The 57,671-nt window shown below is 60.7% G+C and carries 49 protein-coding genes and 1 pseudogene (1 of these 50 only partly in view); 28 read left to right on the forward strand and 22 right to left on the reverse strand.

Annotated elements, in window-relative coordinates:
• The 5 genes from QN219_RS17550 to QN219_RS17570 all read right to left on the reverse strand — a co-directional run.
• Positions 1-1,515, reverse strand: a 1,515-nt coding sequence (locus QN219_RS17550) for an ABC transporter ATP-binding protein (RefSeq protein WP_284001035.1), incomplete at its 3' end; no start/stop codon positions are given.
• Positions 1,516-1,523: 8 nt separating this feature from the next.
• Positions 1,524-2,561, reverse strand: a complete 1,038-nt coding sequence (locus QN219_RS17555) for a glycosyltransferase family 2 protein (RefSeq protein WP_284001037.1) — start codon at positions 2,559-2,561, stop codon at positions 1,524-1,526.
• A gap of 1 nt (position 2,562) precedes the next feature.
• Positions 2,563-3,666 (reverse strand): glycosyltransferase family 2 protein, encoded by a 1,104-nt coding sequence (locus tag QN219_RS17560; protein ID WP_284001039.1) that lies wholly within the window; start codon positions 3,664-3,666, stop codon positions 2,563-2,565.
• Positions 3,667-3,681: 15 nt separating this feature from the next.
• The gene (locus tag QN219_RS17565; RefSeq protein WP_284001040.1) at positions 3,682-4,869 is read right to left on the reverse strand and encodes an acyltransferase; all 1,188 of its coding nucleotides are present in this window, start codon (positions 4,867-4,869) and stop codon (positions 3,682-3,684) included.
• Between the two features lie 398 nt (positions 4,870-5,267).
• Positions 5,268-6,092: a MerR family transcriptional regulator gene (locus QN219_RS17570; protein WP_284001042.1), complete on the reverse strand. Its 825-nt coding sequence runs from the start codon at positions 6,090-6,092 to the stop codon at positions 5,268-5,270.
• Between the two features lie 219 nt (positions 6,093-6,311).
• Between QN219_RS17570 and QN219_RS17575 the strand changes: the two genes are divergently transcribed.
• Both QN219_RS17575 and QN219_RS17580 read left to right on the forward strand, forming a co-directional pair.
• Positions 6,312-7,580: a 4-aminobutyrate--2-oxoglutarate transaminase gene (locus QN219_RS17575; RefSeq protein WP_284001043.1), complete on the forward strand. Its 1,269-nt coding sequence runs from the start codon at positions 6,312-6,314 to the stop codon at positions 7,578-7,580.
• Positions 7,581-7,708: 128 nt separating this feature from the next.
• The gene (locus tag QN219_RS17580) at positions 7,709-9,184 is read left to right on the forward strand and encodes an NAD-dependent succinate-semialdehyde dehydrogenase (RefSeq protein ID WP_284001044.1); all 1,476 of its coding nucleotides are present in this window, start codon (positions 7,709-7,711) and stop codon (positions 9,182-9,184) included.
• Positions 9,185-9,205: 21 nt separating this feature from the next.
• Here QN219_RS17580 and QN219_RS17585 read toward each other — a convergent pair whose 3' ends face one another.
• On the reverse strand, positions 9,206-10,384 hold the full coding sequence (locus QN219_RS17585) for an acetate/propionate family kinase (RefSeq protein ID WP_284001046.1): 1,179 nt from the start codon (positions 10,382-10,384) through the stop codon (positions 9,206-9,208).
• A gap of 4 nt (positions 10,385-10,388) precedes the next feature.
• Positions 10,389-11,345 carry a phosphate acetyltransferase gene (locus QN219_RS17590; RefSeq protein ID WP_284001048.1) on the reverse strand — a complete coding sequence of 319 codons (957 nt, stop codon included), beginning with the start codon at positions 11,343-11,345 and terminating at the stop codon, positions 10,389-10,391.
• A gap of 327 nt (positions 11,346-11,672) precedes the next feature.
• Here QN219_RS17590 and htpG point away from each other — a divergent pair, with 327 nt between their 5' ends.
• Positions 11,673-13,562 (forward strand): molecular chaperone HtpG, encoded by a 1,890-nt coding sequence (gene htpG, locus QN219_RS17595; protein ID WP_284001050.1) that lies wholly within the window; start codon positions 11,673-11,675, stop codon positions 13,560-13,562.
• A gap of 172 nt (positions 13,563-13,734) precedes the next feature.
• On the opposite strand, the gene QN219_RS17600 is transcribed toward htpG, so the two are convergent.
• Both QN219_RS17600 and QN219_RS17605 read right to left on the reverse strand, forming a co-directional pair.
• Entirely contained in the window at positions 13,735-14,922 is a 1,188-nt protein-coding gene (locus QN219_RS17600; protein WP_284001052.1) for a CaiB/BaiF CoA-transferase family protein, read from the reverse strand.
• An 11-nt stretch (positions 14,923-14,933) separates the two neighbouring features.
• A complete protein-coding gene (locus tag QN219_RS17605) occupies positions 14,934-16,121 on the reverse strand; it encodes an acyl-CoA dehydrogenase (RefSeq protein ID WP_284001054.1) in 1,188 nt (395 codons plus the stop codon).
• 166 nt (positions 16,122-16,287) lie between these two features.
• On the opposite strand from QN219_RS17605, the gene QN219_RS17610 reads away from it, so the two are divergent.
• Together QN219_RS17610 and QN219_RS17615 are read left to right on the forward strand one after the other, a co-directional pair.
• Positions 16,288-17,244, forward strand: a complete 957-nt coding sequence (locus QN219_RS17610) for a LysR family transcriptional regulator (RefSeq protein ID WP_309486599.1) — start codon at positions 16,288-16,290, stop codon at positions 17,242-17,244.
• Positions 17,245-17,325: 81 nt separating this feature from the next.
• The gene (locus QN219_RS17615; RefSeq protein ID WP_284001058.1) at positions 17,326-18,453 is read left to right on the forward strand and encodes an FAD-binding oxidoreductase; all 1,128 of its coding nucleotides are present in this window, start codon (positions 17,326-17,328) and stop codon (positions 18,451-18,453) included.
• Positions 18,454-18,614: 161 nt separating this feature from the next.
• Here QN219_RS17615 and QN219_RS17620 read toward each other — a convergent pair whose 3' ends face one another.
• Complete coding sequence (locus QN219_RS17620; protein WP_284001060.1) at positions 18,615-19,544, reverse strand: LysR family transcriptional regulator; 930 nt, start codon at positions 19,542-19,544, stop codon at positions 18,615-18,617.
• A 358-nt stretch (positions 19,545-19,902) separates the two neighbouring features.
• Between QN219_RS17620 and QN219_RS17625 the strand changes: the two genes are divergently transcribed.
• Entirely contained in the window at positions 19,903-20,793 is an 891-nt protein-coding gene (locus tag QN219_RS17625; protein ID WP_284001062.1) for an AraC family transcriptional regulator, read from the forward strand.
• 140 nt (positions 20,794-20,933) lie between these two features.
• On the opposite strand, the gene QN219_RS17630 is transcribed toward QN219_RS17625, so the two are convergent.
• The 7 genes and pseudogenes from QN219_RS17630 to QN219_RS17660 all read right to left on the reverse strand — a co-directional run bounded on the left by QN219_RS17630 (position 20,934) and on the right by QN219_RS17660 (position 26,458).
• Complete coding sequence (locus tag QN219_RS17630; RefSeq protein ID WP_284001064.1) at positions 20,934-21,257, reverse strand: EthD family reductase; 324 nt, start codon at positions 21,255-21,257, stop codon at positions 20,934-20,936.
• A 13-nt stretch (positions 21,258-21,270) separates the two neighbouring features.
• Positions 21,271-22,179, reverse strand: coding sequence for a 2-hydroxyacid dehydrogenase (locus QN219_RS17635; protein WP_284001133.1), 909 nt, complete (start codon positions 22,177-22,179; stop codon positions 21,271-21,273).
• 163 nt (positions 22,180-22,342) lie between these two features.
• The gene (locus tag QN219_RS17640; RefSeq protein ID WP_284001066.1) at positions 22,343-23,122 is read right to left on the reverse strand and encodes an amino acid ABC transporter ATP-binding protein; all 780 of its coding nucleotides are present in this window, start codon (positions 23,120-23,122) and stop codon (positions 22,343-22,345) included.
• Positions 23,123-23,142: 20 nt separating this feature from the next.
• Positions 23,143-23,940, reverse strand: coding sequence for a transporter substrate-binding domain-containing protein (locus QN219_RS17645; protein ID WP_284001067.1), 798 nt, complete (start codon positions 23,938-23,940; stop codon positions 23,143-23,145).
• Positions 23,941-23,985: 45 nt separating this feature from the next.
• Positions 23,986-24,640, reverse strand: a pseudogene (locus tag QN219_RS17650) (amino acid ABC transporter permease).
• An 11-nt stretch (positions 24,641-24,651) separates the two neighbouring features.
• Positions 24,652-25,320, reverse strand: a complete 669-nt coding sequence (locus tag QN219_RS17655) for an amino acid ABC transporter permease (RefSeq protein ID WP_284001068.1) — start codon at positions 25,318-25,320, stop codon at positions 24,652-24,654.
• A gap of 115 nt (positions 25,321-25,435) precedes the next feature.
• The gene (locus tag QN219_RS17660; protein WP_284001069.1) at positions 25,436-26,458 is read right to left on the reverse strand and encodes a LacI family DNA-binding transcriptional regulator; all 1,023 of its coding nucleotides are present in this window, start codon (positions 26,456-26,458) and stop codon (positions 25,436-25,438) included.
• Between the two features lie 402 nt (positions 26,459-26,860).
• On the opposite strand from QN219_RS17660, the gene QN219_RS17665 reads away from it, so the two are divergent.
• From QN219_RS17665 to QN219_RS17705, 9 genes are all read left to right on the forward strand, one after another.
• Entirely contained in the window at positions 26,861-27,517 is a 657-nt protein-coding gene (locus QN219_RS17665; protein WP_284001070.1) for a hydrolase, read from the forward strand.
• A 136-nt stretch (positions 27,518-27,653) separates the two neighbouring features.
• The gene (locus QN219_RS17670; protein ID WP_284001135.1) at positions 27,654-27,938 is read left to right on the forward strand and encodes a XapX domain-containing protein; all 285 of its coding nucleotides are present in this window, start codon (positions 27,654-27,656) and stop codon (positions 27,936-27,938) included.
• The gene (locus tag QN219_RS17675; protein ID WP_284001071.1) at positions 27,938-29,923 is read left to right on the forward strand and encodes an amidohydrolase; all 1,986 of its coding nucleotides are present in this window, start codon (positions 27,938-27,940) and stop codon (positions 29,921-29,923) included. The genes QN219_RS17670 and QN219_RS17675 overlap by 1 nt, the downstream gene beginning before the upstream one ends.
• Positions 29,924-30,195: 272 nt before the next feature.
• On the forward strand, positions 30,196-30,654 hold the full coding sequence (locus QN219_RS17680) for a DoxX family protein (RefSeq protein ID WP_284001072.1): 459 nt from the start codon (positions 30,196-30,198) through the stop codon (positions 30,652-30,654).
• Positions 30,651-32,261: an MFS transporter gene (locus QN219_RS17685; protein ID WP_284001073.1), complete on the forward strand. Its 1,611-nt coding sequence runs from the start codon at positions 30,651-30,653 to the stop codon at positions 32,259-32,261. Before QN219_RS17680 ends, QN219_RS17685 begins: the two co-directional genes overlap by 4 nt.
• Positions 32,262-32,436: 175 nt before the next feature.
• The gene (locus tag QN219_RS17690; protein ID WP_284001074.1) at positions 32,437-33,411 is read left to right on the forward strand and encodes an MBL fold metallo-hydrolase; all 975 of its coding nucleotides are present in this window, start codon (positions 32,437-32,439) and stop codon (positions 33,409-33,411) included.
• Positions 33,412-33,544: 133 nt separating this feature from the next.
• Complete coding sequence (locus QN219_RS17695; protein ID WP_284001075.1) at positions 33,545-34,375, forward strand: alpha/beta hydrolase; 831 nt, start codon at positions 33,545-33,547, stop codon at positions 34,373-34,375.
• A gap of 337 nt (positions 34,376-34,712) precedes the next feature.
• Entirely contained in the window at positions 34,713-34,916 is a 204-nt protein-coding gene (locus tag QN219_RS17700) for a hypothetical protein (RefSeq protein ID WP_284001076.1), read from the forward strand.
• Positions 34,916-35,338 (forward strand): isochorismatase family protein, encoded by a 423-nt coding sequence (locus QN219_RS17705; protein ID WP_284001077.1) that lies wholly within the window; start codon positions 34,916-34,918, stop codon positions 35,336-35,338. Before QN219_RS17700 ends, QN219_RS17705 begins: the two co-directional genes overlap by 1 nt.
• Before the next feature lie 380 nt (positions 35,339-35,718).
• On the opposite strand, the gene QN219_RS17710 is transcribed toward QN219_RS17705, so the two are convergent.
• From QN219_RS17710 to QN219_RS17720, 3 genes are all read right to left on the reverse strand, one after another.
• Positions 35,719-36,933: a patatin-like phospholipase family protein gene (locus QN219_RS17710; RefSeq protein WP_284001078.1), complete on the reverse strand. Its 1,215-nt coding sequence runs from the start codon at positions 36,931-36,933 to the stop codon at positions 35,719-35,721.
• A gap of 117 nt (positions 36,934-37,050) precedes the next feature.
• On the reverse strand, positions 37,051-37,416 hold the full coding sequence (locus tag QN219_RS17715) for a response regulator transcription factor (protein ID WP_284001079.1): 366 nt from the start codon (positions 37,414-37,416) through the stop codon (positions 37,051-37,053).
• Between the two features lie 89 nt (positions 37,417-37,505).
• Positions 37,506-38,138 carry a response regulator transcription factor gene (locus QN219_RS17720; protein ID WP_284001080.1) on the reverse strand — a complete coding sequence of 211 codons (633 nt, stop codon included), beginning with the start codon at positions 38,136-38,138 and terminating at the stop codon, positions 37,506-37,508.
• 417 nt (positions 38,139-38,555) lie between these two features.
• On the opposite strand from QN219_RS17720, the gene QN219_RS17725 reads away from it, so the two are divergent.
• The 10 genes from QN219_RS17725 (at position 38,556) to QN219_RS17770 (ending at position 53,402) form a co-directional block, all read left to right on the forward strand.
• Positions 38,556-39,029, forward strand: coding sequence for an AraC family transcriptional regulator (locus QN219_RS17725; protein WP_284001081.1), 474 nt, complete (start codon positions 38,556-38,558; stop codon positions 39,027-39,029).
• A 125-nt stretch (positions 39,030-39,154) separates the two neighbouring features.
• Positions 39,155-44,275 (forward strand): ATP-binding sensor histidine kinase, encoded by a 5,121-nt coding sequence (locus tag QN219_RS17730; RefSeq protein WP_284001082.1) that lies wholly within the window; start codon positions 39,155-39,157, stop codon positions 44,273-44,275.
• A gap of 484 nt (positions 44,276-44,759) precedes the next feature.
• A complete protein-coding gene (locus tag QN219_RS17735) occupies positions 44,760-48,149 on the forward strand; it encodes an AAA family ATPase (protein WP_284001084.1) in 3,390 nt (1,129 codons plus the stop codon).
• 908 nt (positions 48,150-49,057) lie between these two features.
• On the forward strand, positions 49,058-50,095 hold the full coding sequence (locus QN219_RS17740) for an ABC transporter substrate-binding protein (protein WP_284001085.1): 1,038 nt from the start codon (positions 49,058-49,060) through the stop codon (positions 50,093-50,095).
• Positions 50,096-50,106: 11 nt separating this feature from the next.
• A complete protein-coding gene (locus QN219_RS17745; RefSeq protein WP_284001087.1) occupies positions 50,107-50,952 on the forward strand; it encodes an ABC transporter ATP-binding protein in 846 nt (281 codons plus the stop codon).
• On the forward strand, positions 50,949-51,770 hold the full coding sequence (locus QN219_RS17750) for an ABC transporter permease (protein ID WP_284001088.1): 822 nt from the start codon (positions 50,949-50,951) through the stop codon (positions 51,768-51,770). The genes QN219_RS17745 and QN219_RS17750 overlap by 4 nt, the downstream gene beginning before the upstream one ends.
• 91 nt (positions 51,771-51,861) lie before the next feature.
• Complete coding sequence (locus QN219_RS17755) at positions 51,862-52,443, forward strand: class II aldolase/adducin family protein (RefSeq protein ID WP_284001089.1); 582 nt, start codon at positions 51,862-51,864, stop codon at positions 52,441-52,443.
• Entirely contained in the window at positions 52,440-52,562 is a 123-nt protein-coding gene (locus tag QN219_RS17760; RefSeq protein WP_284001090.1) for a hypothetical protein, read from the forward strand. Before QN219_RS17755 ends, QN219_RS17760 begins: the two co-directional genes overlap by 4 nt.
• Positions 52,563-52,714: 152 nt before the next feature.
• Positions 52,715-52,921, forward strand: a complete 207-nt coding sequence (locus QN219_RS17765; protein WP_284001091.1) for a hypothetical protein — start codon at positions 52,715-52,717, stop codon at positions 52,919-52,921.
• A 304-nt stretch (positions 52,922-53,225) separates the two neighbouring features.
• Positions 53,226-53,402 (forward strand): hypothetical protein, encoded by a 177-nt coding sequence (locus QN219_RS17770; RefSeq protein ID WP_284001092.1) that lies wholly within the window; start codon positions 53,226-53,228, stop codon positions 53,400-53,402.
• Positions 53,403-53,450: 48 nt separating this feature from the next.
• Here QN219_RS17770 and QN219_RS17775 read toward each other — a convergent pair whose 3' ends face one another.
• Complete coding sequence (locus tag QN219_RS17775; protein ID WP_284001093.1) at positions 53,451-54,110, reverse strand: alpha/beta hydrolase; 660 nt, start codon at positions 54,108-54,110, stop codon at positions 53,451-53,453.
• Between the two features lie 617 nt (positions 54,111-54,727).
• On the opposite strand from QN219_RS17775, the gene QN219_RS17780 reads away from it, so the two are divergent.
• The 3 genes from QN219_RS17780 to QN219_RS17790 all read left to right on the forward strand — a co-directional run bounded on the left by QN219_RS17780 (position 54,728) and on the right by QN219_RS17790 (position 57,081).
• On the forward strand, positions 54,728-55,318 hold the full coding sequence (locus QN219_RS17780; protein ID WP_284001095.1) for an SOS response-associated peptidase: 591 nt from the start codon (positions 54,728-54,730) through the stop codon (positions 55,316-55,318).
• Positions 55,314-55,823 (forward strand): metallophosphoesterase family protein, encoded by a 510-nt coding sequence (locus tag QN219_RS17785; protein WP_405052166.1) that lies wholly within the window; start codon positions 55,314-55,316, stop codon positions 55,821-55,823. The genes QN219_RS17780 and QN219_RS17785 overlap by 5 nt, the downstream gene beginning before the upstream one ends.
• Before the next feature lie 304 nt (positions 55,824-56,127).
• On the forward strand, positions 56,128-57,081 hold the full coding sequence (locus tag QN219_RS17790; protein WP_284001098.1) for an SDR family oxidoreductase: 954 nt from the start codon (positions 56,128-56,130) through the stop codon (positions 57,079-57,081).
• Between the two features lie 51 nt (positions 57,082-57,132).
• Here QN219_RS17790 and QN219_RS17795 read toward each other — a convergent pair whose 3' ends face one another.
• Positions 57,133-57,671 carry the 3' end of a mechanosensitive ion channel family protein gene (locus QN219_RS17795; protein ID WP_284001137.1) on the reverse strand. The gene runs 541 nt beyond the window's last position, so 539 of the gene's 1,080 nt are visible here — the last part of the coding sequence; its start codon lies beyond the right edge, outside the window; the stop codon is at positions 57,133-57,135.

The following is a 57,671-nucleotide window of genomic DNA, read 5'->3' on the forward strand; positions in this document are numbered from 1 at the left end:
GGCGAGTGCTATGCGCTGCCGCTGCCCCGCCGAAAGGCTCGCGCCCCGATAGCCGACGATGGTGTTGTACCCTTCGGGCAGCTTCTCCACGAAGCTGTACGCCTCGGCCAGCTTGGCCGCCCGCTCCACGTCGGCGATCGTCGCGTTCTCGCCGTAGGTGATGTTCTCGAAGATGCTACCGTCGACCAGTTCGAGATCCTGGCTGGCGACGGCGATCTGCCGCCGCCACTGAGAAGGATCTATCTGATCGAGCGGCACACCATCGATGAGAATGCGTCCCTCATCGGGCTCCACAAATCGGCACAGGAGATTGACGATCGTGGTCTTGCCAGCGCCCGAACGTCCGATGATTGCCGTCGAACGGCCGCTGCGGATTTCGAATCCCGCGGATTGCAGCACGACAGGGCGAGCCTCCGAGCCCGGATATCTGAAAGTCACCTGTTCGAATTTGATGCGCTCGCGCAAACCGTCGACCGGCTCCTGGCCCGTGGGTGGCCGCGGCTTGTCCGACGAATCCAGGAGCCACCGCACCTCTTCGAGCGATCCGCTCCAGCCCTGAATCTGACTCCAGGACATTTGCAGAGCCCGCATGTGCGGCTGCAGACGGTAGAGCAGCACGACAAAGGCGACGATCACCGGAAAGCTCACGCCGACAAACCAGGCGCTGACAACCGCCGCCAGGAAAAGAGCGGAATGGAGCACCTCGGTGAGTGGCGGCAAAGCGCCCTGGCGGCTCTGTAGGACGAAGCCGGCTCGGCGAACGGCGTCCGAAGCCGCAGCGAATACCGCCTTTTCGCGCTCTTCCTGACCGAACACGCGGATCAGTCGCCCGGCATGCACGAGATGAAGCATCCTGGCGGCGAGCTCGCTGTTGAAGGACGTCACCTCGCGGCTCGGGCCTTTGAGGGTGGCCGACAAGGCGGCATGCGCAAGTTGGACAAGGACGAGGCCAAGCGCGACGAACAGCGTCATCTGCCAGGACAGCAGCAGGAGAAACGCGAGCAGGATGACCGCCGCAGAGCCGTGTACCAGCGCCGCGAGCACCGTCTGTATCGCATCGGAAGCGCGCCATGACTCGTTGGAGATGATGTTGAGCAGCCGACCGGGACTTTGCTGCAGGAAGAATGGATAGCCTATCCTTAAGAGCTGGTCCGAGAGAGCGCTTCGGATTGCGTGGCTCGCCTTCCCGTAGATGAAGGTCGTCAGCAGTGTGTTCGCGAAAGCCAGAATGTTCTTGAGCGTAATCAGAGCAAGAACAGCGGCTGTGATCGCCAGCAACCTTTGACCGTCGTCGAGCCCCGCCCCCACCTGCTGGAAGGCCGCGGAGATCCCGTTCAATCCGGCGGCATCCTGACTTCCGGCAATAATACCCAGCATAGGGATGATGAGCCCGATGCCCGCGCCTTCGAGCGCGGCGCTGGCAAGCCCCAGAATCACGACGGCGGGAAGCAGGCGCATTTGCCGCCCCAGCGCGTCATGCAGTACCTGCAGGCCCGGCAATAGGAATCGCAACATGACGGCTCTCACCTCAATTTTGGCGCCGTCTGGTCAATCTGGCGCAGCTCTTGCGGCGGCGTCGGATTGGTCAGGGCGAGGCGCGCGAACCTTGCAGCGCCGAGCAGATTCATCGACACAATCGGCCAATGGGATAGCTGGAGTTCCGGATCGAACCTGGCGCCGCCAAGACTTTCTCCGCAAGCTGATCTGACGGTCCAGCAGAAGTGCCTGAGCAGCCATGGCGCCTTGAAGAGATGCTTCAGACAAAGACCACCATTGCCGAGGCTATAGCTGCGGTGAAGCTTTTCGATGGCTTCGCGGGCCTTCCGTCCGTGATGGTGGTAGACGGTCATGTCGGGGACGTATTCGACAGGGATATCGAGCTGAAAGGCGCGCACGAGATAGTCGGTATCCTCCGCCGATTGCAGGGGTGCGCCGGCCCCGAAACGCTCGTCGAAAGGCCCGACGAGCGTCGCCACGTCGCGGTGCATCGTCATGTTGCACCCGAGCACGAAACCGCCGGGATGGACGTCTCGGCTCAATCGCGCAGCAACGCTCGATCGCTTGATCGTGAATGGCAGATCCGACGTGTCGCCGAGTTCGACGCGACCGCCACGGATGACGCGCCGTTCACCATCAGCGTAATGCCGCTCGAGATCGCCGAGATAGCCGCCGTCGACTTCGCAGTCGTCATCGACGAAAACGAGAATCCGGCCGCGCGCCCGTGCCATTCCCGCATTGCGCGCGGCCGCAAGGCCCGGGCGCGGCTCGGCCACCAGCGTGATGGCGATGGGGGACGCCGCCGCTATTCGAACCAGCTCGTCGGGCGTCCCGTCTGTCGAGCCGTTGTCGACGACGACGAGTTCGCTCGTGACGGCGGCTCGTGCAAGACATGCGGTCTCGATCGATCGGATGCAGGCGGCAAGCGCCTGAACGCGATTGCGCGTACAGACGATGAAGCTCGCGAACGGCCGCAGCCGACCGGAAATTGAAGTGGTGGTGGTCGGCCGTGCGGCCGCTGCGCCGGGATGCTGCTGCGCTGTTGCAGAACGTTCTGGCGCCATCTCAGGCCAAGCCATTCTGATGAAGAACAGTCGCAGCGGGTACCGACTGCAGGTACCGCGCCAGCCAGTCCACCCGCCTCGTGGCGGCGAGCGAAACGCGGCTGCACCACGGCGCGCGTGCCCCCGCGAGCAAGCCGTATCGTTCGCGACGCCGGATCAGCCCCCATTTTCGGGTCCAGGTCAGGAACGCATGCGTCAGCTCCGGTCGCTCTTCGTCGGCTATGAGCTGATACAGAAAATAGAAGAAACACTGGGCCCCGTCTTCGTAGGCCCGGCGCACATCCGGCGGTCGAGAGGAAATTTGCCGTTCGAGCGCAAGGACAAATTCGGCAGCATTTCGAACCGTGTCCGATGTGACCGCTGCACCGATCTCGCCGAGGGCGCTCGTATCGCTGACAAGACGGTCCCGCTCGAGGTTTTCGGCCACGATCTTCAGATGCGTCTGGCGCATCTGGCGCTTGTGCTTGCTCGTGACGCTGTCGCCATGAATGCGATAGGCGACCAGTGCTTCATCGATCATCATTGCGGGGAAGCGATCTGTAATTCGTCTGAACAGATCGAAATCCTCCGCATGCACGTAGCTCGCGTCATAAACGAGCATCTCCTGCGGCATCACGTTTCGATTATAGATCACCGTCGAGTGCATGAAGATCGTGAAGAACCTCGACAATGTGCCGAGGCTTTCCGACCGATAGATCGGATTGGGCGTACCGCGGAGAAGGCGGTTACCGATCAGCGTGTCGATTCCCGTACCGCAAAGCGCGAGCTCGGGCCGTTTTTGGAACAGTGAAACCTGGCGGGAAAAGCGAGACGGATAGGAAACATCGTCGGCGTCCATCCTTGCAACAAGATCGCCCCTGGCAAGCACCAAGCCCTCGTTCAGCGTCGCGATAAGGCCGCGGTTTTCGCGCGAGACGATTTGGATGCGACCGTCATCTTTCCGATGCCGCTCCAGGATCTCCAGCGAACGATCCGTAGACCCGTCGTCTATGGCGATGATTTCCAGATGCCCGTAATCCTGACGCAGGATGCTTTCGAGCGCCGCGGGAAGATAGGGTTCCGCGTTGTAGACGGGCAGCAGGACAGAGACCAGTGGCGTGGGCATTGTTCAGCTCGCGTATTATTGAAGATCTGAAGTCTGAAGGAATTTGGCTTCGCGCAGATAAGCCGGGTACTCGCCGTCCCTTGTTCCGTGAATGGCTCCGATCCGATCGCCCGCGGTCGTGAAAGCAGGAACATCTTTCGGTAGCGTCGGGCGGACGTATGGGAAATGACGCTTCAGTGCGTTTAGCGGCTTTTCGAAGGCGATCCAGGAGATCGACGCGATCAGCAACGTGGCTGCGCCTGCAACCACGAACCGCCCAACGCCCTGCTCGGAGACATTGACCGGAATCCAGGGTTGAGCCTCGACGACCAACGCAAGCACAATCGCATGAAAAAGATAGACACCGTAGCTGATGCGCCCGAGAGCCGTCAGGGGTGGAAGCTCGGCCAGCTTGCCGAGATGGCCGTCTATCCCTCTCGAACAATTGCCCACCAGCATCGTCAGCGGCAAAAGGGGAAAAATTTCGAGCCCGATCCAGGCCAACCACTCCAGCATCGGCGTCAACGACACGGGCCTGAGCCAAAACAGGAAAACGGATGCACCCAGGAGCGGCATCCAACTCAATCTCGCCCAGTGAGACCAGGCAACGCTCTTCGATCGATAGACGGCCAATAGAGCGCCGGAGGCAAGCGCGTCCATTGACGCTGGCGGAAGCAGGTCGCGAGCCAGGGACGGTGTGCCCGTAAACGGCCAATAGAAACGGTAGGCGACGGAGCAGGCAATGACGCCGATGCAAATTCCCGCCATCGAGCGCCGCGGGGCGATCAGGACGATCAGCGGCCAGACGACATAGAACTGCTCTTCAATGCTCAGGCTCCAGGTGTGACAGAGGACCCACGGCGTCCACTCGCCCAGCATCGCGTACCAGAAATTCGAAAGGTAGAGCGCGTGCCACGCCAACACCTCCTTGGAGCTTTCCAGATCGATTAACCAGACAATGCCCAGGACGCCAAAATAAGGTGGAAAGATGCGCAGCGCCCGGCGTGCATAAAACGATTTCAGTGCCGTAGCCGGTTCGAAACTGGCATCTGCGCGCGCTTCGAGCAGCAGCCGCGTAATCAGGAAGCCACTCAGCACGAAGAACAGCCTTACGCCGATATGCCCCCAATAGGACCCATCGGCCGCGAAAAAATGTCCGTACAGCACCATGGTGACAGCGATGGCACGTAGCCCATCCAACTGCCGGTCGCGTGCAATCCGCATCGAACATCCCCCTCCGAGTTCAAATCTTTGCGGGATACTCTCCTGGTGGCACCAGCTCCCTACGCAATTATGATTTTTTTCGCCGGTTTCGGTGATGGCCCTGTCGCAAGAGCCCGTGATTTTAAGCAGGTAAACAAATAGTTAAGGGGCGGTGCAGGCGACTGTAGAAGCGAATAGGGCTAAACTTTGGCAGGGCGGCACCAAGGATAACGCATCGACCGGCGAGAAATCCGCAGTGTGTCGCGACAGCAATACCCCTCGAACGTCCAGTTAGACCTCAGATCGAGGGCAATCGCGGCGATTTTAGTTGCAAAAATTTCGGCAATACAGCCAGGAAGCGGCAGGCCGGATGGAAAGATTTTAATTTAACTTTTCCTCGTAAGTCTCGGCTGAACCAATTAAAACGTCGGCGGCGTATTGATCCACAGCAGAACGGTCTCACCGTCGTGGCGATTGGACCAGGCATGCCGGCGCCGGCTCTCGAAATAGAGCGAGTCGCCTGGATGCAGATCGTAGAACTGATCGGAGTCCAATATGAATTCGACGCGGCCGGAAAGCACATAGACGAATTCCTCGCCATCGTGGCGATATGCGCCCTCGCTCGACGCGCCCGGTTCCAGCACGAAGCGATGGCAATCCATCTGGTTCTTGCCTTCGGCGAGCAATTGGACTGTCACGCCCGGCGTCGTGCGCGGCCAGTTGCGCCACTCGCCGGCCCTGACGAGCGCGCGCGCCTCAGGCTCCTCTTCCCCGGAGAGGCTGGAAACCGTCGTACCGAAATATTCCGCAAGATTATGGAGAACGGCGACAGAGACACCCTGCGAGGTCCGCTCCAAGGTGGAAAGCACCGATGCCGCGATGCCTATATCGCTTGCCACCTGCTCCAGCGTCTTGCCCGCGGCATGTCTGAGGCTCCGCAATTTCCGGCCGACCTGGAGATCGACGTTGCTTTCCGGTGCCACAGCCGAACTGGCATCGTCATTCGCGCCCTCTGCTTCCAAGGCTTCGCGAATGGCGGCGGGGTTCAGGCCGCGCTCGGCACGAAACCAGGAAATGCGTTTCAGCCGCGCGAGGTCTGCCTCGGTATATTGCCGATGCCCCGTGGCAGATCGCTCCGGCACGACGAGCCCCTGCGTTTCCCACAACCGCAGCGTGGACGGCGACACACCGGCCAGCCTTGCTGCCTCGGCGACCTTGTAGCGTACATTGCCGGTCCCGCTCATCGACCCTCTCTCTGGCATCGCAGCTCGCAGCGATTCCAAGCCATCGGCGCTGCCGGCAATCTAGCCGCCGGGCGCATGGATTTACAAGAAGCGCCCATCAGTGGACGTGTTGTCTCGATCAGCAAATTTGATTTGCAATCGATCGGAAAAGATGTACCACTTCCGGAGAAAAGTTGCAGAAAAAATGCAACATATTACTTCTCTAACGGGACAACGACGATGACCAGCCTCACCGATCGCAAGAATGCAGCCATTTCCCGCGGTGTCGGGATGACCACGCAGATCTACGCTGACCGCGCCGAAAATGCAGAGATCTGGGACAAGGAAGGCAACCGCTACATCGACTTCGCCTCGGGCATCGCCGTCGTCAACACCGGTCATCGCCACCCGAAGGTGATTGCGGCCGTCAAAGCCCAGCTCGACCGCTTCACCCACACCTGCCACCAGGTCGTGCCTTACGAGAATTACGTCCATCTCGCCGAGCGCCTGAACGCGCTCGCCCCCGGCAAGTTCGCCAAGAAGACGATCTTCGTGACGACCGGCGCCGAGGCAGTCGAAAACGCGGTGAAGATCGCCCGCGCCGCAACCGGTCGACAGGCCATCGTCGCCTTCGGCGGCGGCTTCCACGGGCGCACCTTCATGGGCATGGCGCTGACCGGCAAGGTCGTGCCGTATAAGGTCGGCTTCGGCGCGATGCCGGCGGACGTGTTCCATGCGCCCTTCCCGATCCAACTGCACGGCGTCAGCGTCGAGCAGTCGCTGGCAGCGCTGAAGAAACTCTTCGCGGCCGACGTCGATCCGGCCCGCGTCGCTGCAATCATCATCGAACCGGTGCAGGGCGAAGGCGGATTCTATCCTGTCCCGACCGCTTTCATGAAGGCGCTCCGCGAGATTTGCGACCAGCACGGCATCCTGCTGATCGCCGATGAGGTTCAAACCGGCTTTGCTCGCACCGGCAAGCTGTTCGCCATGGAGCACCACGACGTAGCTCCGGACCTGATGACGATGGCGAAGAGTCTTGCCGGTGGCTTCCCGCTTGCCGCCGTAACCGGCCGCGCGGAAATCATGGACGCTCCCGGACCGGGTGGCCTCGGCGGCACCTATGGCGGCAACCCGCTCGGCATCGCCGCCGCCCACGCGGTTCTTGACGTTATCGCCGAGGAAAAGCTGTGCGAGCGCGCGGACCAGCTTGGGGCTCGCCTGAAGCAGCGTCTCGCTGCAATCCGCGAAAAGGCGCCGGAGATCGTCGATATTCGCGGTCCGGGCTTCATGAACGCGGTCGAATTCAACGACGTGAAAACCAATCTGCCGAGCGCCGATTTCGCCAACAGGGTCCGCCTCATTGCATTGGAAAAGGGCCTGATCCTTTTGACCTGCGGTGTGCACGGCAACGTCATCCGCTTCCTGGCGCCGATCACGATCCAGGACGAGGTCTTCGCGGAAGCACTCGATATCCTCGAAACGTCGATCCTCGAAGCGCGCGGTTGACCTCACCCCGAGCGCCCGCTATCGCGGGCGTCCGGCCAACGATCCGGCTCGGGGCGCGCGACCGGCGCTCCGCAGAAAACGAAGCGAGGCTCGGCCCGACCGCGGCAGGCCTCGCCGGAGGATGCGCTATGGGATTGACAGCCGCACTTACCAAGCACCTTCGCGCGGGCGAGCTGTTTGCCGCGCTGGAAAGTGTAACCCGCCCTTCCGCCAAGTGGACCGGCACGACATTCGACGTCTTCAATCCGTCGACCGGAGAATTGCTCGCAACGCTGCCCGACATGGGAGTCGACGAGGCGCATGCCGCGATCGATGCTGCGGCCGAGGCGCAGAGCCTCTGGGCCGCCAAGCCGGCGAAAGACCGAAGCACGATCCTGCGTCGCTGGCATGATCTGATCGTCGAGCATGTCGATGATCTCGCCGCCATTCTCACCGCCGAAATGGGCAAACCGCTAGCCGAAGCGAAAGGCGAGGTTCTTCACGCGGCATCCTATGTCGAGTGGTATGCAGAGGAAGCCAAGCGCATCTATGGCGAAACCTTCCCAGCACCAGCCAACGACCGCCGCATGCTCGTCATCAAGCAGCCCGTCGGCGTCGTCGGCACCATCACGCCCTGGAACTTCCCGGCCTCCATGGTGGCGCGCAAAATCTCGCCGGCGCTCGCCGCCGGCTGCGCGGTTCTGCTAAAGCCCGCGGAACAGACGCCACTCGTGGCCGGCGCGATGTTCGTGCTTGCGGAAAAGGCCGGCTTTCCGAAAGGCGTCGTCAACCTGCTTTACGCCGCTGAAGGCGCCCCGATCGGCCGCGAACTCTGCAGCAATCCCAAGGTTCGCAAGATCAGCTTCACCGGCTCCACCGAGGTCGGACGGCTCCTGATGCGGCAATGTTCCGACCAGATCAAGAAAGTCAGCCTCGAACTCGGCGGCAACGCGCCCTTCATCGTTTTCGACGACGCCGATATTGACGAGGCGGTCGACGGCGCCGTGCAGGCCAAGTTCCGCAATGCCGGCCAGACCTGCGTTTCGGCCAATCGCATCTATGTGCAATCCGCCGTACACGACGCCTTCGCTGGAAAATTTGTTGCCCGGGTGCGTGAACTCACTGTCGGCGACGGGTTTTCTGCCGGAGTCGCGATCGGGCCTATGATCGACAGCCATGCGATCGAGAAAATCGAGGCGCATGTCGCCGATGCCTTGGCCAAGGGCGGAGAAGTACGATGCGGCGGCAGGCGGATCGGCACCAACGGCACATTCTTCGAGCCGACGGTTCTGACCGGCATTTCACATGCTATGCGTGTCGCCCAGGAGGAGACCTTCGGTCCGATCGCGCCGATCATCCGTTTCGAAACGGCCGAGCAGGTGGTGGCCGAAGCCAACGACACGATCTATGGCCTCGCCGCCTATTTCTACGCTGAGAACCTGAAGCGCGTCTGGCATGTGGCCGAAGCGCTCGAATATGGCATGGTCGGCATCAATACCGGGCGGATGTCTTCGGAAGCGGCGCCCTTCGGCGGCATCAAGCAGTCCGGCATCGGCCGGGAAGGCTCCCGCCACGGTCTCGAGGACTATCTGGAGATGAAGTATCTCTGCATGGGCAACATCTGAGCAAACAGCAGCCTGGCCAAATCAGGCCGCATGCTTATTGACGAGCGCAAGCGTATGGCGCGCGATCATCAGTTCCTCGTCGGTCGGCATAACGTGCAGGGCAACGCGGCTTTTAGCCGTTGAGATCAATGCGGCGCCCGCCTCGTTCGCCGACGGATCGAGCTCCGCCCCGACCCAGCGGAGGCCTTCGACGATTCGTGCTCGGATCGGGGCAGAGTTCTCGCCTACGCCTGCCGTGAAGACGAAGGCATCGACCCCTCCCAGCGCCGCCGCGAGCATCCCCGTATTGAGCACACACCGATAAACGAAATGAGCGACGGCGAGCGCGGTATTCGGGTCGGCGCTCGCCAGAAGTTCGCGCATGTCGCTCGACAGACCGGACAACCCCTTGAGCCCGGCGTCATGGTAGAGCAGGTCCGACACTTTCTCGGCGCTCATGCCCTTATGGGTGATCAGATAGAGGACGACGCCCGGATCGAGCTGACCCGGCCGGGTTCCCATCGGCAGACCGTCGAGGGCGGTGAAGCCCATCGTGCTCTCGATGCTGCGACCGTCTCGCAGCGCGCACATCGAAGCACCGCTGCCGAGGTGGGCGACGATGACGCGGGCTGCTTTCGGCGCTACCTCCCGCAGCCGCTCGGCGACGTATTCGTATGAAAGTCCGTGAAAGCCGTAGCGCCGAATGCCCTGATCATAGAAGTCCCTTGGCAGGGCGTAGCAATCAGTGTGCTCGGCGTGGCCACGGTGAAAGGCAGTGTCGAAGCAGGCGACCTGCGGCACATCCGGGTTGATCTCCATCGCCAGCCGGATCGGTGCCAGGTTGTTCGGCTGATGCAGAGGAGCAAGGTCCTGATAGCTTGCCAGCCGGTCCAATACCGTTGCATCAATCAGGACCGGCCGCGCGTAGTCCGGGCCGCCATGCACGACCCGGTGGCCGATCGCGCGCAGATCGAAGCCGTCCAGCGTCGAGAGCCAGCGTCTAGCCTCGGCAATGGCGGTCGGAAGGTCGCGGACATCGGCCGCGTCATAGGTCCGATCGATGAGCTGGCTGCCGTCGCCCGCAATCGCCCGCAGACGCGGCCGCGTCCCGATGGCGTCGATCTTCCCCCGAATATGGCGCTTCAGGTCCGTGTCGACGATGCCGAAGACCTGGAACTTCAGGCTCGATGAGCCGGCGTTGATGACGAGGATCGCGTCCATGGCGCTATACCGCTATCACCTGCGCCGCTCGTCGCCGCGCCGCATAGAGCGCGGCGACGGCGCAGGAAGCGAGGCGGGTGCGGATCGAGTCCGCTCGCGAGGTGAGCACTATCGGCACACGTGCGCCAAGGACGATGCCGGCGGCGTCGGCATGGGTGAGAAAAGTCAGGTTCTTGGCGAGCATGTTCCCGGCTTCGAGATCCGGCACGACGAGGATTTGAGCGCGGCCGGCCACCGGCGAATTGATACTCTTGATGCGCGCCGATTCCGGATCGATCGCATTGTCGAATGCGAGTGGCCCTTCAAGCAGGCCGCCCGTGATCTGGCCGCGTTCCGCCATCTTGCAAAGCGCGGCGGCCTCGATCGTCGAAGGAATCTTGGTCGTCACGGTCTCCACCGCCGAAAGAATGGCGACGCGCGGCTCGCCGAGGCCGATGGTGACCCACAAATCTATCGCGTTCTGGACGATGTCGCGCTTGGCTTCGAGGTTCGGAAAGATGTTGATCGCGGCGTCAGTGATAAAGAGCGTGTCGGCGTGGCCGGGGACGTCCATCACGAAGACGTGGCTGATCCGCCGCTCGGTTCGAAGACCGGTGGCGGAGGCGGCGACTTCATGCATCAGTTCGTCGGTATGCAAGCTGCCCTTCATCAGGAGCTCGCCCCTGCCTTCGCGGATCAGTGCGACGGCCTTGGCGGCTGCAGCGTGGCTGTGCGGCACATCGACGATCTCCCGCCGGCCGAGATCGAGCCGGTGTTCCGCCGCCACTTTGCGGATCTTGGCTTCCGGTCCGACCAATACCGGCACGATAAGCCCGATGTCTGCGGCTTCAATCGCGCCGCGCAGCGAGGTTTCGTCGCAAGGATGCGCGACGACAGTGGCTGCCGGCTTCTCGGCCTGCGCGGCGGCGATCAACCGGTCGTATTTGGACGGCTGGGCCGTTAACGCGGTCACCTCGGACATTCCGGAACTCCTTCGCCGACCAGAAGGCGTTGCGGTGCCTCCTTCCATCGAGCTTCAGCGATGGGGCCACTCCTTGTCGCGACCAAGACCGGCCGCTTCCCTGATTGCCGATAAAAGCAACGCGGCCTCTGGAGCGTTGATTTGCGTCAAAGAAGAAGGCGGCGCGGCAGCGGCATTCGAAGCGGCAGAGCCCGCTGCGCTTCACAGGGTCGGCCTCTATCAGCTCAGGCAGGATTGCACCGAAACGTACCCTCGGCAAGACAACCCTTGAAAATCGGCGCACGGCTTGCCAATTGGGGCAAACCAATCAAGGAGGTTTGCAACGCGATGAGTGAAGTCGAAATGTCCGTCGAAAAACATGTCTTCGAAGCCGATGTGGCGCGGTTGCTCCATTTGATGGTGCACTCGGTCTACTCGGACAAGAACATCTTCCTTCGCGAACTGATTTCGAATGCGGCAGATGCCTGCGAGAAGCTGCGTTACGAGGCGATCGTTGCGCCCGAGCTGCTCGGCAACGATCCCGCGCCACGCATCACGTTGACGCTGAACGAGGAAAAGGCCCGCCTCGTCGTCGAGGACAACGGCATTGGTATGAGCCGCGACGAACTGGTCGAATCCCTCGGCACTATCGCCCGTTCCGGCACGCGCGCCTTCATGGAGCGAATCGAAGCCGCTCAGGGCAAGGAAGGCGCGCAGCTCATCGGACAGTTTGGCGTCGGCTTCTACTCCGCCTTCATGGTCGCCGACAATGTCGAAGTCGTTTCTCGCCGTGCCGGCTCGGACAAGGCCTGGCATTGGACGTCCGACGGCAAGGGCAGCTATACGGTTTCCGCGGTCGAGCTCGCCGATGCGCCGGCGCGCGGCACACGGATCACGCTGCATCTCATGGATGACGCCAAGACGTACACGTCGCGCTGGACTGTCGAGCGGATCGTCAAGGATCAGTCCGGCCACGTGCCCGTGCCGATCTCGATCGTCGAGAAACCCGGCGACGAGCCCGCCCAGGTGGCCGACGGCACCGCGCTCTGGACCAAGCAGAAGAGCGAGATTTCCAAGGAAGACTATGCGGATTTCTACCGCAGCGTCGCCGGCCAGTATGACGAGCCGGCCGTGACCGTTCACTTCCGTGCCGAAGGGCGCCACGAATATACGGCACTCGCTTTCGTCCCGGGCTCCAAGCCTTTCGATCTTTTCGACCCGGACCGCAAAGGACGGATGAAGCTCTACGTCAAGCGCGTCTTCATCACTGACGAGGCGGAATTGCTGCCGCGCTACCTGCGCTTCGTGCGAGGGCTTATCGATACGGCCGATCTGCCGCTCAACGTCTCGCGTGAGATGATCCAGGAGAGCCCGCTGCTTGCCAGCATCCGCAAGGGGCTGACGAACCGGATTCTGACCAGCATCGAGAAGCTCGCGGAAAGCGAGCCGGAAGCCTTCGCCAAGGTTTGGGAAGACTTCGGCAGCGTCATAAAGGAAGGCATCTACGAGGATTTCGAACGGCGGGCACAGCTCATCGCGCTCTCACGCTTCCGCACCACCGCTTCGGACGACAAGCCGCGCGCCTTGGGCGACTACGTCAAGGACATGAAGGAAGGGCAGACGGCAATCTACTATCTCGCCGGCGACAACCTTGCGCAGCTGAAGGCATCGCCGCAGCTTGAAGGATTCCGTGCCCGCGGCGTCGAAGTGCTACTGCTCACCGATCCGGTCGACAGCTTCTGGGTGACCTCGGCGCCGGATTTCGAAGGCAAGCCGTTCAAGTCGATCACGCAAGGGGCCGCCGATCTCGCCGGTATCGCGAAGCAAGTGGCCGACGATACGACCTCCGAGGAGACGAGCCAGACCGTCGCCGATTTCGTGACCTTTGCCAAGGCGGCGCTCGGCGACGCGGTCTCTGACGTGAGGACCTCGGAGCGGCTGACGGAAAGCGCGGTCTGCCTTGTTGCGCCGGAGCACGGACCGGATCGCCAGCTTGAGAAAATGCTGCAGGGAGCCGGCCGCATCGACAGCGCGGCAAGACCGATCCTGGAGATCAATCCCGGCCACGCGCTGATCACGGCCCTTGCCGCCTGCCCGACTGAGGACGGGGTCTTCCGCGAAGATGCGGTGAAGCTTCTGCTCGACCAGGCACGCGTGCTCGACGGCGACAAGCCGGAGGATCCGCGCGCCTTTGCTGAGCGGCTCTCACGCGTCTTCAGCCGAGCTTTGAAGAGTTAAGAAACTTAGCGGTTATGCCCCTCATCCGGCCTGCCAGCCACCCTTCTCCCGTAAGCAGGGCGAAGGGCCCCGCGGCAGCGCCAGCGCCAAAAATCCCCTCGCCCCGCTTGCGGGGAGAGGGCTAGGGTGAGGGGCAAAAGCCGCAAACCCGCAACGTGAAGCCGAGTCGGTCTCAGCCTTTTGCTTTCGGGACGGCCATGCCAATCTCGGCCAGCACTTCCGTCGTGTGCTCCCCAAGCCGGGGCACGCCGCGCTCAAGCGAGAGCGACGCGCCTGAGAAGCGAAGCGGCGTCCTGACGCCCGGCGAAGTACCGGCCGCCGCGCCGGCATGCGGCGTGTCCACCCGCATCTGGCGATGGAGGATCTGGGGATCGGCGAAGACGTCGGCGACCGTGTTGATCGGGCCGCCCGGCACGCCCATGGCTTCGAGCTTGGCCAGAAGCGCATCCCGCGTAAACTTCGCCGTTTCCGCAGCCAAATCCGGCGTAAGGCTGTCGCGATGATGAACCCTGCCAGCGTTGGTCAGGTAACGCGGGTCTGTCGCAAGCTCGGGGCGGCCGAGCACGTCGCAGAACTTGACGAATTGCCGGTCGTTTCCGACCGCGACGATCAAATGGCCGTCAGCGGTCGGAAAGACCTGGTAGGGCGCGATGTTCGGATGGGCGTTGCCGAGGCGACGCGGCGCCTTGCCGGAGACGAGAAAATTCAGCGCCTGATTGGCAAGCACGCCGGTCATGCAATCGAGCAATGCCATGTCGATCTGCTGCCCCTCGCCCGTGCGTTCGCGCTGCGCGAGTGCCGCCTGCACCGCGATTACACCGTAGAGCCCGGTAAAGATGTCGGCAAAGGCGACGCCGATCTTCTGCGGTTCGCCATCCGGCTCACCGGTCAGATCCATGATGCCGCTCATGCCCTGAACGATGTAGTCGTAACCGGCGCGGTGAGCATAGGGCCCATCCTGGCCGAAACCGGTCACTGAACAATAGATGAGCCGCGGATTGATCTTTCGGAGGCTCTCGTAGTCGAGCCCGTATTTGGCGAGACCGCCTACCTTGAAGTTTTCGAGGAGGACGTCGGATTGCGCCGCCAGCCGGCGCACCGCCTCCTGCCCTTCCTCCGTCGTGAAGTCGAGCACGACCGATCGCTTGCCCCGGTTGCAGGCATGAAAATAGGCGGCGTCGAGCTTCTCGCCACCCTCGCCCTCCACAAAGGGCGGCCCCCAGGTTCGCGTATCGTCGCCGGCCGGGCTCTCGACCTTGATCACGTCGGCTCCAAGATCGGCGAGCGTCTGGCCGATCCAGGGGCCAGCCAGAATGCGGGCGAGTTCGAGAACGCGAATGCCCTTCAGTGGGGTTTCCATGGCGGCAACGCTCAGAAGAAGGCCTGGAGCCCGGTCTGGGCGCGGCCGAGGATCAGGGCGTGGACGTCGTGCGTGCCCTCGTAGGTGTTGACCGTTTCCAGGTTCAGCATATGGCGCATGACCTGATACTCCTCGGAAATTCCGTTGCCGCCGTGCATGTCGCGCGCCATGCGGGCGATATCCAGCGCCTTGCCGCAGTTGTTGCGCTTGACGATCGAGATCATCTCCGGAGCCATCCGGCCCTCGTCCATCAGCCGGCCGACACGGAGCGATCCCTGCAGACCCAACGTAATCTCGGTCTGCATGTCCGCGAGCTTCTTCTGGAAGAGCTGGGTCTGCGCTAGCGGGCGGTTGAACTGCTTGCGGTCGAGCCCGTATTGACGCGCCGCGTGCCAGCAGAATTCGGCGGCACCCAACGCTCCCCAGGAGATGCCGTAGCGGGCGCGATTAAGGCAGCCGAAGGGACCCTTGAGCCCATCGACGTTCGGCAGCAGCGCGTCCTCGCCAACCTCGACATTGTCGAGAACGATCTCACCCGTGATCGATGCGCGAAGCGAAAGCTTGCCAGCGATCTTCGGTGCCGAGAGCCCCTTCCTGCCCTTTTCCAGCACGAAGCCGCGGATCGCGTTTCCATGAGCCTCCGACTTCGCCCAGACGACGAAGACGTCAGCGAGCGGAGCGTTGGAAATCCACATCTTCGAGCCGATCAGCCGATAGCCGCCATCGGTCTTTATCGCCCGTGTCTTCATGCCAGCCGGATCGGAACCCGCATCCGGCTCCGTCAGACCGAAGCAGCCGATCCATTCGCCGCTGATAAGCTTCGGCAGATATTCCTGCTTCTGATCCTCGGAGCCGTAGGCGAAGATCGGATAGATGACGAGCGACGATTGGACGCTCATCATCGAACGATAGCCGGAATCGACGCGCTCGATTTCGCGGGCGACGAGGCCGTAGGAGACGTAGGAGGCGCCGACGCCGCCATAGGTGTCCGGCACGGTGACGCCGAGCAGGCCGAGTTCACCCATCTCCCGGAAGATCGTTGGGTCGGTCTTCTCCTCCCGATAGGCCTCGATCACACGCGGCTGCAGCTTCTCCTGAGCGTAGGCGCGTGCCGTATCGCGGATCATCCGCTCGTCCTCGCTCAATTGGTCCTCGAGCAGGAACGGATCGTCCCATTGGAACTGGATCTTTTCGGCCATGTCTCTCTCCCGTCGTATTTTTCCGCCTGTGGTTATGGCAAGCGGGATCATCGGTTTCAAACGAAATTGAGACACTGACTCATGCGCCTGCGGAATGGACCTTGCGTCCGAGGCGGTTCTGCTGATTATTCGCAAACGCGATACAGAGCTCGACACCCCCGCCGCCATGACCAACAATCGCCTCGAACGTTTTGCCCATAATCTCGATTGGAATCTGCTGCGCACCTTCGTCGTCGTCGTCGAGGAGGGCAGCATCACGGCAGCGGCCAACCGGCTGCTTCTGCAGCAGCCGGCCGTCAGCATGGCGTTGAAGCGGCTGGAACAGACCGTCGGGCAGAAACTGATCGACCGTCGACCGGGCCGGTTCGATCTCACCGAAGCAGGCGAGAAATTGCACGGCCAGTGCCGGGACATCTTTGCGGCGGTGATCCGCCTGCCAAATGTTCTGGAGACCGCTGGGGAAGAGGTGACCGGTCATCTCAACATTCATGCGGTAAGCCATGCGCATAATCCGGCCTGGGATCGGAAGCTCGAAACTTTTTTCCGCCTGCATCCGAAAGTGACGATCTCGATCACTATAGCGACGACCGTCGATGTGCTCAGCGCCGTCGAGCGCAACATTGCGACCATGGGCCTTTGCGACGGGGTGATCCCCGACGGATTGAACAAGAGCTTCCATATTCGCGAGCGCTACGCACTTTATTGCGGACGCGGACATCCGCTGTTCGGCGTTGAAGGCATCGATTTCAACGACCTGCGCGGCAACCCGTATATTGCTTTCATTGCCGACGTGCTGGGCGGGCAGCACATGAATTCGGTGACCGCCGTTCGCGCGATCGGCTCCTTCGGCCAGCAGGTTCGGGGCGTTTCCTGCAATGTCGAGGAGGTCATGCGGCTGATTTCGGCGAATGTCGGTATCGGCATGCTGCCCGTTCACCTCGCAGGCCCGGGAGTCAAGGCCGGGCAGCTGTGGCAGTTGCCGCCCTACAGCGACCTTCCCACAACGGATGTCTTTCGTATCTCGAACCCGAACTCGATACTTAATCCGGCGGAAGCCGCCTTTCTCGCCCATGTCTCGGACACTGAACCGCTGGATCACTGCCTACCGCATCATCAGGATTGATAACGGCATTTCCCGCTATAAATTTGAACGCCGCTTCTAGCCTCCTTATGGTCCGCGCGAAGGACGTGAGGAGCCGGAAATATGCGGAAATACGATGTCGTTATCATCGGCGGCGGAATTGCGGGATTGTCGCTTGCCTATTTCCTTAGCCCGCATCGCTCGGCTGCCGTCATCGAACGGGAAGACGCGCTCGGTTACCACAGCACCGGTCGCTCAGCCGCAGAATTCGTACTGAGGTACAACGCGCCGGAAGTGTGCGCGCTGGCGGGGATTTCCAAGGTCTTCTTCGACCGGCCGCCGCAGGGCTTCACGGACGTGCCGCTCTTGAAGCAGCGCGGCGGCGTCATGATCGCGAGCGCCGACAAAGTCGAACGGTTCGAAACAGTTCTGGCCGCGGAACGCGCGTTCACGCCGGAAATCGAACGCGTGACCCCCGCGGAGGCAATCGCTCGCGTCCCGATCCTCAAGCCTGATTATGTCGCTGCCGCTTACTTTGACCCGAACTTCTGGGACATCGAGGTGGAGAACCTGCTCCAGGGCTACGTCAAGGGCGCCCGCCGCAACGGATGCGACATCCTGGAACGCCATGAAGTCTTGTCGGCCGAACGCGATGGAACTGCCTGGGTCCTCACGACGTCCGCTGGTGAAATCAGCGCAAAAGTTGTGGTCAACGCCGCCGGCGCCTGGGCCGATCCGGTCGCCGCGCTCTTCGGGGTCGACCCGATCGGCATTCTCCCGCATCGGCGTACCGCCATCACCGTCGATCTTCCGGATGGCGTCGACGCGGGAACCTTGCCGGAAATCAACGAGATAGACGAGGATTTTTACATGAAGCCGGAAGGCGGCCGACTGCTCGCCTCTCCTGCTGACGCCACGCCTTGCGAGCCATCCGATGTCCAGCCGGAGGAGATCGACGTTGCCTGGGCAGCACACTACGTGGAAGAAGCCACTACCATCTCCGTTCGACGGATCGCCAAGAGCTGGGCGGGCCTGCGCAGTTTTTCCGCCGACAAGCTGCCCGTCGTCGGTTTTGCATCAGGGCGTTCGGACTTCTTCTGGCTTGCCGGCCAGGGCGGCTACGGTATTCTCACCTCGCCGGCGCTCGGAGCGCTCGCTGCCAGCCAACTCGCGGGCGCCCCCCTGCTCGAAGAGTTCAGGATCGAAGCGCTTGATCCTCGGGCTTTCTCCCCCGCCCGCTTCCCTAAGTAGGCGCATAAACGGGAAAGCCGCGGGAGGGTATGCGCGGCAACAGTGTGGTCGCAGCGATGTTGTACAAAGAACGCGTTTATCTGCAATGCGCATCGTTTCGGCATGTTTTGAAGCGCGCGATCCGGGCCGGAAAACCGTTGCGCACGTTGTCTGGAATTGCTTCAGATGTCGGAAAGCCCCTCTTCTTCGACGTCGTTGGCGCCCAGCGCCACAAATTGATCCAACAACCACGAAGCGGCCGGTCCCGGCGGCGTGTCGCGCCGCCAGACGCCGGCGAAGCGATAGATTCCACCCTTGTGATCAGGCATATCGAGCCGCAAGAGCGTACCGCTTTCCAGGTCGGGCCGGACCAGAGGCAGGGGCATGTTGCCCCAGCCGATCCTCTGGCGTAGCAGCGCATGCTTGGCGCCGAGGTCGGCGAGCCGCCAGGTCCGAGGACTGAGCACGGCAAAATCCTGCCCCTCGGTGAAGAGTGAACGATCAGTCAAGACGAGTTGGACGTGATTTCGCGCCTCTCCTGGCTCGATCCTTTCCATGCGCCCGAGCGGATGGTCGGGCGCGGCCACCGGAATCATGGGCACCGACCCGGCTGCGATGCACTCCACTCCCTCGACGCCCACCGCCAGCGGGCCGGAAATCCCGATCACCGCCTTGCGCTCAAGCACGGCCGCGGTGACCGCGCCGAGGGCTTCGACATGCAGGCACAGCGACACCGTGCGAAACGTTTCGGCAAAGGCGTGCAATACCTTTCCGAGCCTTTCCGCTGGCAGCATCACGTCGACCGCGATGTCCACCTCCGCCTCCAAACCGTCGAGCAGTCCCTTCACCTTGGCGCGCAGGCCGTCGAGGCCGTGCGCGAGTGCCCGCGCTTCCGCGAGCACGGTTCGCCCTGCGGCCATCAATTTGGGCTTGCGCGTGCCTTCGCGCTCGAACAACTCGATGCCGAGTTGCGCCTCCAGATTGGCGATGCCGTAGCTGATGACGGAGACGGCACGGTTGAGCCGACGGGCTGCGCCCGCAAAACTTCCGGCATCGACCACGGCCAGGAACACCCGAAGCTGCTCGAAAGTCGGTGTGCCGGGATTAGACATAGTTCAACTTTCTCGAACAAATATGTCTCAAATATCCCACTATCTAAGCAAGCCCACGAGCCTGTATACACGGTCCACGATGGCGAGGCGGCGAGAAAACAGCAGCGCCGGAGCATAAGGAGATCTGTCGTGATCGCGCTGAGACCCTCCGCTGGTTACCACCGCAAAGGCTTCCGGCCGCACCCCCACCCCAATCGCGAATGCGCGATGACGGACGACGTGCGGGTGGTAACCGCCTGTGTCTTCGCCGCGTATTCGGACCTCAACCCGAAGGGGTAACGGGGAAGCCCTTCCAGATCCTGATCATCTCCACCCGCCATGAAGAGGCGCAGCGCTGCGCAACCGCTCGCAGCTAGCTTTGTCGCTGGGCTCCGGTGGCGCTGACAAAAAAAGGAGGAAACTCATGCCAATCGGACCGCAAGTGACCGTACTTCGATCAGAATCCATGTCGGTTGCCCATGTTCGGAGCGATCACGTCGGCAAGCATGAGAGCATCGCAATCCCGAATTCGGACTCATTCAGCACCATCGTTCAACTTCGCCCGTTCAAGGATCACCGTTTGTGGCGAAACGGGCGGCTGGTGCATGATGGAGGCCACGCGCAGGGGGCATTGTCGATCACAGATCTTGCCGAGGACTGGCGCTGCGAGCACCGCTCACAATTCGACAACATGCGATTTGCGATCGATCGCAAGGTCCTGCAGGCGTTTTTGCGGGATAACGGAAAAGGCGGGCTCGCCCGCCTCAAATGCGAGCCCGGCCAGATCGACCCGGTGGTGCACCATCTTGCCCAAGCGCTCCTGCCTGCTCTTTCAGATCCGCAGAACGCCGACAGCCTGTATGTAGACCACGCCCTGCTTGCCTTGCAGGCCCATCTCGTAAGCCGCTACGGCGGCGTCGACCTCGCCTCCGTTCAGCCGCACGGCCTTTCCAAACATCAACTGACTGCCGCGACGGCCTATCTTGCGGAGCATGCGTCACGCAAAATCGCGATGACGGAGATCGCATCGATCTGCGGCCTGTCCACAAGCCACTTCATTCGGGCATTCAAGAAATCGACCGGGCGCACGCCGCATCGCTGGCTGACCGAACACCGAATCCAAAAAGCGAAAAGCCTGCTCCTGGGAGAGACACCCATAGCAGAGATCGCCGTCAGTTGCGGGTTTGCGGATCAAAGCCATCTGACCCACGTATTCTCGGCCATCTGCGATGTTTCGCCAGCCGCTTGGCGACGCATGCAGCGCAAATGACGTTCACCCGTTCGGCGATCTCTTATCCTCTTGTCATGCCGAGAACGGTCAAGATGCCATATGAGTTTTGCGCCGGAGGCGTCTCCGAACCGGCTGCCCGCTGAGCTGCGTTCTCCCGCCCCCTCCTCGATCGTCGGAGCCTAGTCTTGGCTAAGCTCGAACACATGGTGATGGATGTGTCCGTCGAACATCTCCAGCAGGCCCTTGGTCATCTCACGGCTCTGGTAGCGCACAGGTGATTCCAGAGCCTGCGCCAGAGCTTCGCGATCATCGTAGGCGGTGGAAAGGATCATCGCGAACGGCGTCGCTCCCGCATCGCGCTCCACGGCATGGAGAACCCGGACTTCCCGAACGCCCGGAAAGGCCTCCCAAAGCGGCATCAGCTTCTCGGCCACGTAGGCACGGAATGCCCCTTCCTGGCCAGGATGAACCGCGCCCTCGAAAAGGGCTTGACGAACAATCATGATGGTCCCCGCTTCAGTTGACGATATTCGGCGATTTTCCGCCGGCGAAATGGGCGGCGAGATTCGCAAGCACGAGTTGCCCCATGGCTATGCGCGTCTCGACCGTCGCGCTGCCCTGATGCGGCATGAGCACGGTATTCGGCGTCGAATAGAATTCGCTGCGGATCTTCGGCTCGTTGACGAAGACGTCGAGCCCCGCGCCCGCGATCGTTCCGGACCGCAGCGCCCCGATCAAGGCGTCCTCGTCGATGACGCTGCCGCGCGCGACGTTTATGACGATGCCCTGGCGGCCGAGTGCTTCAAGCACGGAGGCGTCGACGATGTTCTGGGTTGCGGCACTCGCCGCCACGCAGACGGCGAGCACATCGCTGTCGCGGGCGAGATCGACTGGGCTTTGATGAGCCACCCACTTGACGTTGGTCAGCCTGGAGCGGTTCCAGTAGCGCACCGACATGCCGAAGGCCTCCGCGCGGAACGCCAATGCGCGCCCGATCTGCCCAAGGCCGAGCACGCCGATCCGCTTGCCTTTCGGGCTATGGCCGAGCGGCAATTGTTCGCCCGCCGCCCAGCGGCCTTCCCGCACCAGCCTGTCACCTTCGCCGAGCCGGCGCAGGACCGCAAGCGTCAGCGCGATACCCAAGTCCGCAACGTCGTCGGTGAGCACACCCGGCGTCGTCGTTACATCGATGTTGCGGCTGCGCGCATAGGCAAGATCCACCTTGTCTGTGCCGACCCCGTTGATCGCGATGATCCCAAGTGAAGGAAGCTTCTCGATCCAGTCATTGGACAGACCCGAACCGCCGCCGGTGGCAACCGCGCGAATGGAAGAAAGCGCGGCGTCGAGCGCCGGCCGGTCGCTGGCCTCATAGAGCCTGTGGACCGTATAATCCCGGTAAAGCTCCTCCATGACGAGCGGCATCATTGGCTCTACGAGCAACAAGTCTGGTTTCACGTCTAAACTCCAACTATTGCATGTCGCCAAAAAGCCCGCATCGCTTCGGCCCAACAACATGCATTGAAAACAAAGACTTGAAGCGCGTCGAATTCGCTTGAATGCGACCCGCTTCAGCTGAGTGCGCCGTCCGTCAGGAGATCTGGCCGAGGAAGAATCGTGTGCGCTCGTGTTGCGGGGCGCTGAAGAAAGTATCGGGCGTTGCGACTTCGAGGATTTCGCCGCGATCCATGAACACGACGCGATCGGCTACGCTTCGCGCGAAGCCCATCTCATGCGTCACGCACAGCATGGTCATGCCTTCGTTCGCGAGATCCACCATGGTGTCCAGTACTTCCTTCACCATTTCCGGATCGAGCGCCGAAGTCGGCTCGTCGAAAAGCATGATCTTCGGATTCATGCAGAGCGCTCGCGCGATCGCCACGCGCTGCTGCTGTCCGCCTGAAAGCTGAGCCGGATATTTCGCCGCCTGCTCGGGGATGCGCACGCGCCTGAGAAATTTCATGGCAGTCTCTTCGGCTTCGGCTTTCGTGATGCCGCGCACTTTCATCGGAGCGAGCGTGCAGTTCTCGAGTACCGTCATATGGGGAAACAGATTGAACTGCTGAAAGACCATGCCGGTCTCCTGGCGGATCAGATCGACATTCTTTCCACCGGCGGTCAGGTTATGTCCATCGACGACGATCCTGCCCGAATGAATGGTCTCGAGCTGGTTGATGCAGCGGATCATCGTCGACTTGCCGGAGCCCGAAGGTCCGCAAATGACGATCCGTTCGCCACGGCCAACGGTCAGGTTGACGTTCTTCAGGGCATGAAAGGACCCATACCACTTGTTCACGTCCTCCATGCGCACGGCCGGATCAGAAGCCCCGCGCGCACCGGGGGAGGAGGCGATTTCGCTTACCATGTTCATCGCGAGGGGCTCCCGTTTTCTTATTTCGCTTTGGTCACGAAGTCCGGCAGCGGAGAACCAAGCCATTTCTGGTGGATGGCGTTGAGCTGACCGTCCGTCTTAACCTTATCGAGGAAGGCGTTGACGAAGCTCAGCATCTCGCTCGATCCCTTGCGGACGGCGATGCCCTGAACCTGCTGATTCAAGATGAGCTTCTGGTTGAACCGCCCGGGAGCGGCCGCCTCGATCTGCTGGGCGACGACATTGGACACGCCGATCAGCTCGACCTGGCCGGAAAGCAATGCCTGCACCGCACTGGCATCGTCGTCAAAACGCTGGATGTTCGCGTCCGACGGCGCGATCTTGGTGACCGCCGTGTCCTGCGTGCTGGCGCGCGCCACGCCGATCGTCTTGCCGGCCAGATCTTCCGGTTTTGCGACCGCCTGATCCTGGGCGCCGAACACGCCGATCGAGATGCCGGCGTAAGGTTGGGAGAAATCGACGTTCTTGGCACGCTCTTCGGTGATGCCCAGTGAAGCGACGAGCAGGTCCACCTGATTGCTCTGCAGATAGGGGATGCGGTTCGGGCCGGTCACGGGCACGATCGTCACTTCGACCCCGAGTTCCTTGGCAAGCAATTTCGCGACGTCCGCGTCATAGCCGTCCGGATTGTTGCTCGCGTCCATAATCCCGAACGGCGGAAAATCGACCAGCATTCCGACCTTGACCGTCCCGGCCGACTTGATGGCCTCCACCGTCTGCGCGGCAGCGGGGGACACGAAACCGGCAAGAAGTGCAGCGCCAAGAACCGACATTGCCATGCGTCTCGATATATTCATTCTTCCTTCCCTTTCACATGCCGGCCCTCCCGCCGGTGGGGCCCGTCAACGTGCCGTTGCGCGGGAAAAACGGGTTTCCATGCGACGTGCGACCAGCGACAACGGCCAACACAAGAGGAAATAGATAGCAGCCACCGTGCCGAAGACGAGAAATGGGCTGAACGTCGCATTGTTGATGATCTGCCCTTGCCGGGTCAGTTCGGTGAAGCCGATGATCGACGCGAGCGACGTGCCCTTTATCAGCTGGACCAGGAAGCCGACGGTCGGCGCGACCGCGATGCGGCTTGCTTGGGGCAGGATCACGTGGCGCATGGAATGATAATAGCGCAGGCCAAGCGCCGTCGCGGCCTCGCCCTGCCCTTTCGGCACGGCCTCGATGCAGCCGCGCCAGATCTCGCCGAGAAAGGCGCTGGCGTGAAGCGCGAGCGCTATCGTCGCGGCGATCCAGGGATTGATCGCAAAGCCGAATATTCATGCCAAAGAACACCAGGAAAAGCTGCATCAGCAGCGGCGTTCCCTGGAAGACACGGATGAAACCAGTGGCGAAGAGACGGAATGCGCGTATGTCGGCCACACGCATCAACGCCACCAAAAGCCCGCCGATGCTGCCGCCTGCAAAGGCGATTGCGGAAAGCGCAATCGTCCATTGCGCCGCCATAACAATCACAAGGAACTCGTTCCAGCCGAAGACTCTGATCATGGCAGCGCTCCTCAGCGGCTGAGCGGGTATTTGAAGGCCATTTTCTCGACCGCGTAAAACAGCACGGAGAAGCCGACCGACAAAGCGAGATAGATCAAGGTGACCGCGATATAGACCTCGAAGCTCGCGAAGCTCGCGGACTGGAGGTCGTTTCCGGCGGCGGCCAAGTCATCCGCGGAGATGACAGACACGACACTGGTATTCAGCATCAGGTAGATGAACTGGCTGGTGAGCGCAGGATAGACGGTCCGCAAGGCCGGCTTCATGATGACGTAGCGAAAGATCTGCGCCCTCGACAGGCCCAAGGCCCACCCCGCCTCCACTTGGCCCTTGTGAATCGACTCGATGCCGGCACGGATGATCTCCGTGCCATAGGCGCCGAAATTGACGACGAGCGCCAAGAGCGCCGCACTGTTCGGCGACAGCCTCAGACCAAGCGACGGCATGCCGAAGAAGATGAAGAAGATCTGCACGAGGAAAGGCGTATTGCGGATGATCTCGATATAGCCGTCGATTACGGTACGCAGGATCTTCGGCCCGGACGTCTTTCCCCAAGCGCAGGCGATGGAGACGACAAGACCGATCAGCATGGCGGCGCACGACAGGCGGACCGTCAGCCAGGCACCGACGAGCAACTGGTCGAAGGACGCCAGGACAGGTGTGAAATTGAATTCGTACATGCCGGGACCTCCTCCCAAACCACCGAGACGGACGTCGCGCCTCCCCGCGTTCACGTCACTTAGATCGATCTAAAATGTTTCCCGGCGGGCGTCAACCGCGGTGATCGTCAAATTTTCAGGTGGGTCGGCCGCAGGATTGGCGGATGTGCAAGGTCGTGTCGTTCACCACACGGCGCGGCGGCAGGGCCGGATCGGCGATCCGTTCGACGAGGAGTCGTGCCGCCATTTCGCCGATGGCGACGGGGCCGGTCGAAACCGAAGTAAGTCTTGGGCGGATCGCCTCGGCGTCCGCCACGTCGTCGAAGCCGATCAGGGACAGGTCGCGGCCGATCGTCAGTCCACAATCCTGAAGTCCCGCAGAAAGCCCCAGGGCCACAAGGTGATTGAAGCATATCACGGCGGTCGGCCGTGTCGCCCGGTCAAAAAGAAGATGGGTCGCCTTGGCGATTTCACCGAGCTGCGTCGGAAAGCGGATCAGGACGCGCGGATCGAGACCACGCGACAGCATGGCGTCGCGAAATCCATCCACGCGTTCCTGATAGGCCGAGTGAACAGGGCCATGGACGGCAAAGGCAATTCTCTCGTGGCCGAGCGAGGCGAGATAGTCCACCGCCTGGCGCATCCCTGTTGCGTAGTCGGCTCCAACATAATCCATATCGAAGGAGATGTGGCGCAGCACTTGCACCACCGGCATGCCCCAATCGGCTATCTGCTCGGAGAGCGTCGATTCGGTGCGGGCGGCAGGGCAGAGAATGACCCCGTCCACGCCGTGTTCACGCATGCGCCGCAGCAGCATTTCCTGTTGTTCGACTCGATCCCCGCTTTTGGCGAGAATGACCACCTTGCCGGTCGCGCCGATGATTTCCTCGATGCCCGACAGGAGCTCCGCGAAGAAGGGATTGGTTAGATTTGGGACGATGGCGCCGATGATCTGGCTGCGTTCGACGCGCAGGCGAGCGGCGCCGATATTGTAGACATAACCCAGGTCACGCATCGCCTCTTCGACGCGCATGCGCGTCTCGCTGCCGACCAGCGGGCTCTTGCGAAGGACCAGAGAGGCGGTCGCGCGGGAGACGTTTGCATGTCGCGCAACATCGAGGAGCGTAACGCGAGTTTTTTTTCGTTCTTCGGAAGACATTGAATACCGATGGGAAAGGAATGCGTGGAGAGGACTATAGGTGGACAACGAGGACCGGGCAAACGCTGTTCGATTTCCAGCAAATGGGAAGCGCTCGCCGCACATCGCGTTTCAAGAGATATCGCCTTGATCGGGGAGGAAATTCGCCGCGCGTGCCAATAGCTGCAACGTGCACGGCCATCGTCGTGTCGGTACTCTGATAGCTCCACCCGGTCGCGAACACATCTCCTTCCCGGGCGTCTTTGACTTGTCATGCTAAGCTATTTGAATGAGCTGTGCGAAGGTCAATGAAGAAACATCACCCGGCCGAGCAATTTTCGACAATGAGCGCAGTGATCTACAATCCGCATCCTCTCGCACGTACTAGGTTGTGCCCAGTCCGGTAACTTTATGGAGGTCTCTATGCCGACGAACGCCACGCCGACTCCTGGTTCTCTTCTGATATCACCGAATGATCACACGCTGATCATGATCGATTTTCAGTCGCAAATGGCCTTTGCGACGAAATCGATCGACGCGGTATTGCTGCGTAACAACGCCGCGCTCGTGGCGCATGCCGCTGCCGGCTTTGGTGTATCCACCATTTTGACGACCGTCGCCGAGAAAACCTTCTCGGGCCCGATGTTCGGCGAGATCACCGATGCCTTTCCGGGCCAGGCGCTGCTCGACCGCACCTCGATGAATACCTGGGAGGACGCGGCTGTCATCAACGAGGTCAATGCCATCGGCAAGCAGCGGCTGGTCTTCTGCGGACTGTGGACCTCCGTCTGCATTGTCGGACCGACGCTCTCGGCGCTTGACCAGGGCTTCGAGGTCTATGTGATCGCCGATGCCTGCGGCGACGTTTCGGATGAAGCGCACGAGCGCGCCATGGATCGCATGGTTCAGGCTGGCGTCCGGCCGATGACCTCGCTGCAATACATGCTGGAACTGCAACGCGATTGGGCCCGCACCGAGACCTACGAGATGACGACCGGCATCGCCAAGAAGTTCGGCGGCTCCTATGGCCTTGGCATCATCTACGCCAAGAGCATGTTCGGCGCGTCCGAAGGCCACTGAAGCCTTCCAGAACCAGGCTAGAGCAATTCCAGGAAGAGCGTGTAACGGTTTTCCGTCCGGAATTGCGCAGCTTCAAAGAGTCAGAGCCGTTCCGTCCGCGCGCGGAACGGCGCCTCTCGCGGAAAGGACCATGCCTTTGAAAATGTACCTGCTGTCGCTTGGCGCCGGGGTGCTCGTGGGCGTCATTTACGGCCTGCTCAACGTTCGCTCGCCGGCCCCGCCGGTTATCGCGCTGGTGGGCCTCCTGGGCATCCTCATCGGCGAACAGGCCGTCCCAGTCGTCAAACGCCTGATATCGGGCAATCCCGTGAACGTTTCCTGGTTCAACAGCCGCTGTGTCCCGCACCTTTTCGGGGAACTGCCGACCGGGGTCGATCATAAGGGTGTGCCCGATCAGCCGCCGACGCGGGGGATTGGCTGATGCCGACCCGGCGCGGCTTTCTGGGAGCAGCCTCAGCCCTCGCGCTCCCCAACCTGTTTTCGCCGGCGCGCGCCGCCGATTCCGCTTCGATATCAGGAGACAAGCCAATGAGCGCCGATCTGATCCTATACAACGGTTTGCTGACAACGCTCGACCGCACGAATCCGAACGCGACGGCCGCCGCGATCCAGGACGGCAAGTTCCTCGCCGTCGGGCAGGATGCGGAGGTGATGGCGCTTGCCGGGCCTGACACCAAGGTCGTCAATCTCAAGGGCAAGCGCGTGCTGCCGGGTCTGAATGATAATCACACCCACGTCGTGCGCGGTGGCCTGAACTATAATATGGAGCTGCGCTGGGACGGCGTGCGCTCGCTCGCCGATGCGATGAGCATGCTGAAGCGGCAGGTTGCGATCACGCCGCCGCCGCAATGGGTGCGCGTCGTCGGAGGTTTCACCGAGCACCAGTTCGCTGAAAAACGGCTGCCGACGATCGAAGAGATCAACGCGATCGCCCCCGATACACCGGTATTCCTGCTGCATCTCTACGACCGCGCCCTGCTCAACGCCGCCGCACTTCGCGCGGTAGGCTTCAACAAGGAGACGCCGAACCCTCCGGGCGGCGAGATCACTCGTGATGCCAAGGGCAATCCCACGGGTCTCCTGCTCGCCAAACCGAATGCGGGCATTCTCTATTCGACGCTTGCCAAGGGGCCGAAGCTCCCCTTCGAGTATCAGGTCAATTCGACGCGCCGCTTCATGCGGGAGCTCAACCGCCTCGGGGTCACCAGCGTCATCGATGCGGGCGGCGGCTTCCAGAATTACCCCGATGACTACGCCGTCATCCAGAAGCTCGCCGACGAAGGGCAGATGACGGTGCGGCTTGCCTACAATCTGTTCACGCAGAAGCCGAAGGAGGAGAAGGAGGACTTCCTCAAATGGACGTCATCCGTCAAATACAAGCAGGGCGACGACTTCTTCCGGCACAATGGTGCGGGCGAGATGCTGGTCTTCTCGGCCGCCGACTTCGAGGATTTCCGCGAGCCACGCCCCGACTTGCCGCCCGAAATGGAAGGCGAGCTCGAGGAGGTGGTGCGGATACTCGCCCAGAACCGCTGGCCGTGGCGGCTGCACGCCACCTATGACGAGACGATCAGCCGCGCGCTCGATGTCTTCGAGAAGGTCAACCAGGACATTCCGCTTTCCGGCATCAACTGGTTCTTCGATCACGCCGAGACGATCTCCGACCAGTCGATCGACCGGATCGCGGCACTCGGCGGCGGCATCGCCGTGCAGCACCGCATGGCCTATCAGGGCGAATATTTTGTCGAGCGCTATGGCCACGGCGCCGCGGAAGCGACACCGCCGGTGGCAAAGATGCTCGAAAAGGGCGTGAATGTCTCGGCCGGTACGGATGCGACGCGCGTCGCCTCCTACAATCCCTGGGTCTCGCTCTCGTGGATGGTGACCGGCAAGACCGTCGGCGGCATGCAGCTCTATCCGCGCCAGAATTGCCTCGACCGCGAAACGGCACTCCGCATGTGGACCGAGAAGGTGCAATGGTTCTCCAACGAGGAGGGCAAGAAGGGCCGCATCGAGAAGGGCCAATTCGCTGACCTGATCGTGCCGAGCAAGGACTATTTCACCTGCGCGGAGGATGAGATTTCGTTCCTCACCTCAGAGCTTACCATGGTTGCCGGGAAGATCGTCTACGCGGCGGGTGATTTCGCGCGCCACGACGAAAGCCCGGTGCCGCCGGCGATGCCCGAGTGGTCGCCGGTCAGGACCTTCGGCGGCTATGCGGCCTGGGGCGAGCCGGATGGCGCTGGCAGGAACTCCCTACGGCGAGCCGCGATCAGCTCTTGCGGTTGCTCCAGCAGTTGCGGCGTGCATGGCCACGACCATGCCGGCGCTTGGACGTCACGCCTGCCCGTCGCCGACCTCAAGGGCTTCTTCGGCGCTCTCGGTTGCTCGTGCTGGGCCGTGTGAAGAGAGGGAAAGGGACTTCATGTCACCAAGGTGCCGTAAGGATCAAAAATGAAGAACATCGCCAGTGCAGCCGCGATAACGGCAGTCTCAATCTCAATCAGCTCATCGATCGCTCTCGGCCATGACCTGGCCCAATCAAGGGCCAGTCCCCGCCACCCGTGGGCGAAAGTCGTCGTGAACCATCCGCTGCCGAAGCATGGCGCCTATTACAAAGGGGTATCCCGGACAGCCCTACACAAAATTGAAAGGCTGCTCGAGAAGGAGCCCAGACGATGAGCCTGTCTTCCCTCGAGAACCATCTGACCGCCCGCTTTCGGCCGGGCCTCCCCGGCAGACGGATCCTGTTCGTCGGCCTGCTGGCGCTCTGCTCGGCCTATATCCAGGGACCGCTGACGAAGATATTCGACTTTCCGGGTGCGGTCGCCGAAATGGAGCATTTCGGCCTGCATCCGGCGCCGCTTTTCGCCGTCGGCGTGATCGTCTTCGAGCTGTCGATGTCCGCATTCATCCTTGCCGGCATCTTGCGCTGGGCGGCCGCGCTTGCGCTTGCCGTCTTCACGCTCGCCGCGACCTTCATCGCGCTTCGCTTCTGGGAATTGCCGCCGGGCATGGAACGCTCGATGGCGATGAACGGCTTCTTCGAACACATCGGGCTCGTTGGCGCGTTCACTCTGGTGGCATGGCACGACCTGCGTGAACATGGCGCATCCGGAAAGGGACGGACTTCATGAGTTCTCCATCTGCAACCCCGACGGCTGGCGGGTTCACGCCGCTACGCCAGAAGACCTTTGCCATTCTCTGGGTGGCGACCATTGTCGGCAACACTGGCAGCTTCATCCGCGATGTCGCAAGCTCATGGCTCGTCACCGACCTCTCGAACGCACCCGCCGCCGTCGCGGCGGTGCAGGCGGCGGGAACGCTTCCGATCTTCCTCCTCGCGATCCCTGCAGGGGTACTGTCGGACATTCTCGACCGCCGCAAGTTCTTGATCATCATCCAGCTCCTGCTGGCCGCAGCCAGCGTCTGCCTCATGTTGCTGTCTGCGATGGGGCTGCAGACTGTCACGTCTCTGATTGCGCTCACCTTCGTCGGCGGTATTGGAGCGGCGCTGATGGCGCCGACCTGGCAGGCCATCGTTCCCGAACTCGTCCCAAAGCAGGATCTCAAAGGTGCCGTAGCGCTCAACTCGCTCGGCATCAACATCTCCCGGGCGATCGGCCCGGCAGTCGGTGGCCTTCTGCTTGCCTGGTTCGGCGCTGCCTTTACCTACGGCGTGGACGTCATCAGCTATATTTTCGTAATCGCAGCCCTCGTTTGGTGGAGGCGCGCGCCCGATGTCGACGACGGCTTGTCCGAACGCTTCTTCGGCGCTTTCCGCGCTGGTCTGCGCTATGCGAGGGCGAGCAGAGAGCTGCATGTCGTACTTCTCCGGGCGGCTGCATTCTTCGCTTTCTCGAGTTCTGTCTGGGCGCTCCTGCCGCTGGTCGCGCGAAATCTTCTCCACGGAGACGCCGGTTTCTACGGTGTCTTGCTTGGCGCGGTCGGCGCCGGTGCCATCGGCGGTGCGCTCGTCATGCCGAAACTTCGCGCAAGGCTCGATGCGGACGCGCTGATGCTCGGTTCGGCGCTCGTCACGGCTGCCGTGATGGCTGGCTTGTCCTTCGCGCCGCCTCGGTCGGTCGCGATTCTGGCCCTGCTTGCGCTGGGAGCCGCCTGGATCACTGCGCTGACAACACTGAACGGGGCCGCACAATCGATCCTGCCGAACTGGGTTCGGGGACGTTCGCTCGCCGTCTATCTCACGGTATTCAACGGTGCGATGACGGCCGGAAGCCTCGCCTGGGGTGCCATCGCGGAGATCGCCGGCGTTCCGACGACCCTTGTCCTCGGCGCCGTCGGACTTTCCCTGGCCGGCCTCATGTTTCATCTCGTCAAGCTGCCAAAGGGCGAGGTGGACCTGGTGGCGTCCAACCACTGGCCGGAACCTCTCACGGCGGCTTCCGTCGAACATGATCGCGGTCCCGTGCTCGTTACGATCGAATATCAGGTCGACAAAGACGACCGGAGCGACTTTCTGAAGGCGCTCGCCGAGCTATCTGGAGAGCGTCGCCGCGATGGCGCCTATGGCTGGGGCGTCACCGAGGACGCCGCCGATCCAGATAGAATCGTCGAGTGGTTCATGGTCGAATCCTGGGCCGAGCACCTTCGCCAGCACCGGCGCGTCTCGAAAGCCGATGCCGACGTTCAGCAGGAGGTCCGCCGCTTCCACAAGGGGCTCAAGGCGCCCGTGGTGAACCATTTGTTGGCGATAAATCTTCCCCATCTCGGCCGCACCTGAACGCGCGCATCGTACGCGGCGCGGACGCTTTATCCAAAAGACAAACGGAACCGACAAGATGGATCGGGAGCAGCCCTTTAGGTTTTGAGCTGCGATGGATGACGGGCAGAGCGCCACTACCACCGTGGTCTAGCCCGCGTCCGCATCGCTTCAATAATGGCTAGGAGAGAGAATGATGACCACTCGCAGATCGGTACTCAAGGGCACGCTTTCCCTCATGCTGGCCGCGTCAGCGATGACGACGCTTGCGCCGCTCGGCGCGGCGGCGAAGGCGCCGCAAGTCAAGACCGCTGCCCCAGGCTACTACCGCATGATGCTGGGCGACTTCGAAATCACCGCGCTTTCCGACGGGACGGCGAAGTTTCCGGCAGAGACCCTCTATATTGGTGCCAAAGACCAGATCGCCGCCATGCTCACGAAGGCGTTTCTCGACTCGCCAGTCGAGCTGTCGGTCAATGTCTTTCTGGTCAACACAAATGAGCGGTTGGTGATGATCGATGCAGGCACCGGTGACTTCTTTGGCCCGACGCTCGGTAAGCTCATTCCGAACCTCGTCGCCGCTGGCTACCAGCCAGAGCAGATCGACGACATCATCCTGACCCACGCCCACGTGGATCACCTGGGCGGTCTCGTGGCAGGCGACAGGATCGTCTTCCCCAATGCCACGGTCCACCTCAACAGTCGCGACGCCGATTTCTGGCTGAGTGCCGCCAACCGCGACGCCGCGCCGGAGGCGAAAAAGGACTTGTTCTCCGCTGCCGTCAAGGCACTTGCGCCCTACCGCAATGCCGGCCGACTGAAGACCTTTGCGGACGGGGCCGAACCGGTGCCGGGCTTCAAGTCGACCCTGCGTGCCGGCCACACTCTAGGCCACAGCGCCATCACCGTCGAAAGCAAGGGCCAGAAGCTGGTGTTCTGGGGCGATATCACCCATGGCGACGTCGTCCAATTCGACGAACCGGACGTGACGATCGGCTTCGATGAGGACCCGGCGGCGGCCGCAAGCGCGCGCGATGCCGCCTTCGCCGAAGCCGTCAAGGAGGGCTACCTTGTTGCTGGCGCCCATATTCGTTTCCCCGGCATCGGCCATGTCGGCACGGACAGCGACAATTTCGACTGGGTCCCTCTGAATTATAGCGTGACACCCTGATCCGCGGCTTTGGCGCCGCCGCTTCCGGACGCGCGCCGAAAGAGCCTCTGTATTTCTCCCATGATCGCGATCGCGGCCGGCGCCTTCGCGGCGGAAAACCTCTACCTCGAACCAAAGCAAAGGAACGGTTGCCATGACTCAGAACTTCATCAGGACAGAAGACGGCGTCGAGATCTTCTACAAGGATTGGGGCTCGGGCCAGCCCATTGTGTTCCACCACGGGTGGCCGCTTACGTCCGACGACTGGGACGCGCAGATGCTCTACTTCGTGAGCAAGGGTTATCGCGTGATTGCCCATGACCGCCGCGGACACGGTCGCTCGACCCAGGTCAGCGACGGCCATGACATCGCCCACTATGCGGCGGACGTCGCCGCGCTTGCGAAGCAACTCGATCTGCGTGATGCCATTCACATCGGCCACTCGACGGGCGGCGGCGAGGCGCTGGCCTATGTCGCCCGACACGGCGCCGGCCGGGTCGCCAAGCTGGTGATGGTCGGCGCCGTGCCGCCAATCATGCTCAAGACGGAAGCCTATCCCGCCGGGCTTCCGATCGAGGTGTTCGACGGTCTGCGCGCCCAGCTCGCGGCCAACCGGTCCCAGTTCTTCCTCGATCTGCCGAGCGGTCTGTTCTACGGATTCAACCGTCCCGATGCGAAGGTCTCGACCGGCGCGATCCAGAACTGGTGGCGGCAGGGCATGATGGGCAGCGCCAAGGCCCATTACGACGGCATCAAGGCCTTCTCCGAAACCGACTTCACCGAGGACTTGAAGAAGGTCGAAGTGCCGACCCTGGTCATGCACGGAGACGACGACCAGATCGTGCCGATCGACAGTTCCGCGCGGTTGGCCGTGAAGCTGCTGAAGAACGGCACGCTCAAGGTCTATGAGGGCTACTCGCACGGCATGCTGACGACCCATGCCGATGTGATCAATCCTGACCTGCTCGACTTTATCAGGGCTTGATAGTCCGCGGGGTGGATGCGAACGCCGCCGGCGGAAGACTATGCCCGGCAGAGGCACACGGCCCCCCTCCCAACGACGCTACGTCGTTTCGTCCATGCGGACGGAACGACCTTCCCTGTGGATGGATGGGCCGGTGCCACAATCCTCTAATATCGCGCCAGGCTCTCCCTCGCGACCGAGACCATCGCGATCGTTGCATTGACATTGGCCACTTTGATCGTCGCCGCGATCACGGTCCGGACCGTTCTACACATCGTCAACGGGAAAGCATCTCGCGAGGACTTATGCGAGAATCCGACCAACAGGGGCTAGTGCCCCAAATCAAGGAGAACTTTCGATGATTGATCCGAAACCGCTTCTGACGTCGACCGATTGCGCGCTGCTTCTGGTCGACCATCAAGCCGGACTTGCCTTTGCCGTCGAATCGATCGACCGTCAGACGCTCCTGAACAACACCATCGCGCTAACGAGGACCGCGTCCGTTTTCGGGATCCCGATCATTGTCTCGACGTCCGCGACCGGGTCTACAGTGGTCCGTTGATGCCCGCGATTCAGAAAGTGATCCCCGACGTTCCGGTGATCGACAGGCGCAACATGAACGTCTGGGAACATGAGCCAGCCCGCCAGGCAGTAGAAGGCACCGGACGTCGCCGCCTGCTCGTTTCCGGTCTGCTCACGGAAGCGTGCGTTTCGTTTCCCGTTCTTTCTGCCCTTTCGGAAGGTTACGAGGTCTTCGTCGTCGGCGACGCCTGCGGGGGGCTTGCCACTGCAAGCCACGAACTCGCTCTTCGTCGCATGGAGGCAGCAGGAGCGCATATGACATCGTGGATCCAAGTGCTGTTGGAATTACAGCGGGACTGGACCCGTCTCGAGACCTATGATGGAGCTCGATCGATCATCGAGACATATGGAGGAGGCTACGGTATTGGCCTCAACTATGCGCGGGATATCATAAAGCCTTAAACTTGCGCCGCTTGTTCCAACCCGGACCGCGACATTTGGGCTAAATGTCGGCAGGTCCTTCTTCTTCGATGCCATTGTCGAGCGCCACGAACAGGTCAAAGTAGGACGAAACGGGCGCGGTGGCGGGCCGGCGCCTGGGCCGAACTTCTTGGCGATGCCGCTCGTCACACCGTGGGCCCCCGTGCCCGCAGCATCGATCTGCAACTCAAGCATGTATTGAAGGGAGGCCTGTCGGTCACCCGGATGGACCGTACGCTTCATCGCGTTTATGCGGCTTCTCCGGCCCCATGCGCAGACCGCACGTTGATGAAAACCTGGCAGTCGGCACGCTTGTCGAAGAGAGGAGATGCCGAACGCGCTCAGACTCACCAGTAGGAATTTTACTGTCGTTCAGCGAGAATGGGCGTTACGGGAGTTCCTCGAAGCCATCGGTTTGCAAGCCCAGCACGATAACCTTCATCGAAAAGCTTACGCATGTATTCGATGTCAAATTCTGATCTCGGCTTAACACCGAAGTCGCTGGAGATCGCAGCATAGAACAATCGGGCGTGACCCTTGTTAGCCAAACCCTCGAGACGATTAAGGTCGGCAACCCCTTGATATTTGGTCAAGGTCTCTATCGCTCGCTGCGCAACAGAAATCGTTTTCTCGGTGGTCGATTCGTATGCCGGATTCAGTTGGCCGTTGCGGATCACGTAAAGACTTCTTGATCGAGCATGACCAAACTCCTTCCGTTCGAAGTTGGACAAGCCGATCTCAGGCGGGGCGAAGAATACTTGTGCGGACACGCCGCCGTCGACATGCAGTTCTTCATAGACCTCTCCCTCAGCGGTTTGCACAGGGAGCCGAACCGGAGGAAACACGGCCGGTATCGAAGCGGACGCCAGCAAGACATTCACGATCAGGTCTCGGCGATCTTGGCGCTCGCTCGCGCTGATCGCCGAAATATCCCAGACGACGGGACGTTGGGCGTCGATGTTCGTCGTCTGGACAAGAAGGCGCCGCCCAATTCGATACTCCGCTGCAATTGCGTCCACAACATCGTCGGTAACGTAGTTGGAGATGAGTGCGCGAAGCGGGGCATTATCGTAGAGTGCCGAACCAAAGACACCGAATATGCCGCGACTGAGCATTATATCCCGGTCACCATAAACCGTGTAGATTTTCTCCAATTCGGTGTCGTACTTTGTGCCGAGGAATATAAACGGGGCGGCCAAAGCGCCCGTGCTCACCCCTGTGACGACTTCGAATTCCGGACGATTTCCGCGCTTGCTCCAGCCTTTAAGAAATCCAGCCCCGAACGCTCCATTGGCGCCGCCCCCCGAAATAGCAAGATAGTCCGCGCGCTTCAGGGAGGCGGGGCGAACTCCACGCGACGCCGCGGCTTTGATTTGGCGGTATTGGTTCGTGACCAGGCTTCTCAATTCGGGCGTTACCTCGTCGCCCCAGAATCGGGCGAGGGCAGGGTCGCTGATGAAAGCGGCTTTCTGTTGGGCCTTGGACATCACCACCCGCGAGGCGGGCGCGACACAAGCCGACAAGCAGGCGGCGGAAACGAAGAGTGAAAAATAGGAGAGAGATCTTAAGACAGTCATTTGAAATTACATGCCTTCCTAGTCGCAACCCCCTCGCTGATCAGCTTGTTTCCTTCGAGCGTGACCATTGGAGGTTGCGCAACATGACGGACGCTTCGATTTCCGACCGAAGCGTCGTCATGTCCGGGCAATGGCTTCCCGGATGCAAGCTGCGAGACGGTCCGCCTGGAAGGGTTTTTGGAGGATGTGAACCCCGTCGCCGACACGCTGGCGGACAGTCTGTTCCGAAAGGGCGGTGATAAAGATGAAGGGGAGGGGCTCGTTGCGCGCTCGGAGTTTCTCGTACAGATCGATTCCGCTCATTCCCGGCATATGCACGTCCGACACGACGCACGCGCAGCTTTCGATGTCACCGGAGTTCAGGAATTCCTCCGCGGACACATAGGTCTTCACCAAGAAGCCGAGCGAGCGCAGGAGGCTGCTCGTCCCACGCCGAACAGTAACTTCATCATCAATGATCGAGACAACATGACGTGTTGGCACCGAGTCTTACCGATCTCCGGTTCAACCGGGTCATGACATTGGAAGGACACTTTGCCAAGCTTACCCGCCAAAGGAAAGTATACAGTGGTTTACTCGCTACGAGAGCCGGCCGCGGAGATGCCGAGCAGTTCCGCCATCTTGACGAGGTCGGCGAAGGTCTTTGCCATCATTTTCCGGCTGACTTTTCCGCGGTGAATCTTGACGGTGATCTCGCTGAGCTCGAGCTCTCCGGCGATCTGCTTGTTCATCAGGCCGGACGTCGCCATCGCCATGACCTGCCTCTCGCGCGCGGAGAGCGTCTCGTAGCGCGAACGAAGCTCCTGAAGCCGATTCTCCGCGCTTCGCGCGGTCTGGCTCTGCTTGACGGCTGCGTGTACGGCATCGAGCATGTCCTGGTCGCGGAAAGGTTTGGCGAGAAAATCGCGCGCGCCTGCCTTCATAGCTTTGACGGACATGGGAATATCCCCGTGACCTGTGACGAAGATGACCGGAATGGCAATTCCTCTTTCATTTAGTCGACGCTGAAAGTCCAGTCCGCTCGTTATTGGCAGCCGGATGTCCAGGACCAAGCAGTCGGCACGACCGAGGTCTGGGTCGGCGTATGCATCCTCAGTCAAGCCATAGGTCTTGACGTGGTACCCGACGGACCGCAACAGAGAGCTGAGTGCCTGGCGTACCAGAAGTTCGTCATCAACGATGAATACGAGCGGACTGTCCGACATTTAGATGCTTTCTCTGGCCATATCTGGCCTGCCGCAGTTTAGACCGATCAAGATACTTACGGAATAACCGGGACATGGGACAACCATACCGGGGTATAACTTGGCAAGACGCAAGTCTGACGAAATCCGATCATGGTTCGATTTCCCCGGCGGGGATGTGGCCGCATGTTGGATGCCCATCGAACGGAGCAAGCCATGTCAGCGACTGTAATAGCAGCATCTCGGGACAATGCGAAAACAAGATGCAGGATTGAGGATGGAGACGATCAAACGTCTCAAATCGTTCGGCTGTTGTTACGAGCCGCCCGATATCGCAACTGCAATGAGGATGCAGCTCTTGAATTCGTAAGGCGTGCGACGGAACTTCTTGATCAACACGTCAACACATCGGACGGACCCGCACCAACAGGGGGAGGCTTGGCGCCCTGGCAGGTTAAACGACTGAAGTTGCATATCGAGAACTCAATTTCGCGGCCGATTGCCCTGCATGAGCTGGCCGCTCTCAGCCGGCTGAGCACCAGCCGTTTTTCTGCGGCGTTCAAAATAAGTTTTGGCCTTCCTCCGCATGCCTACCTGATCGAGCGGAGGGTCGCTTTTGCAAAGACCCGAATGCTGACGAGTGATGCACCGCTGTGCGAAATCGCACTGGATTGCGGATTGGCGGACCAGGCGCATCTTTCCCGAGTCTTTCGGCGGGTCACCGGAACGCCTCCGAGCGTCTGGCGCCGTTCGCGACGCGAAGCATCCGGCGACGGTGGGGGCAGAATAATCCCAAACAGCGTTGAGGCTGGCTCCAGCGAATATCTGTCGCTTGCACAGCACGGTATCAAACCGAAATCTGCAGGTATGCCCGAGGAGTCTGGTGCTCCTCCAGACAGATCTTGGCGATGACATAGCGCCTTCGATTCTCGACGCCGAACCGACCGCTAGTTACGCGTCTTGGAAAATCGAATATGAGGGTTCAGCCTGTCGCATAGTCGGTCTATAAACCCAAAGACTGTTTTGGGAATGCGACTTTGATTGACTTCGACGCTGCTTGGTTGAAATCCTGTGTTCGTGAGGCGCATAGCCGATACCAGCATATGGAGTTCTGCAAATTAAAAGAGCCTGACTCGGGCCGGACATGGGAGGCCGCATCTGTTCCACGCACGTCGGCTGCTGCGAAATCCCGCCTTGAGGCTGATTTCCAATTCGGCGTTGAGCGCTTGGCCAATTGGCAGGATCCTCCGGTCGGCCTGATCCAGACACCGGATGAGATTGTGCTCATCTACGCCCACGCAAGCGCAGCGCACTTATTCGATCGACCGGGCGGCCAGCCTCTGGATGCTTTCCTCCGCTTTGCTCTATCCGCTGCCACGGCTATCGGTGAGGCTCACCGTGCGGGATATGTACATTGCTCGCTCAGTCCTGCGTACTTGGCACTTGATTGTTCCGGCGACATCCGACTGAGAGGGTTCGGCACTGCCGTCCACGGGAGCCAGCTACCAGGAAAACGGCTCCTTGCAGTTGAGCCGCCGTCTCACGACGAGATCATCTATCGCGCTCCCGAGCAGCTACTCCCGAGCAATGCGTATGTTGATACAAGAAGCGACCTATATTCGCTGGGCGTACTGCTCTTTCAACTCCTCACAGGACGCCTTCCGCTGCAATCATCGACAGTATCCGGATGGAGGCATGCGCACCTTGCCGTCGAACCCTATGCCGTTGAAGATTTTCGCGGCGATGTCCCCGATGTCGTTGGCAAGATCTTGCTGCGCCTGCTCAGAAAAGATCCTGGCGCGCGCTATCAGAGTGCAAAAGCGCTACAGTTTGATCTTACGCGTTGCCAGGAGGAGTGGGCCTCCCGCGGCGCGATCGAAAGCTTTGAGCTCGGCCTCGTCGATGCTCCCATTCGTCGTGGTGGTCCGCAACCGCTCTTCGGCCGAGCATACGAAGAAGCGCACCTGGCCGACATCCTGAAGCAATTCGATGCCAGTCGAGAGGGAGCGTTTGTCACCATCTCCGGGCCCCCCGGCATCGGAAAATCAGCCCTTTTCCATTCGTTGAGTGGCAAGTTGGCATCCTCGGCCATTTTTGCGCAGGGGAAAAGCGATCAGCAGCAGCGGGACATCCCCTATGCGCCGCTGGTGCAGGTCCTGCGCTCTGTCGTCGATCAGGCCATGCGCAGGGGCGAACATAGTCTGCGGGACATCCGGGAAAGTCTCCTCGAGCGACTGGACGGCCACGGCAAGGTGGTAACCGATCTCGTTCCGACGATGGAACTCATCGTGGGACCTCAACCCCCACTTGCCGAAGTGCCGGCGCATCTGGCCCAGACCCGGGTGCAGAGAGCGATCCTGAATACCTTCGTGGCCTTCGCGTCCGCCCTTTCCCCGCTAGTGCTTTTCCTCGATGATCTCCAGTGGACCGACGAACCGACCCTCTCGGTACTGAAGCTCCTGTCTGCCGAACGCTTCGAGAATCTACTTTGTGTCGGAGCCTATCGGGAAGAAGAGGCGCAGGCGCTCTTCGCATCGGACGGCCTGATCGACACATGGCGTCGCTCGGCCACACCGCTGACAGAGATCTCGCTTAGGTCTCTTTCGGTTGAAGCGGTCCAGGAAATCATCGCCACCGTATTGCGCAACGAGCCCGCAGCCGTCGCCTCCATAGCCGAGATCATCCACGACAAGACGGCCGGGAACCCATTTTTCGTCAAGCAGTTGCTTCAGGCCCTTTTCGAAGAGGGCGCTATTGTCTTCAGCGTCGCGGCACGCACCTGGACCTGGAAAACCATCGATCTCCTCCAATATCCGTACGCCGACAACGTCGTGGATTTCATGATACGCCGGCTCGATCAGACAGGGCCGGATGCCCGCGAAATGCTCCGGCTCATGGCCTGTATCGGGCCTCAGGTCGATGGAAAGCTGCTTTCCGCACTGCTGGAGGTCGATTTCGCGGAACTGCACAAGATTGCAAACCCTCTGATCGCCTCCGGCCTGCTGACACGGCGCCACGATCTTTTCTGTTTTGCCCACGACCGCGTCCAGGAAGCAGCCTATGCGCTTTCGACACCGGCGCAAAGGGCAGCCGACCACGCGCGCATCGCGCATCTCATGATTGACCTCACCGGCTTTGAAACCAGCGAAACGGCCTTCGCCGTCGCCAGCCAGGTCGAAGGTTGCGATTCCGAGCAGCTATCGTTTTCTGCGAGGAAGCTGTTCGTGGAGGTGCTGGTCACAGCTCTTATCCACGCGAGGAGCGCTGCCGCCGTCGAACAGGCCGCCCGGTACGGGAGGACCGCTTGCGGCCTGATGGATGAGGACTGGTGGTCGCAATGCTATCACCTGGCCTTTCGTGCGCACCTTCTTTGGTGTGAATGCCTTCTGGCAACCGCCGCGCTCGACGAAGCAGCAGCAACCGTTGATCAACTTCTGGTTCGAGCTGCATCGGCAACCGAAAAGGCGTCAGCTTACCGTTTGCGCGCGAACCTCCTGACCCTGCGATCCGATTATGAAGGCGCCATCACAGCAGCTCTCCTGGGCCTCGACCTGCTCGGGATCGGCCTGAAGCGCGGCGCAAGCCGGGCGGAACTCGACCAGGCCTACGAGGAGGTGAAACGAACTCTCGGCGGCCGGAACATTCTGGAATTGCGTGACCTTCCTGTCATGACCGATCCGCGGATCAAGGGCGCGATGGCCTTGCTTGCAACGCTGATCTCCTCGATCTTTACGAAGGACGGCCTCCGCTTTCTTCACATGGCAAAGATGGTGGAGCTGACGCTCACACACGGCACCACCTCTGAATCAGCCTATGGGTTGAGCTGGTTCGGCGTCATGATCGCCTCGCTCTATGACGACTACCACGACGGCTTTGCCTATGGTCAGGCAGCATTGGCGCTTGTCGAGCGGCACGGATACGAGGAACAGCATACCGCGACGCTGGTGGCGGTCGACCAGATCAGCGCCTGGACACAACCGATGTCCTATTCACTCGACCGGGTGCGAGACGCGATCAGAATCGGCCACGCGGCTGGGGACGTTGGCATGACATGCTACGCGCGCAATCATCTTGTCTCCGACCTCATCATCATCGGCGAAGATCTCTCCCTCGTCGCGGCGGAGGCAGCCGATGCGATCAAACTTACGCGTGCGCTCGGCTACCAGGACATTGAACACCTCCTTACAGCTCAGTTGAACCTGGTGATGACCTTGGCTGGTGGAGATGCCAATGGAGGACGGCAGTCAGTGAACTGGGATTTCGAGGGTGGTAAGATCGTTGCCACCTCGACGTTGTTCTGGGTACAGCTTTACAAGGGAATTTCGCTCTATTTTGATGGAGCCAATGACGGTGCTATTCCTCCTCTGACGGCGGCTTCCGACCTCATTCCCCTGATGGCAGCGCATATCGATACGTCGTATTGCACTCTGTTTCTGGCTCTCGCGCTCGCCGGTGCGTCTGACGACTGGCAGCAAGGATCGCCGGTTGCCCAAACCCTGGAGGCAATCCACTCTCGCTTCGCCATGTGGGCTTCGATCAATCCCGGCACATTCAAAAACAAGGTGCATTTGATCGAAGCGGAAATAGCGCGCTTGCAGTCGAAGAACGAGCAGGCGTCGACCCTCTTTGACCAGTCGATCCAGGAGGCGCAGTCGGCAAACTTTTTGCATGAGCAGGCTCTGGCTCTCGAACTTGCCGGCAGGCATTGCAGAAAACGAAGTTTGAAAGTCAGCACTCATCATTTCCTGAAGTCCTCCTATGATCTTTATCGACGCTGGGGGGCGAACCGTAAGGCACAGAGATTGGCGGAAGAGTTTCCGGAAATCTTCGTGTCCGAAACGGCGGGATCGATCGCAACGCCCCACTCGTCGCTTGATCTGGAAACGGTTGTTGAGGCATCGCAGACGCTTTCTAAGGAAATGGATCTGGATCGCCTCGTCGAAACTCTTATGAAAAGCATGCTGGTCCACGCAGGTGCAAACCACGGCGTGCTCCTGTTGATGGAAAACGGTGAAGTGAGGGTTCACGCGTCAGCGGCGACCAAAGGGAAGGAGGTGGTAATTTCCATCTCTCCGACCGCTGCACCCGAAAGATTGGTGCCCTATGCTGTCATCGACACCGTGATGGCGACGCGTCAGCCGCTCGTTGTCACGGACGCCACTGTTGACTTGCAGGAGCCATGTCAACCGGAATTGGGCGGACCTGCCCACTCCGTGCTCTGCGTGCCACTAATCCGGCGCGGCAATCTGATTGGCTTCATCTACCTGGAAAACACCCTGCTTGGCGGTGTCTTCACGGAAAGCAGAGCCACGACGATCAAGCTGCTGGCAACGCAAGCAGCCATCTCTCTCGACAACGCGAGGCTGTACGCCAATCTGATGCGAGAGAATGAGCTACGTTCGCGCAGCGAAGCGGCGCTGAGAAACGCGCGGGCGGAACTGGAGCGTACTTCTAAGCTGACCATTCTTGGCGGTATTGCGGCTTCGATTACTCACGAAATCGGCCAGCCCTTGTCGGCGATTGCCGCCCATTCGGGGGCGGCTATTCGATGGCTTGAGCGCCCGGAACCGGACATGGCCGAGGCGGTCGAATGTCTGACATCCATCGATCAGAGTGTTAGGCGGATCAATGAGATCATCCGCGCCTTGCGCGCCCTTTCCAAGCAATCGCCCGCGGTGCATCTGCCGATATCTATCGATGCGGTGCTCGCGGAAGTCATCCAGATCGCGCAATCTGAGATCGAGGCCAGTCATGTCAAAATCGTTCTCGACCTCAACACGCAAGATGCGATAATCCGAGGTGACGCAACGCAGCTTAAACAGGTCGTCTTGAACCTGCTCACCAACGCCATGGAGGCTATGGACAAGCTTCCCCTGGAGCAGCGGCGAATCGATATCACGTCAAGGGTCATCGACGAGAAGGCTGTATCAGTGAGTGTGCGAGATTACGGCGAAGGAGTATCGGCGGCGGTTCTCCCGCAGGTTTTTAATCCCTTGTTCACGACCAAGCAGACAGGGATGGGTATGGGCCTGGCGATTTGCAAATCGATCGTCGAGGCACATGGTGGTCCGCTGACAATTCAATCTGCTGAGATAGGCACGGTTCTCCAGTTCTCAATTGCTATCGATCGATCAGCTTCTTCGGAGATTCACCCTTAACTTTGTGGAAGTCTAGCTCAGGTGAGCACCTGTTGTGATAAGCGCGACATGTGGTCGGCGATCGAAGGTGACATGGTGGCCAGCAAGATCGATGGGAGGGAATGCGCCGGCGATTCGTCCCGGCCCGGCTTAAACCTCGGCCGGCCGTTCCTGCTTTGGACGCCCTAGATCAGATCACGGGACAGAAGCTCGAACAAGACAAGAGCTTCGGCTTTCCAAGCTTCAGGTTGGCGGTTTCTTCCTTCACGAAAGCCAATCATGCGGAATCGATAGGACTCCAGGATGGCCGCACAGGCTCGGCTCTTCGCGTTCCTGTAGGCCTAGCCAGGGTGGGGAGTTGCCGTTCGGCTCGTCTGCGAACACGTTCGCCGCAAGCAGACGTTCCCGACGCAGGCCATGCGGTCCTCTTGCTTGAGTCGTGCGGCTTAGAGACTTCTGGAGTATGCTGAAGAACCTTGCACTCCGAGCAGACGGAGGAGGAGCCATGGACGTCGGTGCCTGGCTGCGCGATCAAGGGCTGGGACAGTACGAAGAAGCGTTCCGCCAAAACGACATCGATCCTGAAGTCCTAAGAGATCTTACGGCCGAGGACCTGATTGGGCTTGGCGTCGCCTCAGTAGGGCACCGTCGTAAACTGCTTGCTGCCATCGCCGCACTGCGTGAGGTCGCTCAACAACCGAGCGGCCAAGCTGGGGTTGGCGGGACACCTGTAATCCTGCCTGAGCCGGAGCGCCGCCAGCTCACCGTGATGTTCGTCGACCTTGTCGACTCGACCAGGCTTTCCTCACGACTCGATCCAGAGGAGATGAGCGAACTGCTGCGAGGCTATCAGGGTGCAGTGGCGGGCGCTATAGCTCGACTCGAAGGCCATGTTGCCAAGTACATGGGCGATGGCGTGCTCGCTTACTTTGGCTATCCGCGCGCTCACGAGGATGAGGCCGAACGAGCGGTGCGAGCGGGGCTTGCAGCCATCGACGCAGTGGCGAACCTGCAACCACCGCATGGGGAGACGCTGCAAGCTCGCGTCGGCATCGCGACCGGCTTGGTTGTTGTCGGCGAACTGATCGGCGAAGGTGCTGCGCGTGAGGAGACGGTAATCGGCGAGACGCCCAATTTAGCGGCACGACTGCAAAGTGCCGCCGAACCGGGAACTGTGGTGGTGGCATCCACCACCCGGCAGCTGATCGGCGGCCTGTTCGATCTCGCCGAGCTCGGTTTCCACCCGTTGAAGGGCTTTCCTGGTTCAGTACCCGCTTGGCGCGTGCTCGGTGAAAGCTCCGCGGAGAGCCGTTTCGAAGCCCTGCACGGGGCAAGCCTGACCCCGCTCGTCGGTCGCGAGCACGAGATAGGACTCCTGCTTAAGCGCTGGGAAGCGGTCAAAGAAGGGGAAGGTCGCGTGGTGTTGCTAGCAGGCGAGCCAGGCATCGGCAAGTCGCGCCTTGTTCGTGCCCTGCGTCGGCGTTTGGAAGGCGAGCCGCATACCACTGTAAGTCACTACTGCTCGCCCTATCATCAGACCAGCCCGCTTCATCCGGTTATCCGCCTTCTGGAGCGGGCAGCTGGCTTCGCCGCGCAGGATCCCCCCGCAATGAAACTGAGCAAGCTCGAGGCGCTGCTCACGCAATCGACCGAAGACGTCGCCGACGCGGCCCCGCTGCTCGCGGCGTTGCTGTCGGTTCCAGCGGACGGTCGCTATCTGCCGTTGGAGTTGAGCCCGCACCGGCAGAAGAAGCGGACGCTGGAGGTACTCGTCGATCAGCTCATCGGGCTCGCGGCACGTCGGCCCGTCCTGGCAGTATACGAGGACGTGCATTGGGCAGATCCGACCTCGCTGGAACTGCTGGATCTTGTTGTTGACCGCGTGCAAGACTCGCCAGTGCTGGTGCTCATCACATTCCGCTCCGAGTTTCTCCCACCGTGGATGCGCTATCCCCACGTCACCGCATTGACGCTTAGTCGTTTGAGCCGTCGGCAAGGCGCAGATATGGTCGAGAGCCTGACCGGCGGCAGGGCTCTGCCTACCGAAGTGCTCAACCAGATCGTCGGACAGACAGACGGCGTGCCGCTCTTCGTCGAAGAGCTGACGCGCGCGATATTGGAGACGAGCTTGCTTAAAGACGAGGGCGATCACTACGTTCTCGCAAGTCCCCTGTCGGCAATCGCAATTCCAGCTACGCTTCAGGAATCGTTATTGGCCCGGCTTGACCGACTTGCGCCCGCCAGGGAGGTCGCGCAGGTGGCGGCCGCAATCGGTCGAGAATTCTCGCATGAGTTGCTCGTGACCGCCGCGCCGTTGCAGACGAGCGAGGTAGAGGAAGCACTGGACGACCTCATTGCTTCGGGATTGGTGTTCCGCCACGGGACTCCGCCGCAGGTAACCTACAGCTTCAAGCACGCGCTCGTACGCGACGCCGCCTACGCGACCCTTGTGCGCACGAAACGACAACGGTTGCACGCGGCGATAGCCACAGCGATCGAGCAACGCTTCCCCGAAACGGTCCAGACGCAGCCCGAGCTTCTGGCCCAACACTATGCGGAGGCGGGGCGGCTAGAAAGTGCCGTCAATTACTGTCTCAGGGCCGGGCAAGCAGAGATTGCGCGCTCCGCAACGGCCGAAGCGATGACCCATCTGACAAGAGGGCTGGAGTTGCTTGAAGGACTGCCTGATGATGCTGCGCGATGGCGGCAGGAACTCGAATTGCAGGTCGCTCTCAGCGTTGCCCTGATGACTGCCAAGGGTTGGGCAGCGCCAGAGGTCGGCCGGGCCAACGCGCGAGCACGCGAATTATGCGAGCGGATCGGGGATAAAGGCAGGCTCTTCCCTGTCCTCTACGGGGAGTGGGTCTTCCACGTCGTTCGCGCTGAACTGGAGGCGGGGAGGAAGGCGGGAGAGGAGCTGCTCCGACGCGCGCAGGAAGAACAGGAGGCGTCCGGTGAGACCGTCGGCAATCGCATCGCCGGAACCGATGCCTTCCTTCGCGGCGAGATCGCTACTGCCCGTGAATATCTGGAACGGTCGCTCGCCCTTTATGACCCGCAGCAACACCGCTCCCTCGCATTCCTGTTCGCCCAGGACCCTCGGGTGGCGGGACTGTCGGTCCTCTCCTGGACCCTCTTCGCTCTTGGGTATCCTGAGCAGGCCCAGGCCAGGAGCAACGAGGCATTGGCGGACGCAAGGGAACTTTCCCACCGCAACACGCTCGGTTACGCCCTGCTTTACGGCTGCATCCTGTCGCAGCTTCGCGGCGACTGGCGAGAAGCCCGAGATCGGGCGGATTCACTGATCACGCTCGCAAGAGCGCAGGGCTCTCCGCACTTCCTCGGCGCAGGTGCAATGGTTCGAGGCTGGACGCTAGCAGAGACGGGTGAATTGCCGGCGGCCCTCACACAGGTTCGAGAAGGCTTGGCGTCGTGGCAGATGACTGGAGCGAGATTCCTGGTTCCATTCTTTTTGAGCTTGCTCGCGCGCCTCGAGACGCATGCCGGGGGAGCAAAGCGAGGATTGGATTTGCTGACCGACGCGCTGGACCGAGCGGGCGCAACGGGCGAGCGGTGGTTCGAGGCGGAATTGCATCGGCTGACGGGCGAGCTGATGCTGCAGCTGCCCGCGTTTGATCGTGCCGAGGCGGAAGCACGACTCCGGCACGCGGCCGAGGTAGCGCGAGGGCAAAGCGCTGACTTATGGGAGTTGCGCGCGGCGACAAGCCTAGCCCGACTATGGATCGTGCAGAACCGGTTCGGCGACGCTCATCACCTGCTTGCGCCCCTCTGCGGCAGGTTTACGGAGGGATTCGCGACATCGGATCTGCAATCGGCCCAACGGGTGCTTCGCGAGACAGCCGGTGTCAATGGCGCGACCAAGTCATCCGACTAGTCAGCCGAGTTGCAATGTTCTACGCCAAACCGCGCTGACAGCACTGTCGGCCGGCAAGGGTGTGATGGAGCGTCACCGAGTCAGTAGTCGTCCGCTTTTCCGGCAACGAATTGGAGCTCTTGGTTGTCCGATCCGGGGTCAAGACCTGACGGTTCTGCTTGCTGAGGGAGCGACCCTGAGGGTCGAAGGGACCCATTCTTCACGAGCCCTGTGCACGGCTTGTTGCGAGGATGTTCACGTTCTGGGCTAAGATCACATAATGCATCGTGTGGAACGCCGTCGCCCTTAACCGACTATTTCGGCTTTCTGCCGGCCTTCAGCGGGTCTGGAGGCTGGGGCGATTCCACTGGGGTGGCAAAAACAGCTTTGAGATATCGGCCAAGACGCCATCCAACCAGATGTATGGCTGGGATCTCGTCGATTTCGCTGCTGAATCGCAGTATGTTCTCGCCGCCCCTCGGGGTCCGCAGCATTCGGAGCATCTCCGGTACGGCCCGCCGACGAGGGCTACTCCGGCAAGCACTGCTGGTCGCGGCGGCAGAACTGCGGATCGCTGAACTAAGGCAGGCTCCTCCACTCCGCAGCGACGGCTCGTCGCGATGTGGAATAATTGCGCCGAGCACTCTGAAACGCCACAGACCCGTCGCAACAGCAGAATGCGCGCTGTGTCGGCCGGCGATGTCCGGGTTCCACCGTGGCTGGCTTCCTCGTCGACGAGTTGTTCTCTCTGAAGCGTCCATCTGAAAATAAGCGCAGGCTCGGCAATCCATATCATTCCCATGAATTGACATTTGCTAATATCGCTTGTAGTTCTAAAAGGGAACATCGTTCCGCATAAAGGAACATCGCGAAACCCGTGGGACGGAGAGAGCGGGATTGGCACTTTTCGCTTAGCAGGAGGAGAAAATATGAAGGGACTCGTTTGGAGCGCCGCCGTCACGGCATCGGTTATTTTGGGCTGTCTGCCAGCCAGCGCGGCTGAGACGGTCACCGTCAACATCGGCATCGTCAATTCGACCAGTGACGTCGCCTTTTTCATCGCCGACAAGAAGGGTTACTTCCGGGAAGAAGGTATCGACGCAAAATTCGTTCCGTTCGACTCCGGCGCAAAGATGGTGGCACCCCTTGGCGCCGGCCAGCTCGACGTGGCAGGCGGCTCGCCTTCGGCAGGCCTTTATAACGCCGTCGCGCGCGGCATCGGGATCAAGATCGTCGCCGACAAGGGCTCGACGCCTCCGGGCTATGGTTACCAGCCACTGCTGATCCGCAAGGACCTCATCGACAGCGGCAAGTTCACGAGCCTTGCCGATCTGAAGGGGATGAAGGTCGCAGGCAGCGCCAACGGCAGCGCCTCGACCTCCACGATGAACGAAGCCCTGAAGAAGGGGGGCCTCAACCCCGCCGACGTCGAGCGTCTCTACCTCTCCTTCCCGCAGCATGTGCTTGCGCTCGAAAACAAGGCGGTCGACGCCGCGCTGACGACCGAGCCCTCGGCGACCGAGGCTGTACGCCGCGGTGCCGCGGTACGCTTCATGGGCGACGATGAAATCTATCCCAACCACCAGCTCGCCGTAGTGCTCTATTCCAGCGCTTTTTCCGAGCAGCATCGCGACGCGGCGGAAGCCTTCATGCGCGCTTATGTCCGCGCCGCGCGCGACTACAACAATGCACTTTTGAACGGCAAGCTAGCCGGTCCCAACGCCGCCGAGGTCATCTCGATCCTAACAGAATACACCTCGGTCAAAGATCCGGAGATCTTCCGCGCGATCGTTCCCCAGGGCATTAATCCGGACGGCAAGCTGAACGTGGCGAGTCTGCAGACGGATCTCGGCTACTTCCGGTCGGAAGGTCTGATGGAGGGGGAGGTCGCGTTGGACCAGGTCGTTGACACGTCCTTCGCCGAAGCTGCCGTCAAGAAGCTCGGCCCCTATCAGCCGCAGAAGTAGAGGACAGCGACATGGCGAGATCATCTCATCATCTGCGCAGCGTACCTGACGAGTCTCACGAGGCGGCAAAGATACGGCTGCGGAACCTCACCAAGTCCTTCGAAACGCCGGCGGGCACAATGACTGCGCTCGACAACGTCTCGCTCGACATCGCCGAAGGCTGTTTTTTCATGATTGTCGGTCCGAGCGGCTGCGGCAAGACGACCTTGCTCCGCATCCTCGCCAATTTAGAGACCGCTACCTCAGGCAGCGTCGAGGTCAGCGCACCAGCGCAGAACCGCCCCAGCAACTCGATGGTCTTCCAGGGGGATTCTCTGTTTCCGTGGATGACAGTCTGGGACAACGCTTCCTACGGATTACGCCTGCGACACGTGCCTAAGGGCCAGATCAACGAGGTCGTCGGACATTATCTGGAGCGTACGGGGCTCACGCGCTTCGCGCAGGCCTACCCGCACCAGCTCTCCGGGGGCATGCGTCAACGTGTGTCGATCGCCCGTGCCTTCGCCAACGATCCAGACATCCTGTTGATGGACGAGCCGTTCTCGGCGCTGGACGAGCAGAACAAACTCCTTCTGCAGGAAGAGCTGCTGCGCATCTGGGAGGAAACCCGAAAGACGGTGCTCTTCATCACCCATAGTGTCGATGAGGCCGTGACCCTCGGCGACCGAGTGATGATCATGTCGGCCCAGCCCGGCCGCGCCAAGGAGATCATGGACGTTCCCTTCGAGCGCCCACGCTCCGTTTTGGAACTGCGCTCGCGCCCGGCCTATGGCGAATTCGTCTACTCGATCTTGGGCCAGCTTCGCGAGGAAGTCCAGCGCGCGCGTTCACGCGATCTTGGGGAGACAAAGGCATGAGCATCGCACCGAACGTCACACAGACGGCAGCGGCCGTCCGCCCCAAGAAGAGGCTTTTCGCCGGCGACAACCGCGACCGGATCATCAGCATCGCGTCGCCGCTTATGCTTCTGCTTGTCTGGCAAATCGCGGCGCAGGCCGGTTTGATCGACCAGCGCTTTTTCCCGGCGCCGTCAAAGGTTTTCTCGACCTTGCTGTCCCTAGTCGCAGATGGTTCGCTCTGGAGCAACACCTGGGCAACGCTGCAGCGGCTCTTCTGGGGCACTCTCGTCGGCGGCATCCCCGCTCTCCTTCTCGGCGTGGCGATCGGCCTGTCGCGGCCGTTGAGGGCCATGATCGATCCTCTGATCTCGGCCACCTACCCGGTGCCGAAGAGCGCTATCTTCCCGTTGCTGCTGTTGATCTGCGGGCGTGGAGAGGCTTCCAAGATCGCCATGGTGGCAATTGGCGTCTTCTATCCATTGCTGATCAATTCGGCGACCGGCGTTCTTGAAATCAATAAGATCTACCTCGATGTCGGGCGCAACTACGGTGCTAACCGCTGGCAGGTCTTTTCTACCATCGCCCTGCCTGGTGCCGTGCCGCACATCATGAGCGGCCTCAAGCTCGGTCTCGGTCTCGGTCTGATGCTGATTGCGATCGCCGAAATGATCGGCTCGAAGAGCGGTCTCGGTTACATGATCTGGAATGCCTGGGAGCTGCTGTCGGTTGAACAAATATACGTGGGCCTACTGGTCGTTGCCTTTCTTGGCTATGTCATCTCAGTCATCCCCGAACTCGAGCGTAAGCTGGTGCCCTGGAAGAAAACCGCCCGATAGTTTCTCAAACCTGACCGTAGAGAAGCGGCCGTCATCGGGGCGGCCGCAACTCTTTCGGGCAATCGCGCCCCATATCATCGGACTGCAATCCATGATCGGAGACCACGAAGAAAGGCAGACCCTCGCGCGCTCGATCCTGATGCTCGAACGTGCCGGCATCATCGACTTCAACGGCCATGCCAGCATACGCCTGCCCGGCTACGGGATGCTCATCAATTCCGGCGTGTCCGTGCGCAGCGCTCTCACCGCGAACGACATCGTCGCCATCGACTTCGACGGGAGGCCGATCGAAGACGGTCCTGCACCACCAAGGGAATTCCACATCCATTCGGAAATCTACCGCCGCCGGCCCGACGTCAACGCCGTCATCCATGCCCACCCCTTCTGGTCGACGCTCTTCAGTTCGACCGGAAAGGCGGTCAGGCCCGTGACCATGCAGGCTGCCGTGCTCGGCGAGATCCGGGAGTTCCCCGCCATAGCCTCGATCAATACCAAGCCGCTCGGCGAGGAGCTTGCCGCGACGCTCGGCGATCATCATATGGCGCTGCTGAAATCCCACGGCGCGGTGATCGCCGCCGGCAGCATCCTCGAAGCCTTCGTGCTTGCGGTCTATCTAGAAGAGAATGCGGAGCGGCAGTACCGCGCCGAGCAGATCGGCGACCGGCCGTATTGACGAGCGAGCAAATCGCCGTGCTCTCCGGCAATCTCTGGAGGCCCAACCTGCTGCAGAAGGTCTGGGATTATCACGCGTCCAAGCTGGGGTCAGAACGGGAACTGCTCCCGAAGGGGTAAGGGGGGGCATCGCGCGAGCCGCCAATCCGATCCCCCGCTCAGAAATTTTCTGCCAAACATTCCGGGCGCCTCCTTAAGCGGCCCTTTTGAGGGAACTGACCGGCGTCCGATGCGTTCCGGACTGACAAGAAGAACTAGGGAGGGAAACTCCCATGCACAATCCAAGATATCGCGTGAGGCATGAACAGGACGGGACCTGGACGGTCTACGACGTCTTCACGGGAATGCCTGCCGTCATCGGCCGCGACAAGGTCTCCTGCAAGCTCAACCCTGAACAAGCGGATGAAATCGTTGGCCTTATGAACATGCTGGATGCTCTTAGGCGGAACATTTTGCATGGGCCTGACACGATCCACTGAATGGCAGCTGTGCGCCGAGATGGATAGCTCATCCCCCGCTCAGAAATTTGTACCAAACATTTAGGCCTCGCATTATCTCCGCCATGCAACACCCGGTACAGATTCCGGCAGGAGCTTAATCGAACGTGGACGGTGTTCGACGTCTTCACCGGAATGCCTGTCGTATTTGGCAACCAAGGCGCTGCGGTCGGCTATACCCAAGGGAAGCCGAGGACCGGGCCCACCTCCTGAACGTTCACGACAGCCTGAAAGCGGCGTCTCGTTCCTACCCAGAAAGCGCAGGACCCAGCTCAGGACGACGCTCATGGCCACCACGGAACACCTGTTCAACACCCACGAGCTTAGGCCGGTCCTCCATGTTGTGCCTCAGGCCGTGCACAACCAACTTCTCGTCGTCGGTGATCTTACGAACATGCTTCATCAGCGCAGCGCTGGCGACAACAGGCAGACGTTCTCGATCAGTGCTTTGGAAATCGCATGATGTGTCACCGGGACCTCCATCCCAGAGTTCCTGCTCCCGGGTCATCCTCTACCTCAATGCGCGCAAGAACCGTAGAACATCCTCAGTGAACTGTTGTGGGGCCTGCAAAAGAGAGAAGTGACTGACTTCAGGCTGGATCAGCAGCCCCGAGTTCGGAATATTGTCGGCGATGAATAGGGTGTCTTTGCGCCTGATGACTTCTTCGTGGTCCCCGTCTGCAACCCAGACGGGGATCCGAATGCTGCGAAGATCTCTCTTGGTCATGTATGGCTGTGAGGACCACATGGCTTCCATCTGATGCAAAAACTCATTGTACTCACCTGGTGTGGCGGACAAATCCTTATACTCATCGGGAGTCCGCTGAAGGTATTGGTCAAAAACGATGCTGTCGGACAGATCGTACATTCCAGATGGGTCGCTATTGGCGCCGAACGCGAACACGCCGCTGACTCGGTCCGGATTGCGCATCGCCAGCTTAAGCCCGATGATCGCACCATCGCTCCAGCCTATGATGGCACCCTTTGAAACGCGCAAATGATCCATAACCGCGATAACGTCGGATCTCATGAGGTCGTAGCTAAAGGCCTGCTTATCCCGCGTGCTGCGCCCGTGGCCACGGCTGTCCATAACGATGACTTGATAGAGCTTGGCAAGTTCCGGAACCTGGTGCCCCCAATAATTGGAATTGGCGAGACCACCATGCAACATGATTACAGGCTCGCCTGAACCGTAGATCGCGTACCAAATCTTAGCACCCTTAACCGCTACGAACCCTTGCTCGTTAGTCGCCGGGAGCTCCGGAGTATCCGGAAGCGTTCGCCACCTAGGCTTTTCCGAGGCCATTGCTGTATTGATGGACCAAACAGCTGCTAGTACGCAGAACAAAATTAGTGACCGAAGAGAACACCGGTGTCTGCATGGAAAGGATGTTGCGGCCTTCGCCATCGCTGTCCCTCTCTCCATTTCAGTTCTAGTCTGGAGGATCGCTATACCGGGCGGCGCCTCGGATAACATTCGACTAGAACGTCATTTTCTATAATAGCTTAGGTTGTAGTATACGCGAGATTCTCGCGACGGCTAATCACCCAATTGGATGAGGACGGGTGATTGCCGCTATCGGCTGTGATCTGCTTTCGGGATATCGGCAATATGGAGCTGCGCCAGCTGAACTATTTCGTTGCGGTGGCCGAGGAGCTGTTCCGCCGATCGCCGTGCGATAGATTAAGCCGCTGGACGGCTTGAGAGCCGACCCCATGAGAGCCGACCCTATGTAACGATCGCATCGTTGAGGCGTTACCGTCGAAAGATGCTGCGGAGCAATCGACATGTGCAATGACTATGAACAACACATCCGGTATGCCGAATACTGCAAGATGATGCAGGAGTTGGCGCTCGGCATGCCCGCACCTCAAGGCGAGGCTGACCTGCCGCAGGCCGATGACATCAGGATTGGTGACCTCGGTCCGGTGATGCGGGCGAGCGGCAATGTAATCGAACTCACCCAGATGCGGTTCGGCTTTCCGCCTAAAGGCCGTGGCGGTCCGGTTTTCAATTTTCGCTCCGAGGGCCGGGATTTTTCCGACAGCAGGCGTTGTCTGATCCCGGCGAGTGCCTTTTTCGAGTTCACGGGCAAGAAATATCCCAAGGCCAAGCATCGTTTTACGTTTGCGGATCACCCGATAATGGCGATTGCCGGCCTGTGGCGCGACGGCGAAGCAAACCAGCCGCCCTCCTTCACGATGCTGACGACCGAGCCGGGGCCTGACGTGGCGCCGATCCATGACCGGCAGGTCGTCGTCGTCCCACCTCAGCGATGGGCGGACTGGATTTATCTTTCAAGACCGGAGAGCGAATTGCTGGCACCTTGTCCAGCCGGGAGTCTTCGCGTCGAACAGGTCCGGGCCGGCAGCGATTGAAACGATGATCTATTTCACCAGCGACACGCATTTCGGCGAATCCCGGGTGCTGCGTATCGACCGCCGGCCTTTCGCCAACATGGTCGAGCATGACGCCGCGCTGATTGCGAATTGGAACCGTGTTGTTTCGGCCGAGGACGAGGTTTGGCATCTCGGCGATTTTGCGGCGCGGCGCGCCGGCTTTGCCGAGCATCTGCTCTCGCAGCTGAACGGCCGCAAACATCTCATCATCGGCAATAACGATCCCCGCGAAACCACCGGCGCATACGGCTGGTCGAGCATTCAGCATTATGCCGAGCTGACGCTAGACGGACATCTTCTGATCCTCTGCCACTATCCGTTGCGCACCTGGAACCAGATGGGCAAGAGATCGATCAATCTCCATGGTCATTCGCATGGGCGGCTGAAACCGATGCCGCGACAGTTCGATGTCGGCGTCGACCGACGCCAACTTCAGCCAATCACATTGGACGAGATACTTGCGAAGCCGCGTTCGAAATCCTGACGCATCAGCGTGATTGCCCTGTGTACCGGATCAACGCGGAGTTACCGCCACAGAGGGATTGTCTTGCACCCCCTCCACGGCTGTGATTGCCGAGCCGAGCAAGAGCACCGGCAAAGCGAGCGCGCCTAGGAATTTCAGCATCTGCAAGCGCCGCGTGCGTCGTCCTTCCCAATCATAAACCATCTGCTGTCCGCCTTGAGTGCGATCGAAGAACAAACGTCGGCTATAGCATGCGATCGAGCAGACCTCGTCCAAACCTTTTGGCCTCGCCGACGTTTTACCTCCTCAATCGAAGGAGGTTCCAATGAAATCCGAAACCGGCCAGAAGCAGCGCGAAATCCAGAAGCAGGTTGAAGCGGCCGACAAGAAGGAAAAGCCGAAGGCCTCCGGAGCCATGCAGGCGGGCGCTCGCCGTTATCCAGAGCCGCCGTTTCCAAAGGTGCATCAGGACAAGCCGGGCTCAGAGGCAGATCTTCCTCTCGCGCCAATGTATGATGCCCCCTTTTACAAGGGTTCAGACAAACTGAAGGACAAGGTGGCGCTTATCACGGGGGGCGACTCCGGCATTGGTCGGTCGGTGGCGATCCTCTTCGCTCGGGAAGGGGCAGACGTCGCAATCGTGCATCTCGATGAACCTCAGGACGCAGAGGACACAAAGGCTGCTGTTGAGAACGAGGGACGCAAGTGCCTTGTGATCAAAGGCGACGTCAAGGATGCGAGCTTTTGCCAAAAGGCGGTCGAAAAGACGGTGATGCAGCTTGGCCGCCTCGACATCCTCGTCAACAACGCCGCCTTCCAGGTTCACACGCACGATATTCAGGACCTGACTGACGAGCACTTCGACGAAACGCTAAAGACGAACCTCTACGGCTACTTCTACATGGCAAAGGCTGCTGTTCCTCATTTGAAGAACGGCTCGGCAATCATCAATACTGGATCCGTCACGGGCCTCACCGGCTCGAAGGAGCTTCTCGACTACTCCATGACCAAGGGCGGCATTCATGCCTTCACCCGGGCTCTATCGGGCCATCTCATACCCAAAGGTATCCGCGTGAACGCCGTTGCCCCCGGCCCGGTCTGGACGCCTCTCAATCCCTCGGACAAAGAGGCTGAAGATGTGGAGAAGTTCGGCTCCCAAACGCCGATGAAGCGGGCTGCCCAGCCAGAGGAGATTGCTCCGGCCTACGTCTTTCTCGCCTCTTCGCAGATGTCGAGCTACATAACGGGGGAGATCCTGCCGATCGTCGGCGGGTACTGATCCTGCCTGTGGGACGCGGGCAAGGGGCTTGCGGGCATGGCGCGAGGAAGTTCACCTCAAATTGCTCTTCGGAAACAGCACGCGATCGGGTTTTGCATTCATTCGCGCCAGCATCTCCTTGATCAAGCGTGTCTTGGTGCGCCCCGCTTCCTTCGGCGGCACGAGGTAACGCACGATGGCCTCGAGCCAGGTGTTTTCACTGACGCGAAAATGAACCACGGGATGCTCCTTCACTTCGAGTTCGTCCACCGGCGTTTTCGATAGGATGTGCTTATAGACCTTCACCTTCTGGCTCATGATATCGCCGACCTGCTCTTCCACGACCTCTCTCATGGTTTGCGCCACGAATTCCAGATCGCTTTCATAGGCGAGCTGAAACTTGATTTCGTTCCAGACATAGGGAAACAGCGGCCAGGAATAGTTGAAGACCGGCGTGTCAAACACAGTGGAGTTCGGAAACTTGATGATGCGTCCGCTCGGATGATCGGTCCAAAGATATTCGCCGCCGAATTCCCATAACGTCGTATCGAGATAGCTGACGTCGATAACATCGCCATGGGCATCGCCGATGCGAATGCGGTCGCCAACGC

The sequence above is a fragment of the Sinorhizobium sp. 8-89 genome, from assembly GCF_030124325.1.
Classification (GTDB): domain Bacteria; phylum Pseudomonadota; class Alphaproteobacteria; order Rhizobiales; family Rhizobiaceae; genus Sinorhizobium.

Excerpts from the sequence above, each read along its gene's own strand:
- QN219_RS17610 (WP_309486599.1), top strand. The coding sequence starts at position 16,288 with ATGACCAACAATCGCCTCGAACGTTTTGCCCATAATCTCGATTGGAAT.
- QN219_RS17655 (WP_284001068.1), bottom strand. The coding sequence starts at position 25,320 with ATGTACGAATTCAATTTCACACCTGTCCTGGCGTCCTTCGACCAGTTG.
- QN219_RS17565 (WP_284001040.1), bottom strand. The coding sequence starts at position 4,869 with ATGCGGATTGCACGCGACCGGCAGTTGGATGGGCTACGTGCCATCGCT.
- QN219_RS17735 (WP_284001084.1), top strand. The coding sequence starts at position 44,760 with ATGGACGTCGGTGCCTGGCTGCGCGATCAAGGGCTGGGACAGTACGAA.
- QN219_RS17700 (WP_284001076.1), top strand. The coding sequence starts at position 34,713 with ATGATTGATCCGAAACCGCTTCTGACGTCGACCGATTGCGCGCTGCTT.
- QN219_RS17580 (WP_284001044.1), top strand. The coding sequence starts at position 7,709 with ATGGGATTGACAGCCGCACTTACCAAGCACCTTCGCGCGGGCGAGCTG.
- QN219_RS17665 (WP_284001070.1), top strand. The coding sequence starts at position 26,861 with ATGCCGACGAACGCCACGCCGACTCCTGGTTCTCTTCTGATATCACCG.
- QN219_RS17770 (WP_284001092.1), top strand. The coding sequence starts at position 53,226 with ATGGCCACCACGGAACACCTGTTCAACACCCACGAGCTTAGGCCGGTC.
- QN219_RS17575 (WP_284001043.1), top strand. The coding sequence starts at position 6,312 with ATGACCAGCCTCACCGATCGCAAGAATGCAGCCATTTCCCGCGGTGTC.
- QN219_RS17630 (WP_284001064.1), bottom strand. The coding sequence starts at position 21,257 with ATGATTGTTCGTCAAGCCCTTTTCGAGGGCGCGGTTCATCCTGGCCAG.
- htpG (WP_284001050.1), top strand. The coding sequence starts at position 11,673 with ATGAGTGAAGTCGAAATGTCCGTCGAAAAACATGTCTTCGAAGCCGAT.
- QN219_RS17720 (WP_284001080.1), bottom strand. The coding sequence starts at position 38,138 with ATGTCGGACAGTCCGCTCGTATTCATCGTTGATGACGAACTTCTGGTA.
- QN219_RS17620 (WP_284001060.1), bottom strand. The coding sequence starts at position 19,544 with ATGTCTAATCCCGGCACACCGACTTTCGAGCAGCTTCGGGTGTTCCTG.
- QN219_RS17585 (WP_284001046.1), bottom strand. The coding sequence starts at position 10,384 with ATGGACGCGATCCTCGTCATCAACGCCGGCTCATCGAGCCTGAAGTTC.
- QN219_RS17640 (WP_284001066.1), bottom strand. The coding sequence starts at position 23,122 with ATGAACATGGTAAGCGAAATCGCCTCCTCCCCCGGTGCGCGCGGGGCT.
- QN219_RS17680 (WP_284001072.1), top strand. The coding sequence starts at position 30,196 with ATGAGCCTGTCTTCCCTCGAGAACCATCTGACCGCCCGCTTTCGGCCG.
- QN219_RS17790 (WP_284001098.1), top strand. The coding sequence starts at position 56,128 with ATGAAATCCGAAACCGGCCAGAAGCAGCGCGAAATCCAGAAGCAGGTT.
- QN219_RS17740 (WP_284001085.1), top strand. The coding sequence starts at position 49,058 with ATGAAGGGACTCGTTTGGAGCGCCGCCGTCACGGCATCGGTTATTTTG.
- QN219_RS17635 (WP_284001133.1), bottom strand. The coding sequence starts at position 22,179 with ATGATGCCGCTCGTCATGGAGGAGCTTTACCGGGATTATACGGTCCAC.
- QN219_RS17750 (WP_284001088.1), top strand. The coding sequence starts at position 50,949 with ATGAGCATCGCACCGAACGTCACACAGACGGCAGCGGCCGTCCGCCCC.
- QN219_RS17570 (WP_284001042.1), bottom strand. The coding sequence starts at position 6,092 with ATGAGCGGGACCGGCAATGTACGCTACAAGGTCGCCGAGGCAGCAAGG.
- QN219_RS17645 (WP_284001067.1), bottom strand. The coding sequence starts at position 23,940 with ATGAATATATCGAGACGCATGGCAATGTCGGTTCTTGGCGCTGCACTT.
- QN219_RS17600 (WP_284001052.1), bottom strand. The coding sequence starts at position 14,922 with ATGGAAACCCCACTGAAGGGCATTCGCGTTCTCGAACTCGCCCGCATT.
- QN219_RS17710 (WP_284001078.1), bottom strand. The coding sequence starts at position 36,933 with ATGACTGTCTTAAGATCTCTCTCCTATTTTTCACTCTTCGTTTCCGCC.
- QN219_RS17755 (WP_284001089.1), top strand. The coding sequence starts at position 51,862 with ATGATCGGAGACCACGAAGAAAGGCAGACCCTCGCGCGCTCGATCCTG.
- QN219_RS17555 (WP_284001037.1), bottom strand. The coding sequence starts at position 2,561 with ATGGCGCCAGAACGTTCTGCAACAGCGCAGCAGCATCCCGGCGCAGCG.
- QN219_RS17675 (WP_284001071.1), top strand. The coding sequence starts at position 27,938 with ATGCCGACCCGGCGCGGCTTTCTGGGAGCAGCCTCAGCCCTCGCGCTC.
- QN219_RS17590 (WP_284001048.1), bottom strand. The coding sequence starts at position 11,345 with ATGTCCGAGGTGACCGCGTTAACGGCCCAGCCGTCCAAATACGACCGG.
- QN219_RS17695 (WP_284001075.1), top strand. The coding sequence starts at position 33,545 with ATGACTCAGAACTTCATCAGGACAGAAGACGGCGTCGAGATCTTCTAC.
- QN219_RS17560 (WP_284001039.1), bottom strand. The coding sequence starts at position 3,666 with ATGCCCACGCCACTGGTCTCTGTCCTGCTGCCCGTCTACAACGCGGAA.
- QN219_RS17775 (WP_284001093.1), bottom strand. The coding sequence starts at position 54,110 with ATGTTGCATGGTGGTCTCGCCAATTCCAATTATTGGGGGCACCAGGTT.
- QN219_RS17615 (WP_284001058.1), top strand. The coding sequence starts at position 17,326 with ATGCGGAAATACGATGTCGTTATCATCGGCGGCGGAATTGCGGGATTG.
- QN219_RS17765 (WP_284001091.1), top strand. The coding sequence starts at position 52,715 with ATGCACAATCCAAGATATCGCGTGAGGCATGAACAGGACGGGACCTGG.
- QN219_RS17745 (WP_284001087.1), top strand. The coding sequence starts at position 50,107 with ATGGCGAGATCATCTCATCATCTGCGCAGCGTACCTGACGAGTCTCAC.
- QN219_RS17605 (WP_284001054.1), bottom strand. The coding sequence starts at position 16,121 with ATGGCCGAAAAGATCCAGTTCCAATGGGACGATCCGTTCCTGCTCGAG.
- QN219_RS17705 (WP_284001077.1), top strand. The coding sequence starts at position 34,916 with ATGCCCGCGATTCAGAAAGTGATCCCCGACGTTCCGGTGATCGACAGG.
- QN219_RS17780 (WP_284001095.1), top strand. The coding sequence starts at position 54,728 with ATGTGCAATGACTATGAACAACACATCCGGTATGCCGAATACTGCAAG.
- QN219_RS17685 (WP_284001073.1), top strand. The coding sequence starts at position 30,651 with ATGAGTTCTCCATCTGCAACCCCGACGGCTGGCGGGTTCACGCCGCTA.
- QN219_RS17660 (WP_284001069.1), bottom strand. The coding sequence starts at position 26,458 with ATGTCTTCCGAAGAACGAAAAAAAACTCGCGTTACGCTCCTCGATGTT.
- QN219_RS17690 (WP_284001074.1), top strand. The coding sequence starts at position 32,437 with ATGACCACTCGCAGATCGGTACTCAAGGGCACGCTTTCCCTCATGCTG.